This window comes from Vibrio sp. Isolate23 (assembly GCF_022398095.1).
Taxonomy (GTDB): Bacteria; Pseudomonadota; Gammaproteobacteria; order Enterobacterales; family Vibrionaceae; genus Vibrio; species Vibrio coralliilyticus_A.
The window spans coordinates 288,357-338,472 of the sequence record NZ_JAKEUV010000004.1 but is presented as its reverse complement, the minus strand read 5'-3'; the positions used below and the strand labels follow the sequence as shown (position 1 = coordinate 338,472).

Annotated in this window: 43 protein-coding genes (1 of these 43 running past the window's edge); 8 read left to right on the top strand and 35 right to left on the bottom strand. The window is 46.3% G+C overall.

Annotation, left to right across the window (positions count from 1 at the left end):
- Window positions 1-1,585: 1,585 nt before the first annotated feature.
- From L1D31_RS13645 to fabB, 4 genes are all read right to left on the bottom strand, one after another.
- On the bottom strand, window positions 1,586-4,069 hold the full coding sequence (locus tag L1D31_RS13645) for a FimV/HubP family polar landmark protein (protein ID WP_239837641.1): 2,484 nt from the start codon (window positions 4,067-4,069) through the stop codon (window positions 1,586-1,588).
- Between the two features lie 201 nt (window positions 4,070-4,270).
- The gene (locus L1D31_RS13640) at window positions 4,271-5,284 is read right to left on the bottom strand and encodes an aspartate-semialdehyde dehydrogenase (protein WP_239837640.1); all 1,014 of its coding nucleotides are present in this window, start codon (window positions 5,282-5,284) and stop codon (window positions 4,271-4,273) included.
- A complete protein-coding gene (locus L1D31_RS13635) occupies window positions 5,281-6,414 on the bottom strand; it encodes a 4-phosphoerythronate dehydrogenase (protein ID WP_239837639.1) in 1,134 nt (377 codons plus the stop codon). The genes L1D31_RS13640 and L1D31_RS13635 overlap by 4 nt, the downstream gene beginning before the upstream one ends.
- A 231-nt stretch (window positions 6,415-6,645) precedes the next feature.
- Complete coding sequence (gene fabB / locus L1D31_RS13630; protein WP_239837638.1) at window positions 6,646-7,857, bottom strand: beta-ketoacyl-ACP synthase I; 1,212 nt, start codon at window positions 7,855-7,857, stop codon at window positions 6,646-6,648.
- Between the two features lie 128 nt (window positions 7,858-7,985).
- Between fabB and mnmC the strand changes: the two genes are divergently transcribed.
- Window positions 7,986-10,004, top strand: a complete 2,019-nt coding sequence (mnmC, locus tag L1D31_RS13625) for a bifunctional tRNA (5-methylaminomethyl-2-thiouridine)(34)-methyltransferase MnmD/FAD-dependent 5-carboxymethylaminomethyl-2-thiouridine(34) oxidoreductase MnmC (protein WP_239837651.1) — start codon at window positions 7,986-7,988, stop codon at window positions 10,002-10,004.
- A 62-nt stretch (window positions 10,005-10,066) separates the two neighbouring features.
- On the opposite strand, the gene L1D31_RS13620 is transcribed toward mnmC, so the two are convergent.
- Window positions 10,067-10,330, bottom strand: a complete 264-nt coding sequence (locus tag L1D31_RS13620) for a YfcL family protein (protein ID WP_239837637.1) — start codon at window positions 10,328-10,330, stop codon at window positions 10,067-10,069.
- Window positions 10,331-10,487: 157 nt separating this feature from the next.
- On the opposite strand from L1D31_RS13620, the gene L1D31_RS13615 reads away from it, so the two are divergent.
- Together L1D31_RS13615 and L1D31_RS13610 are read left to right on the top strand one after the other, a co-directional pair.
- Complete coding sequence (locus L1D31_RS13615) at window positions 10,488-12,626, top strand: LruC domain-containing protein (protein ID WP_239837636.1); 2,139 nt, start codon at window positions 10,488-10,490, stop codon at window positions 12,624-12,626.
- Window positions 12,627-12,639: 13 nt separating this feature from the next.
- Window positions 12,640-13,116, top strand: coding sequence for a hypothetical protein (locus tag L1D31_RS13610; RefSeq protein ID WP_239837635.1), 477 nt, complete (start codon window positions 12,640-12,642; stop codon window positions 13,114-13,116).
- Window positions 13,117-13,147: 31 nt separating this feature from the next.
- Here L1D31_RS13610 and L1D31_RS13605 read toward each other — a convergent pair whose 3' ends face one another.
- Window positions 13,148-13,678 carry an elongation factor P hydroxylase gene (locus tag L1D31_RS13605; RefSeq protein ID WP_239837634.1) on the bottom strand — a complete coding sequence of 177 codons (531 nt, stop codon included), beginning with the start codon at window positions 13,676-13,678 and terminating at the stop codon, window positions 13,148-13,150.
- 220 nt (window positions 13,679-13,898) lie between these two features.
- Here L1D31_RS13605 and L1D31_RS13600 point away from each other — a divergent pair, with 220 nt between their 5' ends.
- Both L1D31_RS13600 and L1D31_RS13595 read left to right on the top strand, forming a co-directional pair.
- On the top strand, window positions 13,899-14,522 hold the full coding sequence (locus L1D31_RS13600) for a trimeric intracellular cation channel family protein (protein ID WP_239837633.1): 624 nt from the start codon (window positions 13,899-13,901) through the stop codon (window positions 14,520-14,522).
- Window positions 14,523-14,952: 430 nt separating this feature from the next.
- Window positions 14,953-16,968, top strand: a complete 2,016-nt coding sequence (locus L1D31_RS13595) for a DUF885 domain-containing protein (protein ID WP_239837632.1) — start codon at window positions 14,953-14,955, stop codon at window positions 16,966-16,968.
- A 37-nt stretch (window positions 16,969-17,005) separates the two neighbouring features.
- On the opposite strand, the gene aroC is transcribed toward L1D31_RS13595, so the two are convergent.
- Together aroC and prmB are read right to left on the bottom strand one after the other, a co-directional pair.
- Entirely contained in the window at window positions 17,006-18,091 is a 1,086-nt protein-coding gene (gene aroC, locus L1D31_RS13590) for a chorismate synthase (protein WP_019274563.1), read from the bottom strand.
- Window positions 18,092-18,276: 185 nt separating this feature from the next.
- Window positions 18,277-19,209: a 50S ribosomal protein L3 N(5)-glutamine methyltransferase gene (gene prmB, locus L1D31_RS13585; protein ID WP_239837631.1), complete on the bottom strand. Its 933-nt coding sequence runs from the start codon at window positions 19,207-19,209 to the stop codon at window positions 18,277-18,279.
- A gap of 62 nt (window positions 19,210-19,271) precedes the next feature.
- Here prmB and smrB point away from each other — a divergent pair, with 62 nt between their 5' ends.
- Window positions 19,272-19,802 carry an endonuclease SmrB gene (smrB, locus tag L1D31_RS13580; protein ID WP_239837630.1) on the top strand — a complete coding sequence of 177 codons (531 nt, stop codon included), beginning with the start codon at window positions 19,272-19,274 and terminating at the stop codon, window positions 19,800-19,802.
- Window positions 19,803-19,814: 12 nt separating this feature from the next.
- On the opposite strand, the gene flhB is transcribed toward smrB, so the two are convergent.
- From flhB to L1D31_RS13450, 26 genes are all read right to left on the bottom strand, one after another.
- Window positions 19,815-20,945: a flagellar biosynthesis protein FlhB gene (gene flhB, locus L1D31_RS13575; protein ID WP_239837629.1), complete on the bottom strand. Its 1,131-nt coding sequence runs from the start codon at window positions 20,943-20,945 to the stop codon at window positions 19,815-19,817.
- A 9-nt stretch (window positions 20,946-20,954) separates the two neighbouring features.
- Window positions 20,955-21,737, bottom strand: a complete 783-nt coding sequence (fliR, locus tag L1D31_RS13570; protein WP_239837628.1) for a flagellar biosynthetic protein FliR — start codon at window positions 21,735-21,737, stop codon at window positions 20,955-20,957.
- 9 nt (window positions 21,738-21,746) lie between these two features.
- Entirely contained in the window at window positions 21,747-22,016 is a 270-nt protein-coding gene (fliQ, locus tag L1D31_RS13565; RefSeq protein WP_019274559.1) for a flagellar biosynthesis protein FliQ, read from the bottom strand.
- Between the two features lie 12 nt (window positions 22,017-22,028).
- Window positions 22,029-22,904 (bottom strand): flagellar type III secretion system pore protein FliP, encoded by an 876-nt coding sequence (fliP, locus tag L1D31_RS13560; protein WP_239837627.1) that lies wholly within the window; start codon window positions 22,902-22,904, stop codon window positions 22,029-22,031.
- Entirely contained in the window at window positions 22,891-23,310 is a 420-nt protein-coding gene (gene fliO / locus L1D31_RS13555; RefSeq protein WP_239837626.1) for a flagellar biosynthetic protein FliO, read from the bottom strand. The genes fliP and fliO overlap by 14 nt, the downstream gene beginning before the upstream one ends.
- 3 nt (window positions 23,311-23,313) lie before the next feature.
- Entirely contained in the window at window positions 23,314-23,724 is a 411-nt protein-coding gene (fliN, locus tag L1D31_RS13550) for a flagellar motor switch protein FliN (RefSeq protein ID WP_006959499.1), read from the bottom strand.
- 21 nt (window positions 23,725-23,745) lie between these two features.
- On the bottom strand, window positions 23,746-24,801 hold the full coding sequence (fliM, locus tag L1D31_RS13545; protein WP_239837625.1) for a flagellar motor switch protein FliM: 1,056 nt from the start codon (window positions 24,799-24,801) through the stop codon (window positions 23,746-23,748).
- Window positions 24,802-24,808: 7 nt separating this feature from the next.
- On the bottom strand, window positions 24,809-25,306 hold the full coding sequence (gene fliL, locus L1D31_RS13540) for a flagellar basal body-associated protein FliL (protein WP_239837624.1): 498 nt from the start codon (window positions 25,304-25,306) through the stop codon (window positions 24,809-24,811).
- A 37-nt stretch (window positions 25,307-25,343) separates the two neighbouring features.
- A complete protein-coding gene (locus tag L1D31_RS13535) occupies window positions 25,344-27,410 on the bottom strand; it encodes a flagellar hook-length control protein FliK (protein ID WP_239837623.1) in 2,067 nt (688 codons plus the stop codon).
- Window positions 27,411-27,549: 139 nt separating this feature from the next.
- Window positions 27,550-27,990 (bottom strand): flagellar export protein FliJ, encoded by a 441-nt coding sequence (gene fliJ, locus L1D31_RS13530; protein ID WP_239837622.1) that lies wholly within the window; start codon window positions 27,988-27,990, stop codon window positions 27,550-27,552.
- Window positions 27,991-27,993: 3 nt separating this feature from the next.
- Complete coding sequence (fliI, locus tag L1D31_RS13525) at window positions 27,994-29,319, bottom strand: flagellar protein export ATPase FliI (RefSeq protein WP_239837621.1); 1,326 nt, start codon at window positions 29,317-29,319, stop codon at window positions 27,994-27,996.
- Window positions 29,319-30,119: a flagellar assembly protein FliH gene (fliH, locus tag L1D31_RS13520; protein WP_239837620.1), complete on the bottom strand. Its 801-nt coding sequence runs from the start codon at window positions 30,117-30,119 to the stop codon at window positions 29,319-29,321. The genes fliI and fliH overlap by 1 nt, the downstream gene beginning before the upstream one ends.
- A 21-nt stretch (window positions 30,120-30,140) precedes the next feature.
- Window positions 30,141-31,199 carry a flagellar motor switch protein FliG gene (gene fliG / locus L1D31_RS13515; protein WP_239837619.1) on the bottom strand — a complete coding sequence of 353 codons (1,059 nt, stop codon included), beginning with the start codon at window positions 31,197-31,199 and terminating at the stop codon, window positions 30,141-30,143.
- Window positions 31,192-32,940: a flagellar basal-body MS-ring/collar protein FliF gene (gene fliF / locus L1D31_RS13510; protein ID WP_239837618.1), complete on the bottom strand. Its 1,749-nt coding sequence runs from the start codon at window positions 32,938-32,940 to the stop codon at window positions 31,192-31,194. The genes fliG and fliF overlap by 8 nt, the downstream gene beginning before the upstream one ends.
- Before the next feature lie 16 nt (window positions 32,941-32,956).
- Window positions 32,957-33,268 carry a flagellar hook-basal body complex protein FliE gene (gene fliE / locus L1D31_RS13505; protein WP_239837617.1) on the bottom strand — a complete coding sequence of 104 codons (312 nt, stop codon included), beginning with the start codon at window positions 33,266-33,268 and terminating at the stop codon, window positions 32,957-32,959.
- 98 nt (window positions 33,269-33,366) lie between these two features.
- Window positions 33,367-34,767, bottom strand: a complete 1,401-nt coding sequence (locus L1D31_RS13500; protein WP_239837616.1) for a sigma-54 dependent transcriptional regulator — start codon at window positions 34,765-34,767, stop codon at window positions 33,367-33,369.
- Complete coding sequence (locus L1D31_RS13495) at window positions 34,767-35,828, bottom strand: ATP-binding protein (RefSeq protein WP_239837615.1); 1,062 nt, start codon at window positions 35,826-35,828, stop codon at window positions 34,767-34,769. The genes L1D31_RS13500 and L1D31_RS13495 overlap by 1 nt, the downstream gene beginning before the upstream one ends.
- Window positions 35,829-35,950: 122 nt before the next feature.
- On the bottom strand, window positions 35,951-37,414 hold the full coding sequence (locus L1D31_RS13490; protein ID WP_239837614.1) for a sigma-54 dependent transcriptional regulator: 1,464 nt from the start codon (window positions 37,412-37,414) through the stop codon (window positions 35,951-35,953).
- Between the two features lie 256 nt (window positions 37,415-37,670).
- Window positions 37,671-38,081 carry a flagellar export chaperone FliS gene (fliS, locus tag L1D31_RS13485; RefSeq protein ID WP_239837613.1) on the bottom strand — a complete coding sequence of 137 codons (411 nt, stop codon included), beginning with the start codon at window positions 38,079-38,081 and terminating at the stop codon, window positions 37,671-37,673.
- A 12-nt stretch (window positions 38,082-38,093) separates the two neighbouring features.
- On the bottom strand, window positions 38,094-38,417 hold the full coding sequence (locus L1D31_RS13480) for a flagellar protein FliT (protein WP_239837612.1): 324 nt from the start codon (window positions 38,415-38,417) through the stop codon (window positions 38,094-38,096).
- On the bottom strand, window positions 38,401-40,425 hold the full coding sequence (gene fliD, locus L1D31_RS13475; protein ID WP_239837611.1) for a flagellar filament capping protein FliD: 2,025 nt from the start codon (window positions 40,423-40,425) through the stop codon (window positions 38,401-38,403). Before fliD ends, L1D31_RS13480 begins: the two co-directional genes overlap by 17 nt.
- A 20-nt stretch (window positions 40,426-40,445) precedes the next feature.
- Window positions 40,446-40,874 (bottom strand): flagellar protein FlaG, encoded by a 429-nt coding sequence (gene flaG, locus L1D31_RS13470; protein WP_239837610.1) that lies wholly within the window; start codon window positions 40,872-40,874, stop codon window positions 40,446-40,448.
- A 70-nt stretch (window positions 40,875-40,944) separates the two neighbouring features.
- Window positions 40,945-42,078 carry a flagellin gene (locus L1D31_RS13465; protein ID WP_239837609.1) on the bottom strand — a complete coding sequence of 378 codons (1,134 nt, stop codon included), beginning with the start codon at window positions 42,076-42,078 and terminating at the stop codon, window positions 40,945-40,947.
- Between the two features lie 229 nt (window positions 42,079-42,307).
- Window positions 42,308-43,441 carry a flagellin gene (locus tag L1D31_RS13460; protein WP_239837608.1) on the bottom strand — a complete coding sequence of 378 codons (1,134 nt, stop codon included), beginning with the start codon at window positions 43,439-43,441 and terminating at the stop codon, window positions 42,308-42,310.
- A 246-nt stretch (window positions 43,442-43,687) separates the two neighbouring features.
- Window positions 43,688-44,821, bottom strand: a complete 1,134-nt coding sequence (locus L1D31_RS13455) for a flagellin (RefSeq protein WP_239837607.1) — start codon at window positions 44,819-44,821, stop codon at window positions 43,688-43,690.
- 157 nt (window positions 44,822-44,978) lie between these two features.
- The gene (locus tag L1D31_RS13450) at window positions 44,979-46,265 is read right to left on the bottom strand and encodes a peptidoglycan DD-metalloendopeptidase family protein (protein WP_239837606.1); all 1,287 of its coding nucleotides are present in this window, start codon (window positions 46,263-46,265) and stop codon (window positions 44,979-44,981) included.
- Window positions 46,266-46,393: 128 nt separating this feature from the next.
- Between L1D31_RS13450 and tyrS the strand changes: the two genes are divergently transcribed.
- Both tyrS and L1D31_RS13440 read left to right on the top strand, forming a co-directional pair.
- On the top strand, window positions 46,394-47,581 hold the full coding sequence (tyrS, locus tag L1D31_RS13445) for a tyrosine--tRNA ligase (protein WP_239837605.1): 1,188 nt from the start codon (window positions 46,394-46,396) through the stop codon (window positions 47,579-47,581).
- Window positions 47,582-47,970: 389 nt separating this feature from the next.
- Window positions 47,971-48,816: a magnesium transporter gene (locus L1D31_RS13440; RefSeq protein WP_239837604.1), complete on the top strand. Its 846-nt coding sequence runs from the start codon at window positions 47,971-47,973 to the stop codon at window positions 48,814-48,816.
- Here the strand turns inward: L1D31_RS13440 and dacB are convergent.
- Window positions 48,795-50,116: the 3' portion of a serine-type D-Ala-D-Ala carboxypeptidase gene (dacB, locus tag L1D31_RS13435; RefSeq protein WP_239837603.1), read on the bottom strand. The gene runs 109 nt beyond the window's last position; the window shows 1,322 of its 1,431 coding nt (coding positions 110-1,431); its start codon lies beyond the right edge, outside the window; it ends in the stop codon at window positions 48,795-48,797. The genes L1D31_RS13440 and dacB overlap by 22 nt on opposite strands.

The following is a 50,116-nucleotide window of genomic DNA, read 5'->3' as shown; positions in this document are numbered from 1 at the left end:
CGCTTCAGGTTCGGGCTCTTCCGCTACATCCGCCAGTGCGTCCTCTTCGCTGTACTCAGGAAGGTCTAAGTCATCCAGCTCTAGCGACGCTTCGGCTTCCACTGGCACTTCAGGATCAGGCTCTTCCGCCACATCCGCCAGTGCGTCCTCTTCGCTGTACTCAGGAAGGTCTAAATCATCCAGCTCTAGCGACGCTTCGGCTTCSACTGGCGCTTCAGGCTCGGACTCTTCCGCCACATCCGCCAGTGCATCTTCTTCACTGTACTCAGGAAGGTCTAAATCATCCAGCTCTAGCGACGCTTCAGCTTCCACTGGCGCTTCAGGTTCGGGCTCTTCCGCTACATCCGCCAGTGCGTCCTCTTCGCTGTACTCAGGAAGGTCTAAGTCATCCAGCTCTAGCGACGCTTCGGCTTCCACTGGCACTTCAGGCTCAGGCTCTTCCGCCACATCCGCCAGTGCATCTTCTTCACTGTACTCAGGAAGGTCTAAATCATCCAGCTCTAGCGACGCTTCGGCTTCCACTGGCACTTCAGGCTCAGGCTCTTCCGCCACATCCGCCAGTGCGTCCTCTTCACTGTACTCAGGTAAGTCTAAGTCACCCAGCTCTAACGACGCTTCGGCTTCCACTGGCGCTTCAGGTTCGGGCTCTTCCGCCACATCCACCAGTGCATCTTCTTCACTGTACTCAGGAAGGTCTAAATCATCCAGCTCTAGCGGCGCTTCGGCTTCCACTGGCGCTTCAGGCTCGGGCTCTTCCGCTACATCCGCCAGTGCATCTTCTTCGCTGTACTCAGGAAGGTCTAAATCATCCAGCTCTAGCGACGCTTCGGATTCCACTGGCGCTTCAGGCTCAGGCTCTTCCGCCACATCCGCCAGTGCGTCCTCTTCACTGTACTCAGGTAGGTCTAAATCATCCAGCTCTAGTGACGCTTCGGCTTCCACTGGCGCTTCAGGTTCGGGCTCTTCCGCCACATCCGCCAGTGCGTCCTCTTCACTGTACTCAGGAAGGTCTAAATCATCCAGCTCTAGCGACGCTTCGGCTTCCACTGGCGCTTCAGGCTCGGATTCTTCCGCCACATCCGCCAGTGCGTCCTCTTCGCTGTACTCAGGAAGATCTGCATCATCACCGACTAACCAATCATCATCTTCCGGGATACCAAACTCATTTGGAATCGCTTCTGGCATTGAAGAGATAGGTTCAGATTCTGACTGTTCAGAGATCTCTGGAGTCTCTGGAGTCTCTGGAGTCTCTGGAGTCTCTGGAGTCTCTGGAGTCTTTTCAGATGGTGTATTTACTTGCTCCTGCTGAGCAAGCAAATCTTCTTCTACAATTTCATTCTCTTCAGTCGTCGTGTTTGCGTTTTCTGTCAAGTCTGAGGAAGAAGTGACTGGAACATCGTCCTGATCACTCGGTACAATATTTGGGTTTTCTACCTCATCAATTGCAGACGTTAACCAGTCATCTTCTTCATCTTGATTACCTGCAAGATCTGCTTCCTCTCGATGAGGCGGCTGCTCCTGCTTCTCTTCAACATCAGATTCTGGAGCAACATCCAACGACTCTCCGGACTGAAGATTTTCAACTTCATCGATCGCTGAGGTTAGCCAATCGTCTTCTTCTGGCTCTGGCTCTGGCTCTGGCTCTGGCTCTGGCTCTGGCTCTGGCTCTGGCTCTGGCTCTGGCTCTGGCTCTGGCTCTGGCTCTGGCTCTGGCTCCTGGCTCTGGCTCTGGCTCTGGCTCTGGCTCTGGCTCTGCAAGAGTTTTGTCGGTTTCTGGGGTTTGTTCAACACTCTCTAGTTTATTTTCTTCTGTTACTGGTTCATCAAGATCAAACTCATCCAGCAATGGGTCTCCTTCGGGAGCAACACTCAACATGTCGTCAATAAATTCTTCACTAGAAAATTTACTGTCACTTGCTAGCGCTTCTGGTTCTATCTCTTCCTCAGTAATAAGATCTTGGTTCGCCTCTACTGTTGAAGCTTCTTCAAGTGCTTCACTTTGCTTTTCAATTTCCAGCAACTCTTCGAATAAGTCAGTACCTTCATCTCCAAGCTCTTCGGAGGCCTGCTCCTCTATATCAGATTGAGGCTCAACCAACTCGTCAAGCAGATCTGTACTCTCTTCCAACGAGGGAGCATCGTCAATGTGATCATCTGACAGGAACTCATCCAGAGTTTCTGTAGAGTCATCATCCAAGTCACTGTTATCTTCAGTAATGAGCTCATCAAAAGCATTTTCATTGTCAGCACTTAAGTCGAGATCATCACTTAAAAAGTCATCTAGCGTTTCATCTGTGCCAAGTTCATCAGCCTCGTCCATCAATTCATCGAGTAGCTCTGTGCTATCTTCGCTGACCGCTGTTGTAGGCTCTTCCACCATTTCATCCAACAACGCAGTTTCATCAAGCGCTTCTGCTTCTAGCTTTTCAAGATCTGCCTGCGCTTCAACTTGGGCAAACAGATCATCAATTTCACTGTCTGAGGCAAGATTAGGCTCATTTGACTCAGCTGTATTTGCACCGCTATCGTCATCACTAAGATCGAAGCCATCACCGGCTTCATCCAATAGCGAATCGAAGTCCAATTCATCACCAGCCTCGTCAGAATCAGTCTCATTAAACAAATCATCTAACAAAGATTGATCCAACTCGTCCATTTCTAAGTCTTCAGATTCACCATCTGAGGCCAGAAGCGAGTCCAAATCCCCTTGAGAAATATCCTCATCATCGTCTGATAGATCAAACTCTCCTTCAGGTGAATCATCCTCCTCAATAACGACTTCATCTAGAGCGCGCTCCATCTCTTCTAGACCGAGTGCTTTATCTTCACTGTTAGCACTGATGCCGTTAGCACTCATATCCATATCGGCAAGTGCTTCATCTAACTCACCATCGTCACCGATACCTGCGAATGGGTCTTCTCCATCTTCTCCCTCAAGATTGAAATCGAGGTCGTTGTCTTCCAAGTCAGCAAAGATATCGTCTTCGTCTTTGCCTTCCTCAGCTAAGCTCTCATCGGAGAATAACTCTTCTTCGTCAGTAGAGTCGCCAAACAAATCATCATCAAGCAGAAGATCATCATCCACTTCTTCATTGAGAGAGTCTGGGGCAATAGGGGCAACGGGCGCGACTTGCTGTTCATTCACTTCTTGAGTGGGGGTTTCTTCTCTCTTACGGCGCCCCAGAAGCATCATGATCAGTAGACCTATGAATAGACCTGGAATAATCGCGGCGGCAGCAACTAACCACGTGTTGGACAGCAGTTCATCCAAGGGTGACGGTTTCATCTTTTGCTCTTCAGCTAAACGTAAACGCTCAGCTTCTAGGAGCTTTTCGACCTCGTTACGAATTCGAGATTCATCACCCAATTCATCTTTAAGTACATCGACTTCAGACTGAACATCAGCCAGCATCAAGCGCAATTTATGGTTCTTTTCTTCAAGAGCCATTAGCTCGCTTTCTGAGCTTTCGAGTTGACGTTCAAGTGTCGATACCTGAGCTTTTTGTTCTTGCTTAGCAATTTTCGCGAGATCAGAAGTGGCCTCAACTGCTGGCTTAGTATCATCCGCTACCGGCTTCTCCGTATCAGTCGTCGCGGGCGTTTCATTAACAGGCGGCTTAGGTTGTGGCGTGGCAGGGATATTTGTTAACCGAGCCTGATGCGCGGCCATTACATTAACCGCTTCTTGGGTTGATACACTTTGTACTTGAGCTAGTGATGGAATACGCAACGTACTCCCAGGAATGAGCTCATGGATATTTTGATTGTCAAATGCTTGAGGGTTGAGCTGGTATACAGCAAGTAATGTTTGCTGAACACTCACATTGGTTGACGGGCGTAAACGGCTTGCAATAGCCCAAAGTGTTTCCTGAGAAGTGGTTGGCCCATAAAAGCGAGAGGGTTCGTTATTGTTACGCAGATCTTGGGGAACAAAATCAGAATACCGCGGCGATGATTGAATTTCGCCATCGGGTCCCTTAAGGCGAATACTTTCTGCACTAACAATCGATGTTTGAGTCACGGCTACTAATGCAACTGGCAGCAGCAGACGCTTAAAAATTCGAAGCATAGAAGGCTCAGCTATGTACTCAATAAGTTTTAATGTAATGATCTGTTAAATATATCGGATAAACACGCTAAAACTATAGGCGTATAGCTAAAAAATGTGTGGCTGCCGCCATATTCGCACTAATCTCACACTAAATTTCGCAATCTGATTAAAAAAGCCTCACACGATGGTGAGGCTTTGCTATAGGTGATAATAATACACTCAGTAGTAGTCGCGAATCAGAACTTCTGCAATCTGAACCGCATTGGTTGCTGCGCCTTTGCGAACGTTATCTGCTACAACCCACAAGTTGATACCACTATGGTGGCTGATATCGTTGCGAATACGACCAACCATCACATGGTCTTTACCACCTGCATCACGAACCTGCGTCGGGAAATCTTCACCATGGAACACTTCAACACCTTCGGTCTGTTCTAACAAATTAGCCACTTCCTGAGCATCAATGGGTGCACGAGTTTCGATATGAAGTGCTTCCGCATGACCATAGAATACAGGCACTCTCACACAAGTCGGGTTGACCATGATTGACGAGTCATTAAAGATTTTTTGTGTTTCCCACACCATTTTCATCTCTTCTTTGGTGTAGCCATTCTCCATAAACTGGTCAATTTGCGGCAGACAGTTAAATGCAATCTGCTGTGAGAACTGCTCATTTTCAGCTGGCATACCATTAAGCAGCTTTGCAGTTTGACCCGCCAACTCATCGATACCAGATTTACCAGCACCAGAAACGGATTGGTAAGTCGAAACATTAATACGATCGATGCCCACGGCATCATGAATCGGCTTAAGTGCTACCAACATTTGAATCGTCGAGCAGTTCGGGTTAGCGATGATATTGCGGTTACGAAACTCGGCAATCGCTTCAGGGTTAACCTCAGGCACAACCAAAGGAATGTCATACTCATAACGGAAGTTAGAGGTATTATCGATGACAATCACCCCTTCATCGGCGGCGATTGGTGCCCACTTAGCCGATAGTTCTCCCCCAGCGGAAAACAGGCCAATGTGTACCTGAGACCAATCAAAGTTCTCTACGTTTTCGACTTTGATGCTTTTGCCGTTAAAACGGTAAGTCTTGCCTTCACTGCGTTCACTCGCTAGTAGAAAAAGGTCACCAACAGGAAACTTACGCTCCTGAAGTACTTCGAGAATTGTTTCACCGACTGCGCCGGTCGCACCTAAAATGGCAATGTTATATTGCTGGCTCATTGACTTACCTCAATTTGAAAACCTAATTTCGCTAGTGGTTGCAGGTTAGCCTCTGCACTTCCTCTCAGCGTGACTGCACTGTATTCACGGCGATCCCAGTAGTGTTTACGCATCAAATCAAACGCACCAGGTTGACTGATTTCACGACGGAACAATGCATCGTCTTTACGCACATCATAGACAAGTTGCGTCAAGTTGTGCAACGTAGCTTCATCCCAAGCTCTGTCCAACACTAACTCCGGCACTGGTGCTGTAGGCAGAAGTTCACTGGCATGTGCACGTAAATCGTTATTCAGAAACTCGCAGAAACTATTAAAAATCATCGTGGTTCCACGAGCTTTCCCCTCTAAACCATAACCGGCGACATGAGGGGTTGCGAATGCTAGCAGAGGCAGAAGCTCCATATCAACCTCTGGCTCGAATTCGAACACATCCAATGCAGCAATAAAGCCATCTTGTTTTCTCAGGCGAGCTTTCAACGCAGTATTATCAACAACTGGGCCGCGTGCGGCATTAATCAAAATTTGGTCGCCACGTAACCTATTCAACACAGTTTCATTGATTAGATGATGAGTCGGAAAATCACCGTCACGGGTGATTGGAGTATGAATCGTAATGATATCCGCTTGCTCAAGCAATGCATCTAACGGGGTGAAATTACGCTCATCTCCCGCCGCTTGCTTAGGTGGATCATTGATGAGCACCTTAATACCAATGCCTTCCAAGCACTGCTGAAGGTAGCTCCCCACCTGACCTGCGCCAATGATTCCAACGGTTTTATCAAATACTGAAAAACCTTGTTGCTGCGCAAGTACCATCATGACGCTAAACGCGTACTCTGCTACACCGACTTTGTTGCATCCGGGTGCCGCAGTGAAAAAGATGCCTTTCTCTTTGAGTAACGCTTGATCAACATGATCCATACCTGCCGTGGCCGTTCCAACAAACTTAAGCTTGTTCGCTTTGGCGATAAGATCAGTATTCACTTTTGTCACTGAACGAATCATCAGCGCATCTACATCAATTAAGTCTTCGGCGGTCAACGTGCGCCCAGATTTTAAAACAACCTCGCCCAGCTGGCTAAAAAGCTGCTCAGCATAAGGCATATTTTCATCAAGTAGGATTTTCATGGCTTAAGAGATCTGATTTGGGAATAGCAGAGATTGTGCAGAAAAGCGCAGTCGCTGTCGAGCACTAGCGATAGAAAGAAAAATGCCCGGCATTAGCCGGGCAAAGTTCCAGAACAAAAGGATCCCGACCCGCTCTCCATGGGTCAGAGTCTGCGTCTGTTCGACTACCCTTTTTTCAAAAGGTAGCCAAGCTCTGGAAATTGGTATGCTGGGGAAACCCCAGCGCTTTCGTTAGCCTTGGTATTTCTTGATAACCAATGTTGCGTTTGTACCACCAAAACCAAAGCTGTTTGACATGACTGTCGTCAGTTTCGCATCGCGCGTTTCTGTTACGATATCTAAACCCTGAGCCGCTTCGTCAAGGTTTTCAACATTCACACTCGGCGCGATAAAGTCGTTGTTTAGCATCAGTGTTGAGTAAATCGCTTCATGTACGCCAGCCGCACCAAGAGCATGACCTGTCATCGCTTTTGTCGCAGAAATTGCTGGACTGTTGTCACCAAACAATTCTTGAATAGCACCTAACTCTTTTACGTCACCCACTGGTGTTGATGTTCCGTGTGTGTTCACGTAGTCGATTGTATCTACGTCTTGCATCGCCATCTTCATACAGCGCACCGCGCCTTCACCTGATGGCGCAACCATGTCGTAGCCATCAGACGTCGCGCCATAGCCAACGATCTCGCCGTAGATTTTCGCGCCACGAGCCAGAGCGTGTTCAAGCTCTTCGATAACCAGCATGCCGCCACCACCAGAAATAACAAAACCATCACGATCAGCATCGTAAGTACGAGAAGCTTTATCTGGCGTTTCGTTGTACTTAGTAGAGAGTGCACCCATAGCGTCAAACATCATAGTTTGAGACCAATCCAGCTCTTCACCACCACCAGCGAACACGATGTCTTGCTTGCCAAGCTGGATAAGCTCCATTGCGTGGCCAACACAATGTGCAGAAGTTGCACATGCTGAACTCATTGAGTAGTTAACGCCACGAATTTTAAATGGCGTCGCAAGACATGCAGAAACCGTAGAAGACATTGTACGAGGAACCATATAAGGGCCTACACGTTTCACGCCTTTCGCACGCATAGTATCTACCGCTAATGCTTGGTTCAGTGCAGAAGCACCACCAGAACCCGCTACGATACCTGTTCGGTCATTAGAAACCTGTTCTTCAGTCAGGCCAGCATCTTCGATTGCCTGCTGCATTGATAGGTATGCATACGCAGCCGCATCACCCATAAAGCGCATCTGTTTACGGTCAATATGCTCTGATGGATTGATTTTAAGATCACCCCAAACCTGTGAACGTAGACCTTGTTCTTTAAACTGCTCAGAGGCAGTAATGCCAGATTTACCTGCTTTAAGAGACACTAAAACTTCTTCGACGTTGTTACCGATACTTGAAACAATACCCATACCGGTGATTACGACTCGTTTCATTATGACATTCCTATAATTCAAAAATCTGCTAGATGATAACTAAGTTACCCGTGAAAAGTGGTCAGCTTTCCCAGAAAACCGTACAATCGCCACAACTTTATCGTCTTCATCACAATAATTCAGACATTATGACCTCAATTACCAATGCTCAGCTGGGCTGGAACGATGTTGGAACACCTGTATCAGACCAGTTCGACGATGTTTACTTTTCTAACGTAAACGGACTTGAAGAAACCCGCTACGTCTTCCTCCATCAAAATCATCTGCCACAAAGATGGCAGGATTATGACCAGCGTCGCTTCGTCATTGGAGAAACCGGCTTTGGCACAGGTCTGAACTTCCTTGCTGTTTGGCAATGGTTTGAAGAATTTAGGCGTCAAAACCCAGATGCGCCACTCAAAGAACTGCATTTTGTGAGTTTTGAAAAGTATCCACTAAGTAAAGATGACCTGATTAAAGCGCACCAAGCATGGCCAGAACTTGCTGAATACGCAAGCAAATTACAACAACACTATCCAATAGCCGTTCCTGAATGTCATAGAATTATTCTGGAAAATGGGGCTATTACTCTCGATTTGTGGTTTGGCGACATTAAAGACTGCATGCCAAAGGTTCCCGTTGATGAGCTAGGCCTTATCGATGCTTGGTTTTTGGATGGCTTCGCTCCTAACAAAAATCCCGAGATGTGGAACCAAGAGCTGTTCAATGGCATGGCGAGACTTGCCAAACAGGACTGTACCTGTGCGACGTTTACGGCAGCCGGTTTCGTTCGCCGCGGCCTAATTGAAGCCGGTTTCGATATGAAGAAAGTCAAAGGCTTCGGCACCAAACGGGACATGATCGCAGGTCATATGGCCAATCGCCAAACACACACAAACCATAAACCTTGGTTTGCCCGTAAAAATGCAGAACAAGCTCAGTCCATCGCGATTATTGGCGGTGGCATTGCCAGTGCAACATTAGCAAAAACACTCATTCGCCGTGGGAAACAGGTCACACTATACTGTCAAGACTCAGAAGCCGCACAAGGTGCATCTGGTAATCGTCAAGGTGCTGTTTACCCTCTACTTAATGGCTCCCATACAGGCGTGTCTCGCGTATTTGCTCCAGCTTTCCTTTTTGCCAGACAATTTGTCGAGCAAGCAGCAGAGCAGATCAAATTCGACCATGACTGGTGCGGCGTGACTCAACTCATGTGGGATAAGAAATCACAAGCCAAACTTAAGCGTATGTTGGGCGGCCACTTTGATAAAGCATTGATCCACCACCTTGATGCTGAGCAAACAAGCCAAACCATAGGTCTCCCTATCGATATGGAGAGCGTCCATTATCCACTTGGTGGATGGTTATGCCCCGCTCAGCTGACCCAAGGACTCATCGACCACTTATCAGAAAGCCCGCTTTTCAGAGTATGTTTCGATACTAAGATTGATGATATGCGCTGGAATGAAGAGCAGAAAAGCTGGACGTTAAATAGTGGCCAAGCTCAATTCAGCCATGACACCGTTGTGGTCGCGAATGGTCATCAGTTTGCCGATTTGCCACCGACCCAAGACATCCCTTTGGGACAGGTTAAAGGTCAAGTCAGCCACATTCCAACCACGAGTAAACTGAGCCAGCTTAAAACCGTCCTTTGTTACGATGGCTATATGACCCCCGTAAACCCTAACAATAGGCATCACTGTATCGGAGCCAGTTACGATAGAGATAATTTGGACCAAGAGTTTGATCCGCACGCACAACAGAGCAATGGTGACAAACTGCGTCAGTGCGTGCCAAATCAAAATTGGCCTCTTGAAGTCGACACCTCGGGTAATCAATCGCGTCAGGGGATTCGCTGTGTGAGTCGCGATCATCTGCCATTTGTTGGCAACGTGGGCGATCTCGAAACAACGAAACGGGTTTACCGTAACCTGCAAACCACCCAATTAGAAGACGCAGAAAAAGCACCGCACTTCCCTAACCTATTTTGTATGCTTGGGTTAGGCTCTCGTGGTTTAAGTTCAGCACCACTCTTGGCTGAGATTTTAGCGTCACAAATATGTGGTGACCCTTTACCGCTACCAGTGGATGTGCTGGAGGAACTCCATCCAAGCCGCATGTGGGTGAGAAAATTGAGAAAAGGCAAAGCCATCACGGTATTATAAAATGCATAAGGGCTTGCTCGAAAAACTCGATCAAGCCCTTAAGTAGTATGCTATCTGTGAGGTTAAGCTTGGTTGACTAACTCTAACCATAGATCGTTAACAATAGTGCGATCGGCAGGACTCAGCTCTGCACGTGCCTCATCCAAACTACTCTGAATACGTACTTTCAGCTCTTCTATATCATTGACGCCTTCTTCTTCACACGAAGCAGCAGATAGAGAAATATGTCCACGTAAGTAACCACCAGCAAATAACTCATCATCAGATGCGGTTTCAATACGCGCATCAATCATTTCTAGCAGCTTCTCTTCAAATTCAATAATCATAATGCTCTATTGCCTGGGTCAGTTTGATTCTCAAAAAGAGTGCAGAGCTTCTCACATTGAGAAAATTAACGCAAACCCTAGTTATATCAAGGCCTGACAGCATGGCACGCGCTGTGCACTTCCTCAACTATTCACAACGTTCAGCGAGGAAGAACCCATGAAAACACAACACAAGGCTTTGAAAAAGTCAGTCGTGGCGGGTGTTTTATTTCAAGCATCACTCGCCTTTGCCGAGACACCATTCACTTCGTGTCCAACTCAAGCATTTTTAATTCAGAATCCCTCAGGTACGCCCGTCGTCTATGGCGTCAGCATCGACGTAGGTAGCTATGTCACACTGGATTCCAATTTAGATACCGCGAAGCTAAATGGTGTCGGCTACAGCAAGCATGATGACTTCATCTACGGTTGGGATTACGGCACCGCATCGCTCTCCCGTATTGATTCCACCTTTACAAAAACCTTGCTTAATATCAGCAAACCATCTGGCGCACCCGCGTCTATCTACGTTGGTGATGTCTCTCTTGATGAAAATGCCTGGTATGGCTACAGACCCAACTACGGACTCTACCGCATTGACCTTGATACACTGGTGATGGAACTTTCATCTCCTCCTAGCCAATTCGGCAATCCTGCAATATACGATTTGGCTTTTCACCCTGATAACAGCCTGGCTTATTCCATCGACTCCAACGGTTACCTGTGGGAGATAGATGTCTACGCGGGCACAGCGAACCGACTAAACCAACTGCTAGATAAAAATGCTCTCGGGTATCGCTTGACCTTTGGTGCAGTCTACTTTGATGTCGATGGCAACTTTTACACCAGCAACAACAGTAATGGGTATGTCTTCAAAGTAACCATTAACGGAACCAGCTCGAGCGCAGAATTTTTTGCTTATGGCCCTTCAAGCAACTCCAATGATGGTGCTCGCTGTGCTCTGGCACCTGTCGAACCCAGTGAATACACCGATTTCGGAGACGCCCCAGATAGTTATAAAACCACATTTGCATCCTCTGGTGCCCGTCATGGCTTATCGGAACTCAAGCTAGGTTCTGTCATTGATGGAGAGACCGACGGTAGCCCGTATCCGCTCAGTGATGATACTTCAGATGGTTCGGACGATGATGACGGTATCCAGTTCCCCGTTCCAATTCAGGTGGGACAAACCAGCAAAATCATCGCAACGGCTGCAGGCACATCTGACAGTTCAGTGCTCAATGCTTGGATTGATTTCGACCGAGATGGTGAGTTTGAGTCTAACGAAATCATCATCAGCGACCAATCGATGAACGATAGCAATGGCGACATCTTCTTCACTGTTCCAACTTGGGCAGTGACCGGGGAGACTTGGGCTCGATTCAGAATTTCCAACACACCAGGCATAGGTCCAAGCGGCGGCGTTCCTGCTGGTGAAGTAGAAGACTATTTGGTCGACATTACAGAAAGCGGTGTCGTGACCGAACTATACCCCAGCGGCGGTGGCTACACATCTTTCGCCTATGAAGATCAGTATCCGAAAAGCGGCGACTATGACATGAACGATGTATTGATGAACGTTAAATACACTGAGTATCAGCTCAACGACCAAGTCATTCGTATGAAGATCGAGGGTAAAGTTGCCGCACTTGGCGGTGACTACCATTCAGGCTTTGCTATTCGATTACCAGGTGTGGTGAAAGAGGACATCAAATCTGACTCTGTTCAACTTTACGTGAATAACGAGCTGCAAACCGCAACTGTACTTGAAACCGACACCATTGACGCAGTCTTCATTATCCACGAAGACTTGTGGGAAATGACAGAACCGGGTGAAGCCGAAGCGTGCACTCTATTTCGCACTCAAGAAAATTGCGGTACCGCTTATCGCCCTAGCTGGAGGCTGACCTTTTCGTTAGAAAATGCAGTCGATACCTCAACCATGCCACCATTCCCGTACGACCCCTTTATCTTTGCAGCTCCCGGCCACTATTACGGGGATATTGGTTATCAGCTAACAGGTGGATTCCCAGGAAGAGGCTTAGAGATTCATCTTAAAAACCAGTCCCCTACCAGTAAGTTTGACTTACGTTACAAGTCTTATGGTGTCGATGCGTCAAGTGGTAATACTCACTATCACGATGACAAAGGTCTACCTTGGGGTATAGAGATCCCTACTACTTGGCAACATCCCTATGAACAAGTCAATATTTTAGAGGCCTACACCAAATTTGATGATTATGCCCAAGACGCCACTGGCCAGACTGAACCTAACTGGTACGAGACTTCTGTAGACGGCAAAATTTATATCGACTAAAGGAGAAACAATTATGTGGAATATCAAACTGACGCACTTATTTGCAATGGTAATACTTGTTTCTCTCTCCGGCTGTGGTGGCGGCGGAGGTGGTGAAGGAGGCTCTTCAGGTTCATCTACGAGCTCTTCAGCCGCTGCAGCATCAACCGATGAAGATTCCAACACTTTGGCCGATGTGCGTATCGATTATGACAATAATCTTGCTTCGGTGTATCAGGTCGACATAGATGTCAGCCTACCTCACCTTTCAGCCTCTCAGGTTTACATCTCTGTCTGCGATAACACTGGGGGGAGTATCGACGTGGTTGACTACGACAAATGCCTCTTAAAAGCTGCATTACAAGCCGGAACAGGCAGTTACCAGCTACGGGTACCGAATCATTGCGAATCGCTAATCGCGATAGTTTCTGTCATGGAACCCGACACTGCGCCATTGGTGTATACACTCAATCACAACAATCAAGCCGAAACGACTTGGCTGATTCAGTGAATATAAAGCCAGCCGCATATTGCGGCTGGCTTTATTCTACTTTAAACATAGAATAATCAAGCTCAGGTTGCTGGTAAAAAGACCGCAATGCCTCTGACAACATGCAAACGCGCAGTGGCAAACCTTGCTCAAATATCCTACCAACTTCCTTATGGACCTTATGCATAAAGGCTAATCGATCGGGTTCAAACTCACCATTTAAATTGTCACAACTCACCGTAAACGGGAAGCCTGCGCTAAGAGAGAGAATCCATTCATACGCTTGAGGTCGAATTTCTACTTTCTCAAACTCAGCCTGAACCGCTTCCGTTCGACCGTCTGGTTCGTACCAATAACCAAAGTCTTCTAATAGACGGCGCTTTGGCCCTGCGACACACCAATGCGCAACCTCATGCAGCGCCGACGCGTAAAAACCACGAGCAAAAATAATCCGGTGGTTAGGCTGATTATCGCCTGCTGGAAGGTAAATAGGCTCATCCCCTCCTAGCTCCAAACGTGTATTGTACTCGTCAAGAAAAGTGGCGTTAAAAATGTCGATCAAGTCCTGATAGTGGTGGCTCATGAGATAAAGTCGTGGTTTAAATAACAGCGCTCGGCATTCTCGCATTTTTGATCCCAATTGCAAATCCCTACACCAACTACTGACATTAGAAATAATTATGCGAAAGCCCCCTTCACATTCATAAAATCTCATTCGTCACAGATCACATTTCCCACTAAACTGCCTTTTATTGGTTACAGAATGGCAAATTTCCAATCCGCTAGTCACGTAGGGCAAAACAATGTTATTGAGCATTTTATATATCATTGGCATCACGGCTGAAGCCATGACCGGCGCACTCAGTGCAGGTCGAAGAAAAATGGATTGGTTTGGGGTTATGCTCGTTGCGAGTGCAACAGCGATTGGCGGTGGAACAGTGCGCGATATCCTACTCGGACACTACCCGCTCGGCTGGGTAGAGAATCCACAATTTCTCGCGATCACCTGTATTGCGGGCGTGCTAACCACGGGATTAGCCAAATGGATCATCAAGTTTAAAGGGTTGTTCATTCGCCTCGATGCGCTGGGTCTGATTGTGTTTAGCATAATCGGTACTAAAGTGGCGTTAGCAATGGGCCATCATGCAATGATCTGTATGGTAGCGGCACTGGTAACAGGCGTTTTTGGTGGGCTATTACGTGACTTAATCTGTCGTCAAACACCGCTTGTATTGCACGAAGAGTTATACGCGTCTGTCGCCCTGATTGCTTCAGGCCTTTACCTAGCGTTACTGGAGTTTGGTATTAATGATGTCACCGCGACCATCTTAACTCTAGTCGTTGGCTACATACTGCGCATGGCTGCGGTTCGCTTTAAATGGCGTCTGCCTTCTTTCCACCTTGAGACTGAAGGTTCTCTGCACTAATTCACAACGCCCCGTTCTCGGGGCGTTTTATTCTCTAGCTTGTCGCCTAGCTATGAATAATATTCGTTCGAATATTTACCGCTAAGAATCATTTGTGAGCCAGCATGGATTTACCACCAAAACCTGCCGTCGAAGCGCGATTGTGTGATGAAAGTACATTCAAGTAATCTGCAAATCTCTTCATTGGTTTAATAACGCCTCTTCAGGACGACGCACTTGCTCACCAATCGCTAACATATTGATGCAACTTTCAATTATGAGTGCGTAACGGGTTAATTATCCGTTAATTTGTCCTGTGACCTTTTGCACAAACACAGCAGACGACTTATTTTACTCTGGTCGCCCGCAAGGAAGAGTCCGACTTCACTATCGTTAAACTCTCTCCATTCTTTTCCTTGCCGTCACTTAAAATAAGCTGAAAGGTCTGAAGATGAGAAACAAACAACGTATTACCCTATCGGCAATAACGCTAGCCGTCATCTTGGCTGGCTGTAGTTCCACGCCAAAAACAAATGATGCTTCCACCCAGCTGACGGCACTACTCGACAGCTACCAACATGAATCACAATCTCTGGATAGCACTCACTTTGGTATCGTCAATGATCAGATGGCTGCCGCACGTCAGTCTTTGGATCGTATCTATCTCGACAAGCTTCTTGAAATAGAAAGAAGCGCTTTAACCGATGAAGAAAAGGTCTATTACGACACGTTCCGCTTTGACCGCACCATTGCGATTCGCGGCGCAAGCTTCGCTAACGCTCGTTTTGGCAACTTCGATGTCCCAGTCACGCATTTTTACAACTACATCCAGTGGAATGCCGAAGAAGCGGGTGCTGCTATTGATATCGATTCCGACAGTGAACAAACGTACCAAGATCAACTAACCATACTCAAAGAGTACACTTCTTGGGTCAAGGGCTTACACAGCCAATATCTGCTAGCTACACAGCAAGGTATTCAACTACCCGCCATTCTTGCTGAGCGCCTATATCAAAACAGCGTGGACACGATTAGCTACAATAATTTTGCCATGCTCAAAGTAGGATTGAACGACTTAAAAACTCAGTCAGAGTATACGCCAACTTTTATCAATCAATACACGCAGGAAGTAGAGAAAGCACAGCGGGCAACCCAAGAGCTGTTAGCGTATCTGCACAATCAGTACGTTAAGAGCGCTCGCGGTGAAGGACAGCTCACTGACAAGAATATTGGCTGGGGTGATTTACCCAATGGGCAGAGCTGGTATCAGTGGCACCTAGACCGAAACAGTACTACCGGAAAGTCAGCCGCCGAGTTACATAATATGGGTGAACAACTGGTCGCAGAAGCTAAAGCGGAGATGATTCGCGTGGCAAAAGTAGTGGTTGCCAAGCGCGGTTCCATCGTGGAAGCTGCATATCGTGATCCAGCAACAGGGGACGTTTCAACTCGGACGTTTGAACTCGCGACGGACTCAGGTCAGATCAATCTCGGAGAGTTTTTTAAATACCTCAACAGCGAGCAGTTCTTTTATGGTCGAGATGGTCAGCAAACAACAACCAAGCAATATGCAGCGGTCTGCAGCAGCGCGTCCTCTCCTTCTGCCTGCGAAAACGCGCTGACGGACTACTATGTGTTTAAAAACAATGCCAACGATGTCGTTGCCAGCTATTTTAAACCTATCAAAACCGACTACACCATAGAGCCAACCCCTGCTGAAAGCGAGATGTATGATGGTGTGGCCTCCTACGATGACAATGTGTTTACTCTCAACACCAACCCAGATTACAGCCTGCAAAAATGGAATGTCTCAACCTTGTTACTGCACGAAGCCGCACCGGGTCATCATTTCCAAAACGCGTACGCGCAGGAATACCCACCTGCAAATCTGCCCGATTATATGCAGGATATCTGGTACACCGCTTATGGCGAAGGTTGGGCGCTCTATACCGAGTGGCTTGGTATCGAAATGGGCATTTATGGCGAGCTAAATGCGCAAAACCAACCGACCTTTGTTAACGGCAAAGGCATGTGTACTCCCAACACTGACTATAGCCAGTTCCAAGGCGGTATCTATACGGATGAGCAGGAATGTAATGCCCTGCAGTACTTTGGCAGTCTAAACGAAGCACAGCTGAGGAATATGCGATTGGCAGTCGATACCGGCATTCACGCTAACGGCTGGAGTATTCAGCAAGCACGCGATTATATACACGCCAATTCCGCGCTCGGCGAAGGTGACATAGAGTCAGAAAGCTTCCGCTACGCCGCCTATGTCGGTCAGGCGGTTTCTTATAAGTCCGGTTATCTGGTTATCCGAGAATTGCTTGAAAAGGCTCAACAAGAGCTAGGAGCACAGTTTGAATACGCTGAATTCCACGACCAACTGCTACGCTACGGGCAGCAACCGATGGAAGTGATGAAAAGCAACATCAACAACTGGATTTCAACGAAACAACAAGCCTAAATAAAAACGGCTTCCTAGTGGAAGCCGTTTCTATTCACTAAATCTTCGGCGTTTCTGTCGTCACACCTTGATTCTGACCTCGGTGGCGAAGTAAGTGATCCATCACGACAATTGCCAGCATGGCTTCTGCAATAGGCACTGCGCGAATACCAACACATGGGTCATGACGACCTTTGGTGATCAGCTGAGTAGGTTCGCCTTCTCTGGTGATGGTTTCACCCGGAACGGTGATACTAGACGTCGGCTTCAGTGCAATGTTCGCAACAATATCCTGCCCCGTCGAGATACCACCTAAAATGCCACCAGCATGGTTACTACCGAAACCGTCTGGAGACAAAGTATCACGGTGCTCGCTGCCCTTTTGGCTAACCACATCAAATCCATCGCCAATTTCAACACCTTTCACCGCGTTGATGCTCATCAGCGCGTGGGCAATATCAGCATCCAAGCGGTCAAATACAGGTTCACCTAAACCAACTGGAACATTGGTTGCGACAACCTGTAGCTTGGCACCAATCGAGTCGCCTTGCTTTTTAAGATCGCGAATCAGCTGATCTAAGGCATCGACTTTGTCGACATCTGGGCAGAAAAACGCGTTATTTTCAATCTCATCCCAATCCACTTTCTCAATCGATACATCACCCATTTGAGACAGGTAGGCACGGATTTCGATACCAAACTCTTGCTTCAGGTATTTCTTAGCGATAGCACCCGCAGCCACACGCATAGCGGTTTCACGTGCTGAGGAACGACCTCCGCCTCGGTAATCACGTACACCGTATTTCTGGTGGTAGGTATAGTCAGCGTGACCTGGACGGAACTTATCTTTGATTTCCGAATAATCTTTTGAGCGTTGGTCCGTGTTTTCAATCAACAAACCAATCGAAGTACCCGTGGTTTTACCTTCGAATACGCCAGACAGAATCTTCACTTCATCTGGTTCGCGACGTTGAGTGGTATAACGAGAAGTCCCCGGACGGCGACGATCGAGATCCGTCTGAATATCCGCTTCAGTTACTTCTAGCCCTGGAGGGCACCCGTCGACGATACATCCTAGTGCGATACCGTGACTTTCTCCGAATGTCGTCACTCGGAAATGCTGTCCGATACTGTTTCCTGCCATTACTTCCTCAAATTTCTTCAGCTCTGTAAACAAAGCTGTACATTACAATTATTGGTAAATTCATAGTGGCGTTATTGCGATTTGATGTAAAGCCCTAAAGCCGAACTATTTTGCTTTCTTTGCCAATAAAAAACGCCGGACATGACTGTCCGGCGTTTTATCACATCAAGCGAACTGAATAATACTCAGTCTTTATAGATTGAGAACTCTTCTGCATGTTGTAGCATCTGTTCACGCGTTAACATGAAGACACCATGGCCGCCATTTTCGAACTCAAGCCAAGTGAACGGGATATGCGGATATTGCTCCATCATATGAACCATAGAGTTACCCACCTCACAGATAAGAATACCGTTATCCGTTAGATAATCAGGAGCATTAGCCAGAATACGACGCACCAGTTTTAGACCATCCGTACCCGCAGCGAGGCCAAGTTCAGGTTCATGGGTAAACTCGTCAGGCAGACTGTTCATGTCTTCTTGATCCACATACGGTGGGTTAGACACAATCAGGTTGTACTTCTCTTTTGGCAGATCACGGAACAGATCCGAGCGAATCGGGAATACCTGCTGTTCCATACCATGGTCTTGAATATTCTGCTCTGCCACTTGAAGTGCATCGGTAGAAATATCAATTGCATCAACTTCTGCATCTGGGAAAGCATGTGCACAGGCGATCGCGATACAGCCACTCCCGGTACACAAGTCCATGATGCGTGTTGGCTCTTCGACTAACCAAGGTTGGAACTCAGCCTGAATCAGCTCACCAATTGGAGAACGAGGCACCAGAACACGTTCATCGACAAAAAACTCTAAGCCACAGAACCAAGCACGGTTGGTCAGGTATGCGGTTGGAGTACGCTCATTGATTCGTTTCACAACACGTTCGACAATGCGCAGACGCTCACTGCTAGTCAAACGAGAATTTAATACATGTGGAGGCACATCAATGGGTAAGTACAATGTTGGCAGGATAAGCTGAACAGCTTCATCCCATGCGTTATCCGTACCGTGGCCATAGAACAGGTTTGCGGCATTGAAACGGCTCACAGTCCAACGAATCATATCCTGAAGCGTGTGTAACTCTGACACGGCTTCTTCTACAAAAATCTTATCCAAAATTGCCTCCGAAAAGCGCTACAATACTGCCAATAGCATTTTATTTATGTATCTATGACCCAATGAGCAAAAAAGACACCGAAATTGATGATGATTTCGCCCTTTTTAGGGATGCAGTACAAGGCGTAAAAAAGTTGCGACAGGATACCATAGTCCAGCAACCAAAAAAAAACACTAAGCAAAAAGAAATCAAGCGTAGCGCGCGTGAAGCCAGCGATACAGAGTTCTATTTTTCTGACGAGTTTGTTCCTCTTCTCAATGAGGATGGTCCTACTCGTTACGCGCGTGATGACGTCTCTCACTACGAGGTGAAACGCCTTCGCCGTGGGGTATACGTCCCAGATGTGTTTTTAGATATGCACGGCATGACACAAAATGAAGCCAAGCGCGAACTCGGCTCGATGATCGCATACTGCATCAAAAATGAGATTTCATGTGCGTGTGTCCAACACGGCATTGGTAAGCATATCCTCAAGCAAAAAACACCGCTTTGGTTGGCGCAACATCCTGATGTGATGGCATTTCATCAAGCGCCATTAGAATTTGGTGGTGACGGCGCTTTGCTGGTTCTGTTATCGATACCAGAGAAATAGAAAATCGGTGCTTTACTGCCTCAAGTCAGGGGGAATGGGAAGATCTGAGGCTTTAAAATTTGGCCTCTGCCCTCCACGCTTGCGGAACTGCTTTAACTGGAAAACATATGCCAGAACCTGGGCTACTGCGGTAAACAGACCATCTGGGATTTCTTGTTCAAGCTCGGTGGAGTGATACAATGCACGTGCAAGCGGCGGCGCTGGAATAACATAAATGTCGTGCTCACGCGCGATTTCTCGTATTTTGAGCGCCATATGGTCAATCCCTTTGGCAACCACAATCGGCGCTTTATCGGTATCTTGTTTATAGCGCAGAGCCACAGAGAAATGCTCCGGGTTGGTGACAATTACATCAGCCTGTGGCACTTCTGACATCATACGGCGCTGAGCGGCCTCCCGCTGCAACATACGGATCCGCCCTTTAACTTCCGGCTTACCTTCTGTCTCTTTGTACTCATCCTTCACTTCCTGCTTAGTCATCTTTAATTGATCAGCGTGCTGCCAGATCTGGAAAGGAATATCAATAGCAACAACTATCAGCAGTGAACAACTGATCAACAACACGAAGTTCAGTAAGATATCTAACGCGTGGAAAATATTCTGCGGATAAACATCCATACTCAGTTGAAACAGATCTTCCTGAGCCGCATCGATCAGATAAAAAGCGACTCCAGAGACAAGTGCAACTTTCAGAATCGACTTGATCAACTCAACCCAACTTTGCAAGCCAAGCATTCGCTTCAAGCCACTGAGTGGGTTCATCTTCGACCATTTCGGCATAGCGGCTTCCACTGAGAAACTGACCCCACCAATACCTGCAGCCCCTGCAAACGCAGCAATAAACAGCACCACAAGAATAAGCAATAGCGGTCCAAGCAAATTCCCCATCGACCCCAGCGCAATATCAAACAGCTTAGGGAGATCAAAAATTTCATCACGAGAGAGGTCAAATAGACGCCCCATGAGAGTGTATAAGGCGCGCGCAAGCGATTCGCCAAACCACATCAGGGCAATGGCTCCGATTATAAGAACAGAAACTGACGCTAATTCTTTTGACCTTGCAACCTGCCCCTTCTCTCGAGCCTGCTGCAAGCGCCTGGGCGTGGCGTCTTCGGTGCGTTCTTGACCATCTGATTCTGCCAATTCAGCCCCCTAACAATTCAAACGAATAAAGCTGCAAATTTGTTGCTCCCCTTGCAACCAGAATAGTTCATAGTGGCTAAACAGGCCGGCAATGATATACCAACAAATAAGCAAACCAACAATCAGAGCAAAGGCAAAACCCAACGAGAAGATGTTCAGCTGAGGGGCGGCACGAGTCATCACACCAAACGACAAGTTAATCGTTAACAACGCAATGATGCCAGATAAAGACATACTCAACGCGACTTTAAACATGATCCCTAACCAAAGTGCGAGTTCCCTAAAATCAACGGTATTCAGCGAGCCACTACCAATCGGCAATGACTTAAAACTCATCACAACCAGCATGATCATTTTCAAGTGACCATCGGTCGCGAGAAAAAACATCGTTGCGAGAAACATAAACAGCTGACCAAGTAGTGGCGTATTCTGACCATTGGCAGGGTCGACCATAGAAGCAAAACCCAAACTCGCTTGCATACCCAGAATCTGACCAAGAATAACGAAGGTCTGGATCATGAACTGAGTGATGGTTCCCATCGCAACACCTATGATGATCTGCTCTAAGAGGGTCATGAAGCCTTGGAAAGAGAGCAATTCTATGGTGTCAGGAACAGCAGGAATAACTGGCATTACAGCAAACGTAATTGCCAAGCCAAGGTAGAGCCTTACACGGGTAGAAACAAAGCGAGCCCCCGTCACCGACATCACCATCAGCATCGCAGCAATACGGGTGTAAGGCCAGAAGTAGTTGGCTATCCAGTCGAGTATAACGCTCGTTGGGAACTCCACATCCCCCCCTTAATAGAGAACCTGAGGCAGACGTTCAACGATCGAGAAGAAGTATTCCATCATCATTTGCGTCATCCAGTGAGCAAACAACATCAACGCCAGTAAAGTCACCACCAGACGAGGTAAGAAACTTAACGTCTGTTCGTTAATCGACGTGGCGGCCTGAAAAATCGCGACAATCAAACCAATAAGTAGGCTGGGAATGATAATGGCACATACCATCAGCAATACCATCCACAATGCGCCTCTAAATAGCTCGACAAAGACTTCAGGCGTCATGCTTTCCTCCCGCTATAAAGCAAAGCTGCCAGCCAGGGTTGACAGGATTAAGTTCCAACCATCGACTAGAACAAAGAGCATCAGTTTAAAAGGCAAGGATACAATCATCGGCGATAGCATCATCATACCCATTGCCATCAGAACAGAAGCAACCACTAAGTCAATAATTAGGAATGGTAAGAAGAGCATAAAGCCTATCTGGAAGGCCGTCTTGAGTTCGGATGTAATGAATGCAGGGATCAACACAGCCATAGAGACATCTTCAGGCGCCGTGGCACTCGAACCAGAAATATTGACGAAGGTTTCAAGATCCTTTACTCGTGTTTGCTTGAGCATGAAGTCCTTCATAGGGACTTGTGCTAAATCAAAGGCTTCGCGTGCCGTTATCTGCTCATTGATGTATGGCTGAATTGCTTCGTCATTAATTTTACTCAGTACCGGAGACATAATAAAAAATGTCAAGAAAATCGCGATACCTATGATGACTTGATTCGATGGTGTCTGTTGCAGTCCCATCGCCTGACGGAGGATCGACATCACCACAACAATACGCGTGAATGACGTCATCAAAATGACCATGGCAGGAAGGAAGCCCAACATCGTCATCAGAGCAAGGATTTGCAGATTTATTGAGTAATCTTCACTGCCATCTGAGTTGGTCGTCATAGTAAAAGCGGGGATACCTCCACCGCCGCCAGTAAAACTACCCGTTGAAATTGTCCTCGCCGCACCCTGCTCTTTTTCCATTGCAGATACAGTGACTGATTCTGAGGGAGCAACATTGGCAGGCACTGACGTGGCGAGCTGCTCTTCAGCAGAAGAAAACGCCGAGAAGAGAGTTAAGCATAGTGTCAGTATCAGCGGGGCAATTCGGCTAGTATTTATCATTCTTTTTCAACAGCTGAGTCAGTTGAGTGGCAAAAGGGCTTGCCGCTAAAGCAGACTTATTCAGCTCCTCCTGGGTCAAGGGGGTATCCAGTTTTGAAATCAGTTGTATTGACTGGGTGGTCACTCCAACCAGAAACTGTTCTTCGCCAGCCTGCACAATCATGATTCGCTCACGAGTACCGACTGGGATTTGACGAACAACACTCAAGCCACTTTGGTTAATCATTGCAGGTACACGCATGCGTTTCAGCAACCAAGCCAGAAACAGAATAAACGCAACAACGAACAAGAGCGACCCAAACGTGGTCGCCCAATCTAACTGATTACTGGTTACGGTTTCAGCCCAAGCAGAAGGAGAGAGTAGAGTAAGGATACACAGAAAAACGCCTTTTAACTGTTCTCTCATAACCTACCTTAGCTTCTTAATTCGCTCAGTTTGGCTAATAACGTCGGTCAGACGAATACCAAACTTATCGTTGACCACCACCACCTCACCATGAGCAATCAAGGTGCCATTAACCAAGACATCCAATGATTCACCAGCAAGGCGTTCCAGTTCAACTACCGAGCCTTGGTTAAGCTGGAGTAAGTTACGAATGCTGATTTGTGAACGTCCCACCTCCATGGAAATGGTCACCGGAATATCGAGAATAGTATCGAGTTTACGGCGTTCATCTTCAGAAATAGGCGAGCCAGTGTCTTGCAACTCGTCGAGTTGAGCGGCCATAACCTCATCTACATCTACCTCTGGCGCATCAGGGTCTTCACCTAATGCCGCAGCCCATTCGTCCGCCAGTTTTTGATCGTCGCTCGGTTCCATACCTGTTACCTATTTACTCTATTAATCTTCAATTTCACCGTCATCTTCTTCTAATTCAGAAATGACGTCTTTGCCTAGAAATGCAATATCGGTTTTCACTACATCTGGGCGTTTAATTTTCTCTGATACCTGAACTGCAAGTTGTTCACCCGAACGGCCCATCTTCACTCGGAACGTAGGCAGCTCTTCAACAAACATTGTGGCATGCTCGGGCATAGAAATAGGGATGATGTCTCCGGGTTGAAGCTCCATCAAATCTCTTAGTGAAATATCTTGTTCTAGTAAATTCACGCGAAAGTTGACTGGAACATCCATAATTTCTTCACGAAGTGCGGTACTCCAACGAACGTCCGTTTCCATTTTATCGGACTGAACACCAGCATCGAGAAGTTCGCGAATCGGTTCCACCATTGAGTATGGCATGACCACATGGAAATCACCGCCACCGCCGTCAACTTCAATATGGAAAGAGCTGACAACAATCACTTCCGTTGGGCTAACAATGTTCGCCATACTTGGGTTTACTTCAGAATCGAGATATTCAAACTCGACCCCCATCACCGGAGACCAAGCTTCCTTGTAGTCTTCGAAGACAATTTTAAGTAGCAACTGAACGATGCGACGTTCCGTTGGCGTAAATTCACGACCTTCGATACGCGCATGGAAGCGCCCATCCCCACCAAAGAAGTTCTCAACCAAAATGAAAACTAAGCGCGCTTCCATAGTGATCAGTGCGGTCCCTTTTAACGGTCTGAAACGCACCATATTCAAACTGGTCGGGACGTACAAGGTATTTTGGTATTCACCAAACTTCATCATTTGTACGCCATTTATCGACACTTCGGCGGTTTTTCGCAGCATGTTAAATAAGCTGATCCGCAAATGACGCGCAAAACGCTCATTGATCAACTCCAGCGTTGGCATTCGACCACGGACGATGCGGTCTTGAGAGGAGAAGTCGAATTCTACAGCACTAGCATCGCTCTCGGTGCCACCGCCTTCATCTTCTGCCTCATCAACATCGTCAACACCATGGAGTAGCGCATCAATCTCGTCTTGGCTTAATAGATCGGTCACTCTTCACCTACTGTATTACAAAGTCAGTAAATAACACACGTTCAATCACAGGTTGCCCTACTGCACGATTTAAACTCGCTTTGATGTCTTCTGTAGCTCTGTCTCGCAGCTCCACACGTCCGTTAGCGCTGCGAAGTTGATCGACGGTCGCTGAGGCAAAAGTTCCGAGTAACGAACTTTCAATCAGAGGTGAGTGGTAACGTGCCAAGTTCTCATTATCAATACCGCGAACCATTAACTGTACTTTGATTTGCACAAGACGATCCTTTTTATCGCCAGTGACATTAAACAGGAATGGTTGCGCAATATTAACGTAAGAGACAGGTTCAGCAGCGACCGCTACGGCTTGCTGGGTCGTTTGTTCTACTTCTTCAGGTTCACTCGAGCCCATGAGAAAGAAAGCCGCACCTCCGCCACCAACCAGTAAAACAACAACAGCGATGATGATAATTAACAGCTTGCTTTTTCCCTTAGGTGCTTCTGCTTCTATTCCTTCGTCTGCCATATCCGATGTTTCTCTATTTTTCTTACTTTTCTACAGTTTAAGCGTAATAACTAATTCCATCACGCTTTGTTGCGACATTCAAATCAAGATTGACGTCTGGTTCAAGGTTTTCTTCACCGATAAAGGCTTGATTGCTGCTACCTTGACCATTTCCAGCTCCACTTCCAGCCGCATAACGATTTTGTTGTTGACCAGCGGATTGCTGCTGAACTGACGAGTCACCCAATTGAACGCCTTGTTGAGCTAACATTTCACGTAAACGGGGCATAGATTGTTCAATGACATCCCGAGCCTGCTGATTCGCCACCGTAAAGTGAACTGTCGCTCCCTCTCCTGTCATATTCATGCGGATCTGTAATCGACCTAACTCCGGCGGATCCAAGCGAATATCGATGTTTTTTAGATTCTTCGACATCATCATTTGGACTCTTTCCGCTACCTGATCACCGGCCATTTCTCGATTAAGCTGCAATGGAGCTTGAGCAGCAGCTTGCTCAGTACGAATTGGGTTCTGTGCCGTCAAACCTTGTTGACTTGCGGCCTGTGATAGTTGCTGAGCAAACCCTGTATCACTGCTTTGACTCGCCCCCTGCTTCCCGTCTGTTGCGGCTAATTTGCCTACAGCACCCGCCGCTTTCGCTCCCATTACCGCTTTTAGCATAGCTTGTTCACTGACTATTGGTGTAGAAGCGACTTGCTGAAGTTGACTCGCAGCCAGCTCATTGGGCAAAGGCGCTACGGCAGCCTGTTGCGTAGCTTGAAGATGGTGCTGAGCCGCCATGACTTGAGCACTTGATGTATGTAATGCTTGCTGAACCGATTGTGCCACTGCAGCTTGCTGTGCTTTAGGTTTTGCATCCGGTTGAATCTGTAACTCATCAACACCCACATCCGCCGCTGAGACCGCCCATGGGATTGCCGAAGAACCAGCAACGGCAGTGGCTGCAACCGTTGGTTCAATAGCACTTTCTGTTACAACTTCACTGCCAGCCAATTGTGATGGCGAAGCATCCGACTGTAGTGTTTTTTCAGCATTAGGCTTTACTGGCTCTGTCTGATTGGTTTCATTACCTTGAACCACGGTAATTTGTGCCTGTGCTTCGGCTCTTGCCGCTTCAACAATCTGCTCGATCTCTTTATCAGACAAGCCTTGGGTTTTCAGTTCATGTTTTAGCTGTTCAATTTCAGGACTGGTTAACTGAGCTTTATCTCTATTCCTCTCAGTCACTCCAGCCATAAGAGCCACCGCGCCTGCTGCAGCCACGGCCAGCTCATCATCACCTGGATTATCGGAAGCTGTCACAGCTTCCTGACCATCTTCAGATTCAATAAAGCGCTTCGCACTTTCAGGAACCATCACTTGCTGCTCCACAGGTTGCTCAGCCATCAAGTGTTCTTGTGCTTTGATGCTTTTCTTATTCTCAGTGTCAGTAACATCCACATCCGTCTGTGTTTCACCTTGAGTCTGCCTTTGCACAGCAGAAGCGGCTGTGTTTAACGTTTCCACCTGCTCTTCTTCGCTAATGTTGTGAGCCTTCTGTTGCTGTGAAGAGCTTACTTCTTGTGTCGCCAACTCAGGTTGTTGTGGCAACTCATTGCCGTCCTTAGGTTGAAGGGCCTTACTGGCTTTATTTAAACGACCAAGCAATTCCCCATTTTCAGACACAATCTTCTCAGCATCACCTTCTGTTGAGTCATTAGACTGGCTTTTCGTTGATGCCTCAGTTTCTACTTTAACTTTAGAGGCTGGTTTATTCTGCTCTTGATCTATCGCTAACAATTCATCAGTTGAAGAGCCCTTGGTCCCCTTAGTGATCACTTCCCCAGACTCTAACACCTCGTTTTCATCGGCACTGACGCTCTTACCATCACCCGCCTCTTGTTCAGGCTCAATTGAAGCCGCCTCTTCCTCTCCGACTGCAGACTCAACTGTCATTGATTCTGCGTCTGAAACCTTTTCTCCACTGGATTCACCTTTAATAAAAGCGGCCAACTTAGAAAAAAAACCTTCAGACGGTTTCGCCTCTTCACCCGAACCAACGGACTGAGAGGATGCGGTCGACGTTTTCGGGGTGTCAGAAGCCGGAGTTAGGTTTATATTCATAAATAGATACTCGCGCGTAATTGAGGGAGCAGTCGCGGCCTGTTACTTAGAATGGTTTGAAGCGGCAACTCATCATTTAACGAAACAGAACTGCAAGAAGTGCGCCAATCAAATAGATAATAAGAATAATTATGTGAAGTTAGTTCGAAGTCCGGCGGGAGTATTGCAGAGTAGAAAACTCGTCCATTTGTTTTTGCTCACGAACATTTTGTAAACGCTCTTTTTCTGCCTGTTTTTTATCTATCAGCCACTCATAAGAACGCCTTTGTTTACGACATTCCAACCAGTTTTGCTCACAACTTCCCACTTGTGACTTAAAGTGCTCTTCTGCTTGTTTCTGCTTGGCCAGAGTTTCATCTAAGGTAGTCAAAAAACGATTAAGATGAGAGTATTGACTAGCCGTTAACCCTTGTTTGCCTCGTTCTACCAATTGATTGCAGTAGTCCAATCGGTATTTTTCTATCTGCTCTAACTGCTGATAATAGCCATCCAGTTCAACCCGCGCCTGACCAAGCGCGAGTACCGCTTGGTTTTCTCGTTCCTGAGCCTGACTCAATAAAAAATCCAGCGCATTGTCCATGGATTACGAGTCTCCTTGTAGCAGGTTACGCAGCATGTTGACACACATATCGTACGGTACCGTCTCTTTCATCGCTTGCTGTAAGTAACCATCCAGTCGAGGTTTTAATGTGAATGCACTATCAATGGCAGGGTCAGATCCCGGCTTATAAGCACCAATCGATACCAAATCTTGATTTTTTCGACAAACTGACAGAACTTGACGCACCGCTTTGGACATCAGTATCTGCTCTTCTGAGGTAATTTGTGGCATGACACGACTGACTGACTTCTCAACATCAATAGCAGGATAATGACCGGCATCAGCCATTTCACGCGATAGCACGATATGACCATCTAGAATGGCTCGTGATGCATCGGCGATTGGGTCTTGAAGATCATCACCCTCCGTCAGAACGGTAAAGAATGCCGTGATGGAACCTTGCTCTTGACCACCATTACCCGCACGCTCAACCAAAGCAGGCAATTTTGCAAACACAGACGGTGGATAACCTTTAGTCGCAGGCGGCTCACCTACAGAGAGAGCAATTTCACGCTGAGCTTGAGCAAATCGAGTCAATGAGTCCATGAGGAGAAGCACATCTAAGCCTTGATCGCGAAAATACTCTGCAATCGTCAGGGCTGTCTGACAGCCTTTTAATCGCATAAGTGGCGACGAATCCGCTGGTGCCGCCACGACGACCGAACGCTGACGACCATCTACTCCAAGGATTTCTTCGATAAACTCTTTTACCTCACGACCACGCTCACCAATTAAGCCTACCACGACCACTTGAGCGGTGGTGCCTCGAGTCATCATCCCCAAAGTAACCGACTTACCCACACCTGAGCCGGCAAATAAACCGATACGCTGACCTTTACCAACCGTCAGCAAACCATTAATTGCCTTGATACCCACATCAAGTGGTTCTGAAATCGGCTTTCTCGCTAGAGGGTTAATGGGCTCCGCGTTAAATGCCGCCCGTTTCTCCGTATAAATAGGCCCGAGACCATCAAGTGGATTCCCCACCCCGTCAATCACACGACCAAGCAGTTCCATCCCCACAGGTAATCCCACTTCGCTAGTTAAAGGGGTGACTTTCGCGCCTGGTAGGACACCTGTGATCTGTTCACTGGGCATTAGGTAGAGGTTATCTCCCGAAAAACCCACCACCTCAGCCTCCATCTCACCATGCATCGTTTCCACTTTGCACAGGCTACCGATAGGCGCTCGGCATCCAGTAGCTTCCAATGTTAGCCCAACGACTCGAACCAGTTTTCCAGAGGCAACAGGCCGACAAGTTAGCCCTTGAGTTTGATATTGAGAAAGGCGTTCTGCCAGCACCAACATTACTCACCACCTTGATGACGATTCACGCCACAAAAGCTCTGTAGCACACTGCGAATTCTGTCTTCAAGTCGATAATTGACGCTCGACTCACCTGCTTCAATCTGCACATCACCCCGATTGAGCGCAGGTTCAGCCATGAGTGTCCAATTACGAAATTCCAGCTCAGCTTCACCATATGAAGAGCGAATAATCTCTACATCTTCAGGATGAAGCTTCAAAGTGATCGAATGCCCTGAGATGGGTAGGGATTCAACCGACTGCTTGATGGTATCCAATACGACTTGAGGATTGGTCTGTACTTCAACATGTACAACTTCTTTAACCAGAGTCAGTACCATGTCGACCAGCTGTTTCTCAACCTGCGCATTCATCAGTTCCAAAGGCTGAGCAAACTGATTAGCTAGGTCAACGAAAGTTTGTACCTGTTGCTGAATCAGCTCCTGACCCGCTTCAATGCCTTCCGCTTTTCCTGCTTCCAAGCCTTGCTGATGACCTTCTTCGTGACCTTGCTCTTTTCCTTTGTCATAACCTTGTTTGAAGCCGGCTTCTTGACCTTGATGTAAACCGTCCTGATAAGCCTGCTGTTTGATCTGTTCAATATCTTCTTCGGTCAGCTCTTTAGGGGCTTCATCCTCAGGTTCAGAAAAGGTAGGCATCCAGCTAGGGTCATAGTTCATTGCCGTTTCTTTCGCCTGTTTATGAGTTTCCGGCGTATAATCCGGCATTCCCCATTTCTCAGGCTTTTGGACTTGATCGTCATTATCTAAGCGCAAAAAGCCGCGCTTTCTTTCCCCAGACATAGACCTATTACCTACTTTAAATTACAAGAATTCGTCTGCGCCGCCGCCCAACATAATCTCACCAGAGTCTGCCATACGACGGGCCACAGCCAACACTTCTTTCTGTGCCGCTTCCACATCAGAGACTTTAATTGGTGGCATCGCTTCAAGATCATCACGCATCATCTCAGCGGCACGTTTAGACATGTTCTTAAAGATCTTCTCACGCAGAGCATCATCGGCACCTTTGAGTGCGCGCTGCAACGCATCTTGTGGAACATCACGCAGTAGTTTCTGAATACCTTGATCGTCGACTTCGATGAGGTTCTCGAATACGAACATAAGGTCTTGGATCTGCGTGGCCATGTCTTCATCTTGATCGCGAATTTGCTCCATCAGGATGCCTTCTACATTATTGTCCATGTAGTTCATGATTTCCGCAGCAGCCTTCAGTCCACCAATCTTGGCAGCTTGAGCACCTGCTTGACCCGCAAACTGTTTCTCCATGATTTCATTCAATTCCGCCAAAGCCGATGGTTGAACTTCTTCTAGATTGGCAATTCTCATCATCAGATCAAGACGGTCACGCTCAGCAAACTGAGACAAAATTTCCGCAGACTGATCCGGTTCTAGATAAGACAGTACGATAGTTTGAATCTGAGGGTGTTCGTTGATAATGATGCTGGCAACCTGACGCGGGTCCATCCACTTAAGTGAATCCAAGCCCTTCGAGCCTGTTCCAAGCAGTATTTGGTCAACAAGATTATTGGCTTTATCTTCACCAAGGGCAGCAACCAAGGCATTACGCATAAAGTCTTCACTGCCCATACCAATATTGGTGTATTTTTGAATGTCTTCCAAGAAAGCACGGTGTACCGCACCGACCTTGTCTTGGCTTAGGTCAGCAGCGCGAGCCATGGCACTACCAACGCGTTGTACTTGTTTCGGTTCCAAGTGACGAATGATACCGGCAGCGTCTTCCTCATTTAAACTCAATAAGAGGATCGCCGCGCGCTCTTCGCCCGGTATACTTTCTATATCCACGGTGTTGTCTACAACTTCGCCACCGCCTTCTCCCTGTGGTACGACTTCGTTAGGCATCTTCCATCCAGTTCTTCACTACTTGTGCCGCCAGTTCTGGCTCGTTAGCAACCAGCGCACGAACTGCTTTCAACACATCTTCATCTTTATGGAGGTTAGGCAAGTCAATGCTAGAGCCGAACTCAAACAGCTCGCCACCATCCATATCTCCACCAATCAGGCTGGTTTCTCCATCAGCACCAATTGGCAACCCATCTGGTCCGTATAGTTGGTCATCATCGTCATCCGAAGCAGGGTTGAGCAATTTCTTCATGGCTGGGCGAACTAGAACCAACACAACGACTATGATAACCAACGCACTTGCAAACCAACGCACCCAATCGTTGAAGTTAGGGTGCTCCCAGAGAGGGACATCCGTTAGCACTTCAATTTCAGGCTCAGCAAACTGCATACTCAACACATTAAGTAAATCACCACGACTTTCATCAAAACCAACCGCACCAATCAGCACTTGGCGAATTGACTGTAACTCAGCATCCGACAGAGGTTGATAAGTCGTCTCACCACTATCTGGATTAACAGATGCACGGTTTTTTATCGCGACAGCGACCGTTTGGCGATTAACAATCCCCGACTGACGACGTTCGTGACTGATTGTTGTATCCAGTTCAAAGTTACGTGTGGCTTCTTTATGCACAGAACCTTGGCCCATTAAAGAGCCATCTTTCATTTGAGCTACGTCTTGCGGAATGGACGCATCCGCTGGAGGTTGGTTACTCAGCGCACCCGGCACACCCGCCACCACGTTACCATTATTATAGTCTTCCAGTGTGTATTCACTTCGAGTCGAAGGGGTGTTCGGGTCGAAGCTCTTACGCGTTTGCTCTATCGCACTGAAATCCAGCTGAATATCTACTTGTGCGGTGTAGTTTCCAAACCCAAGAATCGGGATAAGGACAGAATCAATTTTATCGCGCAGTGCTTGTTCTTGCTTACGCTCGAGCTCATGCTCTTTACGGCGTGCAGCCGAAGCTGGGTCTTGCGAACCAGAGCTGAGCAATCGACCATGTTGGTCAGTGACGGTAATTCGAGTGGGTTTCATCCCAGGAACAGCACTAGCCACCATATCAACCACAGAGTCGACCTCTTCCTGTTTAAGCGAGGTTCCAGTACGCAAGGTTAAAAATACCGACGCTGAAGCTTCTTGGTTGTGACGAACAAAGACACTTTGTTTTGGTAATGCCAGTAACACTCGTGCTTTGCGTACTTGTGTCATCTCTTCAATGGCTTTGGCTAACTGGCGCTCACGGCTTAACTTGAGCCGTTCTTGCTCTAGACGTTGGGAAACACCAAATCCCATATCTTGCATCAGTATTTCGTCGCCAGCTTGCTTTTCATTGTTTAAGCCGGCACGAACCATATTTAACTTGAGGGAATTGTATTCACTGGATGGAACAGAGATGGTATTACCGTCCAGTTTATAGTTGACCTTCTGCTGGTCCAGATAATCGAGAACGGGAATCAGCTCTTCCGTCTCATAAGCACCAAGCGGACGCATTTCCGGCTCTCTTACCCAGAAAAACAACATCACAATCAAGGCAACACAGATTGAAATAGAAAGAACTAGGACAACCTGTCGAAGGAGATCGAGATCCCCAACTGCCATATCAAATTTGGATGTACTTTGCTCGTCCAAATCTGGGTTCTGAACATCAGTATCCATCTCTGATGTTGCAACCATCGCGGTATCAGGACCACCATCCGATACTGCAAGATCCGTTGATTGATTTTGCTCTGCCACAGACTATACCTATCACTTAAACTGGCATGTTCATCAATTCTTTGTACGCTTCAACAAGCTTGTTACGTACCTGAATCGTTGCCTCAAAGGCCACACTGGATTTATTGCGGGCAATCATCACATCAGAAAGAGACACATCCTGATCACCACGATCAAATCGCATTTGTAAATTGCCTGACGTTTTTGACAATCCATTCACGTTATTGATGGCATTGTTGAGCAAGTCACCAAAATCCGCTCCCACTGTATGACCAGTTGCGGCAGGTTTAGTGTTCGCTGCTTCGAACATCATTGCTTGCATTTCGCCTTGAAAACCATCAACTCTCATTGAACACCTCGGACGTCAACTCTTTGACTACAATTATTGCTATAACTATGACGCTGCAATCTACATGCCATATCAATGTGAGCGCCGAAAATAACACGTTAATTTGGAATATCAATCCCCGCATCACGCATTTTGGCTAACTTGTAGCGCAATGTACGTGGGCTAATACCTAGCTTTTCAGCCATTTCTTTTCGACGACCGTTACACTCAGCCAAAGTCTCGAGAATAATGGCATATTCTTGTTCTCGCAGTTCACCACCAAGGCCTGCACTAGAGGCAAACGCATTGTCAGGCTCAGCGATTGGCTTAATATTGGGCGCTGTGATTTCACCTGTTTCAACAACATGCTGTAAGCTACCCGCATCTTGCCAATCTAAGCCTTCAAGTAAAATATGGTCACTCCCTACGTTACCATTTTCACTAAGAATCAATGCACGCTGAACGACATTATCAAGCTCACGGACATTTCCTGGCCAAGAGTAAGCCAGTAACTTATTCATTGCACTCGCTGAAAGGGTTGGGACAGGTAGACCAAGCTTCTTGCAATGACGCTCTATAAGGTGATTAGCTAGAGGCTCGATATCACCTTTGCGTTCACAAAGCGCTGGCCACGCTAACGGGAATACATTCAGGCGATAGTATAAATCTTCTCGGAAGTTCCCTTCCTGAACATACAACTTTAGGTCTCGGTTACTGGTGGCCAAAACTCGAACATCAAGCTTGATACTCTTTCGGCTTCCTAAACGCTCAACTTCACGTTCTTGCAAAACACGCAATAACTTAGCTTGAAGGTTTAAATCCATCTCGCTGATTTCATCCAGCAAAATAGTGCCCCCCTGTGCTTGTTCAAACTTACCTGGGCACGCCTGAACAGCGCCTGTAAAAGCGCCTTTTTCATAACCGAAAAGAGTCGCTTCCAGCATATTGTCTGGAATGGCAGCGCAGTTAATCGCCACAAATGGGCCATCTTTACGGTTTGATGCGTTATGAATGTAGCGCGACATCACTTCTTTACCAGAGCCACTCGGCCCCAAGACCATTACACTAGCGTCTGTTTTCGCCACTTTGTCTGCCATTGCTAACAGCTTTAAACTTTTTTCATCGGCAACAACGGCATCGCCATTATCATCAGATTTGATCGGCGCATAACGACTTACCATGTTCAGTAACACTTCCGGCGCAAATGGCTTAGCCATATAGTCTATCGCGCCATCTTTCATAGCTGAGACCGCATCTTCAATGTTGGCGTACGCCGTCATCAGTAATACAGGTAAGTTTGGCCAATGCTGCTTGATGTTGCGCAGCAGTGCCAGACCACCCATGCCCGCCATTTGCACATCAGAGACGACAATATCTACCTCATGCGCCTTAAGCTTGACTAAGGCATCTTCAGCGCTATCCGCTTCCAACCACTCATATCCAGCCAGTGCTAGGGTATCGACCAAGGCTTCGCGTAGACCTTCATCATCTTCTACGATTAGTACTTTGCTTTGTGCCATTATCCTTCTCCTGTCATTATATCGTGATCAGCTTGCGGAGTACGCTCTAAAGGAATACAGATGGTAAAACATGCACCATCACCTTCCTCAGAAATCAGTTCTAACCTTCCATCGTGAGCACGACATACCATTTGCACAACTGCCAAACCCAATCCTGTGCCTTGGGATCGTGTGGTAAAGAAAGGCTCCATTATTTGATTATGTAGTTCCTTCGGTACACCTGGGCCACTGTCCTGTACCGAGATCTTCAATTCGTTGTTTACCGGACGGAAAAAGACATCGACTTGTGATTGTTTACCCGCAATTTGAATTGCGTTCATCACCAAGTTACTCAGTGCCGATGCCACCGCATTCGCATTGCCAAACAATTGTGTCTCTTCTTTTTCCACTTCAAGATGATAATCAATCTGGCTATTTTTCAGTGCCGTTTCCACCATAGGAGAGAACTCTGAAACCAACTCTGAAATGGTAAAAGGCTTGACCACTTTGTTGTCGCCTCCTTTAGCAAACAACAACATATCGTTGACCTGTTTTTCAAGATCATGCAGACGATCCATCAGCTTACTTTGAAAACGATCTTTGGTTGCGAGAGGTAGATTTGGCGCCCCCAAATTTGAGGCGTACAACATCGCACTGGAAAGAGGTGTTCTGACCTGGTGCGCTAATGAAGCCACCATACGACCTAAGGAAGACAAACGCTGCAAATCACTGATTCGAGATTGTAATAGGCGAGTTTCCGTCAAATCTGTAATCAGGATCAATTGCCCGGTCGTGGAAGCTGAGATCGCCAGCCTCACTTTACGACCGTTGCGAAGCGAGATCTCATGGCCATCATCTTCACGTGGTGCAAAAGCTTGTTGGATAACTTCAAACCATTTCTGTCCAATTAGCGGCATTTCCAATAAACGCTGCGCTTCTGGGTTTGCCTCGTGAACAACACCTTGAGTATCAAGCAAAATCACACCAGCCGGCATCACATCTAATACCTGCTTATAACGTTCAACTTGTTCTTCAAGAGTTCCGAGCGGTTGCTGATTCATGATCGCTTGGGCTGAGTCCATGTCGTATTTCTGCCTTAAAAACTACAATAGCCTGAAATGCAAGAAGCACGCCAGGCTATTTTATATAATTTTCAGACACTTAATGTACAGTCGATATTTTGACAGCGCCGATATTATGCAACTTACCGCTGCACATTATACTTTCTCATCTTCTCCACTAGCGTGGTTCGACGCATACCAAGCATGTCAGCAGCACGAGCAACAACACCACCTTGAGCTTCCAAAGCTTGGTTGATCATATTGATCTCTAACTCTGCCAACATCTCTTTAAGGTTGACCCCTTCAGGAGGCAATTCCTGCGGAGTATTGGAGTTTTCGTGTAAACCATCAGCTTCATCAAGGCTGAAATCTTCAGAGAAAATGTCCTGCAATACATCACGTTCTTGCTCCTCAACTGAAGCAAACACGTTATATTCAGGCTGAAACTCAGGAATATCACTATAGCGATACTTGGTTGGCAAATGGTTAACATCAACCAAGCTATTTGGATAGAGAATAATCATTCTCTCAACAAGGTTGGCTAACTCTCGTACATTTCCCGGCCAGTCATGTTCCATTAATGAATTGATCGCTCGCGGTGTAAAGCAAATTGGCTGAGCGCCCTCGGCTTCCATACGCGTCATCAGCTCTTGCAACAACAATGGAGTATCTTCAATACGATCGCGTAGCGCAGGCATCTCGATTGGGAACACATTTAAGCGATAATAGAGATCCTCACGGAACGACTCATCATCAATCATGGTTTCTAAGTTGCGATGAGTGGCCGCGATGACACGCACATTGACTTTAATCGTAGTATTACCACCAACTCGCTCAAAACACCTTTCTTGAAGCACACGGAGCAACTTAACCTGCATCGGCATTGGCATGTCGCCGATTTCATCAAGAAATAGTGTCCCACCTTCCGCAAGTTCGAAGCGCCCTTTACGAGACGTTATCGCCCCAGTAAAAGCACCTTTCTCATGGCCAAACAACTCACTTTCAAGAAGATCCGGTGGGATAGCTCCACAGTTAATTGGTACAAATGGCCCATTGCGACGAGCAGAGTGATAATGAATATTACGAGCAACGACTTCTTTGCCGGTACCGGAATCGCCTAAAATGAGCACATTTGCTTCAGTGGCGGAGACCTGTTCAATCAGGTGACGAACTTCTTTAATGCCAATACTTTGTCCCACTAGACTGCGAAACAGAGTGTTCTTGCGCGAAGAAGATACATTGACGCCTTTACGGCCTAGAAAGTCCTTGCAATGACGCAGCGCTTCACTTAGCTGGGGATAATTAAGAGGATATTCCAGTTCGCCAACATAATTCGTCATTTCTTCAACTGGATAAGAATGCGTTCCCGCGATAAGTAAAGGAATATGATTTGCCTGAGAGAGCTGAGAACTCAATTGAGTTGAAAAGTGATTATTTTGCAGCGAACCGACAATACATCCTGCCCACACATCTGACCAGTTAACGTCGTTCAGCTGCGCGGAACTTATCGCCTCACATTGCTCTCCGACAAATTCTAATATATTACTCAGATTGATGCGCGCTTGAGCATCATCTTCAATTACGAGCAGCTTTGCTAAACCTTGCATAGGTGAGAATTATTGCCTTTATCTTGAAACGTTGTGGCTGTTATTTCTGTCTCTAACACTAATTTAACTATAGAACAGGATTAGTGATAAACAATTCATAAAATTCAGCAACAAAATAAGCCACTAGGCTACTAAGTGGCTTCTATTCTATTTGATAAAAAAATAAAGGCAACCAAGCAATTAGGTGATGTGACGTTTGCCCAAAAGCTTTTTATGCAAGATATTTCAATACAACCTTATAAGTTTAACTTATCGCTTAAATTCCAACATCGGTTGCGGTCAGGTTATGGTATTCAGGCGGAATCTGTTCCCAAGCTGATTTAATCTCGCGAATGATCTCAATCACATCATCTAGAGGTTGAGGGTCGTTCTTGTGATTCGCCTCAGTTATTTGGGTGATCATGAACTCGTATAACTGATCAAGGTTCTGAGCAATATCACCTCCATCATCCATAGATAGGCAGCTACGTAGACTAATGATGATGTCTAGGGCTTTACCCAGCCTCTCACCTTTGACAGGTATATTACCCTGCTCCATTGCCGCTTTGCCCTGAATTAATCGCTCGATAGCCCCTGCCATCAGCATCTGAACAATTTTATGCGGGGAGGCAGCACTGAGCTGGCTATCTACCGATACCTTCTTGTAAGCCTGTAATGAACCACGCATAACAATCCTCTTTTATATAAATTTCTTGTACTGCTGCACCGATTTATTGCCGTAGCGGTACTTCTTCAAATTACTGCCAAGTTGAGTCGTTTTCTTTTGCATCATCTCGACAGTCAACTGAGTGCGCTTAATAGCACTCTGCCATTCTGGCAACTGAGCTAACTCTTGGTGCTCACTAATAGTACTGATCAAGGTTAGCAATATCTGTTCCCTTTTATCGACCAGTTCAACGATTTCTTCAGTATTAATGTCTGTTGATGAAAGACCACTTACAATATCGTGATCAATATCACCTAAGAATGCGACTTGTGCCAAAAAATCATCCACCCAGTGCATTCATCATACCTGCTAATTGGGACTGCATTTTACTCGTTGCATCCTGCATCGCCGTAAATTTGGCGTGTGTACGTTTCTCTAGACTTTCCATACGGCGATCCAAAGACGCCTGATCATCTTCAAGGCGGTAATTTTGTTCCACCATACTACGCTCACGAGTGCGAATTGAGCCAGTCACCCCCGTTATCCCTTGAATCGCATCTTCGACTTTTTTCGCAAAACCTTGGTTCCCACCAAAAAAGTCTTCCAACTTATTAAAGTTATTATTTAACTGACGATCCAACATCTCATAGTTAATCTCCAGCGTTCCCTGACGCGTCGTGGTAATACCGAACTCAGTCAAGGTTTTTAAATCATCAGGAGCTGGCTCCACATCGGATGAAAAAACAGATTTTAAGCGAGAATCCGCACTGCGCACGACGCTGTCACCCGCTAATGGACCAGCAGCTCCAGTTCTAGGGTCGACTCCAGATAACTCTTGGGAGACCTGATAAAATTGGTTATACGCGGCAACGAATTGCTCAATATCATCACGAACGCCTTGACGATCATATTCAATATCAATTTCCGAAGGTGTTTTTCCTCGCTCTGAGCGGCCTTTAAGGGTCAGATCAACGCCTTCAATCGCATCTTCTATGATGTTGTTATCACTCGATAATTGTGCCACACCATCCAACAACACCTTAGAATCCTGCGCTGCTTGAACTTGAGTCATACCACGGTAAGCATCAAAAGACTCTTGAGCAGATTTAAGATCCGCTTGTGCTTGATCAATACGCTCTAAATACTCCCTTTCTTCTTTAGGCAGTTTGGCACGTTCAAGCTCTTTCGCTTGTTCTGGAGTCAGTTCGCCCGCTAGTACTTTCGCTTCGAGGGCTGCTTTTTCTTGGGCCAGCTTATTTTCAATCTCTGCTTGTCGAGCATCCAATGCCGCCTGCGCTTCTTTTGGCGTGACATAAGAGTCAGTCAATGTACCTGAAGCCGTGATACTCCAACCAGGGATATCTGGTGCTTTTTCCAGTGCTTTGGCATCAAGTTGAGGTTCTGGCTCCCAGTAAGAATCGAGCAGAGTACCTGAAGCAGTTGCAGTCCACCCAGGAATGCGTTCTTCGGGTTTGAGGTATTTATTGGCTTCAGCACCAGCGGCAGCCGCCGCTGCAGCTGCTGCATCTGAAAGTTCGTTACCAGCACTGGCATCTTTAGCCGCATTCGGATCGGCGGCAATTGCCGCTTGTTTAGAGCTGTCGGCAATCTCTTGATCGACAACCTTTGCCGCTTTGACATTGTTCTCAGCAATACGGTCGGCAATCTCTTGCTCTTCTGGTGTAAGAGGTTTGAGCAAATCCTGCGCAGCAGCACGGGCTTGCTCAAGATCTTTAACTCGTTGCTCTAGAGTTTTGTATTCAAGCCTTTTCAGAAGGTTGTCTGGCGCTGATTCAACACTCAGTTTGAGAGCGTTTTGCTCACCAGAATTGCTTGACGCAACGATAAGTCGAGGGCCTTCGACATCGTTGATAACAGATGCCCGAACGCCGGGATTGGTTTTGCTACCATTGATACCGCGAACAATATCAATCAGTTTTGAGTTTTCCTGCACCTCTATAGTGAATTTTTTATCACCAAGAGAAATCTGCAGCTTACCCGGGCCAAACTTTGCATCTTCCGGTAATACATCAGACGCAATCTTATGGCTTTGGGCAAGCTGCAACACATCGATAGCATATCTACCAGCGATAGCTTCAGTGGTTGCCGTCGCAGAAACAACGGTATCATCCGTAGACTCTACCTTTCTTGCGGCGAAAGCTTTCTCCTGACGAAAGCTCGCCATCAAGTTTTTCATCGTATCCAACGACTCTCTGAGCCGCCCGTAGGCACTGATACTGGAATCAATTTTGTCACGCTCATTGTCGATACGTTGCTGCTTAGGCACACGCTCCGAATCGACAATTTTGCTGACCATGGCATTGATATCCATGCCAGAATTCATCCCTACTGGGCCAAAGCTCATTCAATCACCTCAAAATACGATCAAACCGTCTGGTTCAAAAGCCCCGATGAATAACGGGCTGTCTGATCCCTCAGGCGTCGCAGTATTTCTAACATTTCCTCATCGGGTATCTGACGAATGATATCGCCAGTATCCGCTTCATAAATAGTCACTACATCCCTTCCCGACTCTTCATCGACTCGAAAAGATAGGCCAGTATTAATGGATGAAATGAACTCATTCATTTGCTGAACCATCCGCTGCCGCTCTTCCCTATTAAGCTTTTCACGTTGTTGAGACGCTTCTATCGCTTGATTAACAGCTTCTGCGGCTTGCTCCCTGACTTCGGACGTAGATACCTGTTCTTTTCGTGAGGAAACTTGCTGTGCACCATCATATTTTGAAGCAAATTTAGTGCCACTTTCTGAGCCGTAAGGCTGGACGTTCGATGTGTAGGATGGTATTTCCATAACAATCTCCCTTCCACCTTATAGGTTGGTAATCCTGTTACCGACCAATAAGCTCGCTCGAACCTATCGATTAACCTAACAAGCTAAGAGCTGCTGATGGTGATTGTTTTGCCTGCGCCAGTACCGAGGTACTTGCTTGTTGCAAAATCTGCGACTTAGTCATCTGAGTCGTTTCTTTTGCATAGTCGGTATCCCGGATACGGCTACGAGACGCATTAACGTTCTCGTTGATGTTATCCAAGTTGCTGATCGCATGGCTAAAACGGTTCTGGAACGCACCCAATTCCGCACGCTGACTGTCTACTGTTTTCAAAGCACCATCGATAACGGAAACCGCCATCTGTGAGCCCGCCACCGTAGATACATCAACATCGGCTACCGTTTTATTCTCAGCGGCACCAAACCCAATGTCACCGCCTAATGCACCACCAATGGTAACGTCAGTTGCTACTTTGTTATTCGCTGCGAACAACTGTAGCTTACCTTCTTCACCGACTGACGCTTTCACATCTTCACTCTGACCATTAATATAAGTCGCAAGCTGCTCGATGTCGTCACCAACCTTAGCATTTATGGTTAACTGTTTCGCTTCCCCATGTACATCAGTATAGTCCAGAGTCAGATCGGTTGAACCCTGAGAGACGGTCCAGTCATTATCTTTACCCTGTTGCGCAATATAAGCTTTACCACCCATTCCTGAAGTATCTGAACGCATATTGCCCATAGTGAGCATCACTGCTTCACCTGAACTCGCACCGATCTGGAATGACTGACTACCAAATGTACCATTAAGCAATTTGTTACCACCAAACGAGGTAGTTTCTGCGATACGGTTTAATTCGTCGTTAAGCGCTGTCACCTCTTCCTGAATCGCAATTCGTTCCGAACGTGAGTTCGAACCATTTGACGATTGCAGCGACAGGTCACGCATACGTTGAAGGATGTTGGTTGTCTCATTCATTGCACCTTCAGCAGTTTGTGCAATGGAGATACCGTCGTTTGCGTTTTTCACCGCCATGTCTAGACCACGACTTTGCGATGTTAAACGGTTGGAAATTTGCAGGCCTGCAGCGTCATCACGAGCACTGTTTATTTTGTAACCCGATGATAGACGCTCCATCGATCTCTGCATGCCGTCAGCAGCACCATTAAGGTATCGCTGAGCAGTCATCGCAGACACATTGGTGTTTACGTTAATTGCCATATTGATCTCCTTAGGCATTAAGGGTGATGCACTTCAGCGACTCTCACCTCACTTTGGTGCATCTCATTTCTCTCAGTCTTTTAACGGCGGAGAAAATATATCCTTTAGAGATATTTTTAAAAAAATGTCTGTGACAGGCATATTAAAACAACAAAAATGTTTAAAATCAATGGATTATACACACAAAAAAATCCAGCCGAAGCTGGATTTTTTTTCAAGGTTTTCAGACTTAGCCAAGAAGGTTTAAGGCTGCATTTGGCGTTTGTTTCGCCTGAGCAAGAATCGAACTTGATGCCTGAGAAAGAATTTGAGACTTAGTCAATGCTGTTGTTTCTTTCGCAAAGTCTGTGTCTTTGATTCGACTCTTAGATGCATTCACATTCTCGTTAATGTTATCTAAGTTGCTGATTGCATGGCTAAATCGGTTTTGGAATGCACCCAGTTGAGCACGGTGACTATCTACATATTTCAGTGCAGAATCAATAATTGCCACAGACTCTTGAGCGCCACCCACTGATGTTACGTCAATGCTATCCACAGTCACTGCTTGACCTTGGCCCATGCTTAGCTCACCAGCCAGACCGCCTCCAAAACTAACTTCACCTTCGACTTTGTCTGTGCCAGCGAAGACTTGCAATTGCCCTTCTTCGTCCACTGATGCTTTAACCATATCAGTTTGACCATTGATGTATGTCGCTAGCTCCTCAATATCATCACCTTCTTTCGCATTGATATTAATAGTTTGCTGTTGACCATCTATATCCGTCAATGTGATAGCGAGGTCGTTTGCACCAGCCTGTACGGTCCAATCTTTATCTTTACCATTTGCAGCTTGGTAGCTTGTACCACCCATGCCAACGTTGTCTGAACGCATGTTGTTCAACGTCAACATAACCGCTTCACCGTTATCGGCACCAATTTGGAAAGATCTCGTCGCATAAGTACCGTTTAGTAGTTTATTACCACCAAAAGAGGTTGTCTCTGCGATACGATTAAGTTCGTCATTTAATGCTGTCACTTCTTCCTGAATCGCAACACGCTCTGATTTAGAGTTAGATCCGTTCGCAGATTGTAGCGAAAGATCACGCATACGTTGCAGGATGTTTGTGGTTTCATTCATCGCACCTTCAGCAGTTTGCGCGATAGAAATACCGTCATTCGCGTTACGTACTGCAACATCTAGACCGCGGCTTTGCGCATTCAAACGATTAGAGATCTGTAGACCTGCGGCGTCATCTTTAGCGCTATTAATTTTAAAGCCAGAAGATAGACGTTCCATTGACGTTTGTTGTGCATTGTTCGCGCTATTTAGGTAACGCTGTGCTGTCATTGCTGCGACGTTAGTGTTTACATTCACTGCCATGGTGATTTCTCCGTTTGATTTTCCGATGTAACCGGTTTCCGACGTCTCGGAAAACCAAAGTAGTTCTCTCAAAGTTACTTTTATTAACGGCTCAATCTCGAAAACCTTGAGCTCTTTCTTTCATTTTTTTTGAAAAAAGTGTGTTAAGAGAGGAAAAATTGACCAAATCAAAGAAACACAAAGAAAACCGTTTATTTTTGCTAAAGCTTTATCTGACTCAGTCGATAGTATTTTCTTTTTTGATAATTAACCCAATAAGGTAAGGGCAAGGTTGGGCTGCTGTTTAGCCTGTGCCAAAATTGATGTGCTAACTTGCTGTAAAATCTGTTGCTTAATCATTTGGGTGGTTTCCTTGGCATAATCGGTGTCCTTTATACGGCTATTCGATGCAGCCAAGTTTTCATTGATATTCCCAAGGTTATTAATTGCATGATTAAAGCGATTTTGTATTGCTCCCAATTCAGCGCGGTGACCATCGACATACTTAAGTGCAGTATCTATCACAGAGACAGCCCGCTGGGCACCACCCACTTTGGAAATATCTAAGTTATCAACCGCTTCATACCCAACGAGACCAATTTGAAGCTCAGTAGCAAGGCTGCCAGAGAAAGAAAGAGTGCCTGAAGTTTCTTTGCCTGCCATAAAGAGCTGCAACTGCCCCTCTTCATTTACTGACGCCGAGACTTTATCGGTTTGGCCGTTGATATAGGTAGCCAGTTCTTCAATGTCATCGCCCACTTTGGCTTCAACTTGAATTAAATCCTGCTGACCTTGGGCGTTAGTGTACTCCATTACCAACGTCTGACTGCCTTGAGAAACCTGCCAATTACTGCCTGCTTTTTCCGCGGCTATATAACTAAAACCTCCCATATCCAAGCTATCCGACCGCATGTTTTTCAGTGAGACTTGAACCGCTTCACCGGAGCTAGCACCAATCTGGAAAGATGAACTAGTAAATGAGCCATTGAGCAACTTTCGGCCACCAAAAGAGGTCGTTTCGGCAATTCTATTCAATTCATCATTCAAAGCGGCCATTTCTTCCTGTAATGCGTCTCTTTCTGCTCGGCTATTTGAACCATTCGCTGATTGTAGTGAAAGATCACGCATACGTTGAAGAAGGTTGGTCGTCTCATTCATGGCGCCTTCAGCGGTCTGCATAATCGAGATGCCGTCGTTGGCATTACGCATCGCCACATCCAAACCACGCATCTGAGACTCAAGTCGATTGGAGATCTGCAACCCTGCTGCATCGTCTTTAGCACTATTAATTCGATTCCCTGAAGATAGCCTCTCCAGAGATTGATTCAACATGTCCGTCGCATTGGTTAAATAACGCTGAGCGGTCATTGCTGATACGTTGGTATTAACAGTGATGGCCATAACAGTAGATAGTCACTCTTTAATAGGATTACTTGTTATATCGGCCTAAGCCCATTTTCTTTAGCCTTTCACAGCCAAAAAAAACGAGCATTTTCTCTTAATTAAACGGATGCTGTTGCTGTCACAGCATTCAAATAAGGTTCATTTAGTGAGTAAATTATCGGGTCGCTAGTAGATCGCCATAACGCTCAAGTTTACTCAGCCTCAAATTAGCATTGGCGATAAAGGTCGTTTTATCCTTTCCAGTCAGAGACTTAGATTGCGGTAATTTAACGGTTCTTGGATTTTTGTGCACGCCGTTGACCAAAAACTCGTAATGCAGGTGTGGGCCTGTCACTCGCCCTGTACCACCTAAAGTACCAATTGTTTGACCTTGTTTCACTCTTTGGCCTGTTTTCACCTTACGCTTAGTTAAGTGCAAATACTTGGTGATATAGGTATTGCTGTGTTTGATAAACACATAGTTACCGTTGAATTGGTTGTAACTGGATTTTTGTACGATACCATCGCCTGCCGCCCAAATAGGGGTTCCAACTGGAGCTGCGTAGTCCGTGCCTCTATGCGCGCGCACCTTACCAGTGACAGGATGACGACGACGCGGATTAAAGTTTGACGACACACGGCGGAAATCGAGAGGCGAGCGCAAAAATGCTTTCTTCATTGCACGGCCATTCTCGTCGTAGTAATTGCCATTTTTATCGTTGAGAATTGCTTTGAAAGTATCACCTTGGTTAGTAAAAATCGCCGCAATAATCTTGCCACGTCCAACAACTTCCCCTTCGACCACACGCTCTTGATAAAGAATTTCAAAATGATCTCCTTTGCGGATATCAAGAGCGAAATCAATGTCCCAACCAAAAATACCTGCCAGTTCCATGATCTGGTTGGCCGTCAAACCAGCACCCACACCTGCATTCCAGAAGTTAGACGTAATGTCGGCCTCTGCATAGTTGTATTGATAATGCACTTCCTTCTTGTCTAGCGATGAAGTAAAGCCTTTATCTGAACGGGTAATCAAAAAGGTTTCGTAGGCACTGAGCTGACGTTGAATCTGAACCAACTGATTATTGGTATCAAAGCCAAATTGAAATGAATCACCAGGCCGGACACGAGTCAGCTGTCGTTTAATTTCATCACTGGTAGTCGTGAGATCATAGAGAAGCCGAGATGACAAACCCGCACGTTGGAAGAGCAATGCCATACTGTCACCAGAACCTATGGTATGTTTCTCCCAGCGTAACGCTGCTGTCGTATTTTCAGAACGCGAAGAAACCAATGTATCCGCATTGATAGAAATAGGATAGTGCTCTCCGACCTTATATCGTTTTTCGTCCGGTCTGAGATCTTGAGGTGATGGTAGAAACAGCGCGATGACAATCAATGCACTAAATAAGGCGATACAGGCTCGGTGCATCCATGGAAGTCGAGCGAAAATAGACAACATTTATGTTCGTTCTACAAAATTCAGTAAAAATAGTCAGCTGTTTAGTCTAACTGGTTTCAAAAAGCATCGCTATTCAAGTAAGATGGGAAATTACCAAATTTTTGCCAAATCTGTGGGAGTGAACAAGAATGGCGAGCATTGAAGCTGCACTGGCCGAGATTAAACGCGGCGTTGAAGAGCTAATTCCAGAAGAAGAGCTGATTGAAAAGCTAAAAGAAAATCGTCCTCTACGTATCAAATTGGGTGCCGATCCAACTGCTCCGGACATTCACCTAGGCCACACGGTTATTTTCAATAAGCTACGCTTGTTCCAAGAGCTAGGTCATGAAGTTACCTTCCTTATTGGTGACTTTACAGCAATGGTTGGTGATCCAACGGGTAAGAACACCACTCGCCCACCACTAAGCCGTGAAGATGTACTGCGTAATGCTGAAACATACAAAGAGCAGGTATTTAAAATTCTAGACCCTGCGAAAACCAAAATTCAATTTAACTCTGAATGGTTGTCTGAATTAGGTGCCGAAGGCATGATTCGCCTTGCTGCTAACCAGACCGTTGCACGTATGCTGGAACGTGATGATTTCAAAAAGCGTTACGCAGGTGGTCAGCCGATTGCTATTCATGAGTTTATGTACCCATTACTCCAAGGCTGGGACTCCGTAGCAATGGAAACCGACGTTGAACTAGGCGGTACCGACCAGAAATTTAACCTGTTAATGGGTCGCGAACTGCAAAAAGCTAATGGGCAGAAACCGCAAACAGTTCTTATGATGCCATTACTTGTTGGCCTAGACGGTGAAAAGAAAATGTCTAAGTCTGCCAACAACTACATTGGTATCAGCGAAGCGCCAAGTGAAATGTTCGGTAAGATCATGTCAATCTCCGATGATTTGATGTGGAGTTACTACGAGCTTCTATCTTTCCGTCCTCTTGAAGAGATTCAAGCGCTCAAGGCGGGGGTAGAATCAGGTAAGAATCCACGTGATGTTAAAGTTGCTCTAGCGAAAGAGATTATTGCTCGCTTCCACAGCGAAGCTGATGCAGATGCGGCAGAACAAGAGTTCGTCAATCGTTTTGCTAAGAACCAAATTCCTGATGAAATGCCAGAATTTGCTTTTGATGCCGGTCTTCCTGTGAGTAATATTCTAAAAGAAGCAGGACTGTGCGCTTCCACTTCAGAGGCGATGCGCATGGTTAAACAAGGGGCTGCAAAGATTGACGGTGAGAAAGTTGCCGATTCTAAGTTTTCCCCAGAAGCCGGGACTTATGTATTCCAAGTTGGTAAGCGTAAATTTGCTCGTATTACCGTGCAATAAGCTCTGATTAAAACGATAAAAAGCGCCACATTGGCGCTTTTTTTATACGATAAGTTTGACTGAACACCCGTGTTTTTTTCATTAAATTGACTGTAAAAAACTTTGGGGTTTGTTATCATGCCCGCGCTGCCAAACTGGCAGTTTATTCGGAGATTTTTATGAACAATACCGACCATCCTCCTAGTATGAAGGGAGAAAAATAACCCCACTTCGGTATTGGCGTTCTTCGTCTCTGCCTAAGTGGCAGAGTGACTCTTTTCTAAAGCAATCTCTAATTTTTCTCCTTCCTTTCTAGAGCTCAGTTACAGGCTCATACTCAGTATGCGTTTGGCGTGTTGTACGTTCTGTAACTTGATGGTCGTTACCTACTGCCAATCGGGAGATTCGCCATGACGGTAATGAGCAATACATACATTGAAAACACCCCGCACTTTTCATCAGAAGAAATCGGGGCAGCTCGTAATGCATTTCTGCAATACGAACAAAGCCAGCAAGTTCACTTGTTGACGGTAATGTCGATTGAAGAGGCGGTGGCTATCTTGCACCACTGTTCAATTGGTTATGTCCAACAATTAATGTCAGTGCTGGAAAACGAGGGCCATGACAAGCTGGCACGGCATTATGCGCATCGGTTAGGCTTAATTCACTCTGAAGTGGAAACATCCAACAGCTATTTACGGACTTCTGTTTTGGGGCACGTAAAACAGCGTATCGGCTGGATTATTGCTTTAGCGCTACTGGGCATAGTTTCTGGGCTAATCATTGCTCAATATGAAGATACATTAAGTCAACTGGTACTATTAGCAGTTTACATGCCTGTTATTGCAGCGGCAGGAGGCAATACTGGGACTCAAGCAGCGACTTTGGTGATACGGGCTTTAGCAACAGGAGAGTTGAAAAAGCGCCAATGGTTAGCAGTATTCTGGAAAGAAAGCCGCGTGGCGCTCTGTTTGGCTTTAGCAATCGCTTTGGTCATTGTCGGCAGAGTGATGCTCTTTAGTGATGGGGCATCAACGGGAGGTTTTGCACTTACGAGTATCGCATTAGCGATTGCTATCGCGCTGTTTATTCAGGTCACAATGTCGACAACTTTAGGCGGCTTGTTACCCATCCTAGCGAGGGCATTTAAGCTGGACCCTGCTGTGTTGGTGAGCCCAGTGTTAGCATCGATTGTCGATATATCAGGAATGTGGGTTTACTTTACGGTTGTGAATCACTTCTTAGGTATTGCCTGACTGAACTTAACGATGTCTTTATAAAACAGAGTTTCAAATTGAGTGATAGCAGCGATGGTAGGTTTGCTATCGCTCTTTTTCTTTGGTGGCAGGTAGTCTGCTACATATTGTACAAATAACGTCGATGGTTTTCCTGAATGGTCTAAACCGAATCCCGCCATGTTATAACTTCCGTAAAGTGAGCCACTTTTTGCAATAAACGCCCCTTTCACTGGAGCTTTGCGCATACTTCGACGATATTTGAGCGTGCCAGATTCACCAGATTTTGGCATTAATTCGATCAGCTTTAGCTTATCGTTGTTGAGCCAGATATAGCGCAAAATTTTCGCCATGGCATGACTGGTGAAGCGATTGTTGCGTGACAAGCCAGACCCATCAGCCAAAGGAGTAGACTCAAGATCTACCCCTGTATTGGAGAAGATAATTTGCTTAATGGCTTGAGTCCCATTACTGAAGCTGCCCGGCTGAATATAAAATCTCGCCCCGAGTGTTTTTGTCAGATTATCAGCAATCAAGTTGTCTGATTTTTTCAGCATTGTTTCAAGTAGCTTGGAGAGCGGTAACGAACTGTGGGTAGCAAGTAGAACATCACTTTCAGTATGTTTTGGCATGCCAACACGAACGGAGCCATTAAAAGAGAGATCGAGCTGGTTTAACACATTATTTAACATGCGTTGAGTGTAAAGCTCTGGGTTTTGTACTGCGAATTTTAACGGTAGAGGTTTGCTCCGTTTAGTTAAACAACCTTGTAACTGATAGTGGTTATCAGGGGAGGAAATAAGTTCTAGGTCACACTGAGTACTTTCTTGTTGGTCTTTACTCACACTCAACGCCTGAGTGGTTACGTAGATGGGGAAATGTTCAGGCACATAAACGCGAGTATCGCCATCATCTTGAGTATATATGGAGGCTTGAACACAGTTACCATCAAGAGAAATTGCAGTTGCAGGTGCACTGTAGCAAACACCTAAAATATCCCATGGCCAGCCTACAGCGCGATCGTATCCGGTAAAGGCACTGTTATCCAACCATATATCACCTTCAATATGGCGAAGCCCATTTCTTTTCGCGACGACAAACAATTGCTTTAAATCCTCAGTCGTCAGAGTGGGGTCTCCTGAAAAGTGGATGACGATGTCTTTACCCACCCGCTTGAGCTGTGTTTCAAAGCGAAATTGATCCCCTAACTCCAACTTTGCCGCTAAGGCAGTAACAAGCTTCAATGTACTCGCAGGGGGGAAAAAAAGCTCGCGATTATGCGTATCAATTAACGTGTTTTGTTCAACAAGTGATTCGACAA

Excerpts from the sequence above, each read along its gene's own strand:
- L1D31_RS13645 (WP_239837641.1), bottom strand. The coding sequence starts at position 4,069 with ATGCTTCGAATTTTTAAGCGTCTGCTGCTGCCAGTTGCATTAGTAGCC.
- L1D31_RS13640 (WP_239837640.1), bottom strand. The coding sequence starts at position 5,284 with ATGAGCCAGCAATATAACATTGCCATTTTAGGTGCGACCGGCGCAGTC.
- L1D31_RS13635 (WP_239837639.1), bottom strand. The coding sequence starts at position 6,414 with ATGAAAATCCTACTTGATGAAAATATGCCTTATGCTGAGCAGCTTTTT.
- fabB (WP_239837638.1), bottom strand. The coding sequence starts at position 7,857 with ATGAAACGAGTCGTAATCACCGGTATGGGTATTGTTTCAAGTATCGGT.
- mnmC (WP_239837651.1), top strand. The coding sequence starts at position 7,986 with ATGACCTCAATTACCAATGCTCAGCTGGGCTGGAACGATGTTGGAACA.
- L1D31_RS13620 (WP_239837637.1), bottom strand. The coding sequence starts at position 10,330 with ATGATTATTGAATTTGAAGAGAAGCTGCTAGAAATGATTGATGCGCGT.
- L1D31_RS13615 (WP_239837636.1), top strand. The coding sequence starts at position 10,488 with ATGAAAACACAACACAAGGCTTTGAAAAAGTCAGTCGTGGCGGGTGTT.
- L1D31_RS13610 (WP_239837635.1), top strand. The coding sequence starts at position 12,640 with ATGTGGAATATCAAACTGACGCACTTATTTGCAATGGTAATACTTGTT.
- L1D31_RS13605 (WP_239837634.1), bottom strand. The coding sequence starts at position 13,678 with ATGAGCCACCACTATCAGGACTTGATCGACATTTTTAACGCCACTTTT.
- L1D31_RS13600 (WP_239837633.1), top strand. The coding sequence starts at position 13,899 with ATGTTATTGAGCATTTTATATATCATTGGCATCACGGCTGAAGCCATG.
- L1D31_RS13595 (WP_239837632.1), top strand. The coding sequence starts at position 14,953 with ATGAGAAACAAACAACGTATTACCCTATCGGCAATAACGCTAGCCGTC.
- aroC (WP_019274563.1), bottom strand. The coding sequence starts at position 18,091 with ATGGCAGGAAACAGTATCGGACAGCATTTCCGAGTGACGACATTCGGA.
- smrB (WP_239837630.1), top strand. The coding sequence starts at position 19,272 with ATGAGCAAAAAAGACACCGAAATTGATGATGATTTCGCCCTTTTTAGG.
- fliQ (WP_019274559.1), bottom strand. The coding sequence starts at position 22,016 with ATGACGCCTGAAGTCTTTGTCGAGCTATTTAGAGGCGCATTGTGGATG.
- fliP (WP_239837627.1), bottom strand. The coding sequence starts at position 22,904 with ATGATAAATACTAGCCGAATTGCCCCGCTGATACTGACACTATGCTTA.
- fliO (WP_239837626.1), bottom strand. The coding sequence starts at position 23,310 with ATGAGAGAACAGTTAAAAGGCGTTTTTCTGTGTATCCTTACTCTACTC.
- fliN (WP_006959499.1), bottom strand. The coding sequence starts at position 23,724 with ATGGAACCGAGCGACGATCAAAAACTGGCGGACGAATGGGCTGCGGCA.
- fliL (WP_239837624.1), bottom strand. The coding sequence starts at position 25,306 with ATGGCAGACGAAGGAATAGAAGCAGAAGCACCTAAGGGAAAAAGCAAG.
- L1D31_RS13535 (WP_239837623.1), bottom strand. The coding sequence starts at position 27,410 with ATGAATATAAACCTAACTCCGGCTTCTGACACCCCGAAAACGTCGACC.
- fliJ (WP_239837622.1), bottom strand. The coding sequence starts at position 27,990 with ATGGACAATGCGCTGGATTTTTTATTGAGTCAGGCTCAGGAACGAGAA.
- fliI (WP_239837621.1), bottom strand. The coding sequence starts at position 29,319 with ATGTTGGTGCTGGCAGAACGCCTTTCTCAATATCAAACTCAAGGGCTA.
- fliH (WP_239837620.1), bottom strand. The coding sequence starts at position 30,119 with ATGTCTGGGGAAAGAAAGCGCGGCTTTTTGCGCTTAGATAATGACGAT.
- fliG (WP_239837619.1), bottom strand. The coding sequence starts at position 31,199 with ATGCCTAACGAAGTCGTACCACAGGGAGAAGGCGGTGGCGAAGTTGTA.
- fliE (WP_239837617.1), bottom strand. The coding sequence starts at position 33,268 with ATGAGAGTTGATGGTTTTCAAGGCGAAATGCAAGCAATGATGTTCGAA.
- L1D31_RS13500 (WP_239837616.1), bottom strand. The coding sequence starts at position 34,767 with ATGGCACAAAGCAAAGTACTAATCGTAGAAGATGATGAAGGTCTACGC.
- L1D31_RS13495 (WP_239837615.1), bottom strand. The coding sequence starts at position 35,828 with ATGGACTCAGCCCAAGCGATCATGAATCAGCAACCGCTCGGAACTCTT.
- L1D31_RS13490 (WP_239837614.1), bottom strand. The coding sequence starts at position 37,414 with ATGCAAGGTTTAGCAAAGCTGCTCGTAATTGAAGATGATGCTCAAGCG.
- fliS (WP_239837613.1), bottom strand. The coding sequence starts at position 38,081 with ATGCGTGGTTCATTACAGGCTTACAAGAAGGTATCGGTAGATAGCCAG.
- L1D31_RS13480 (WP_239837612.1), bottom strand. The coding sequence starts at position 38,417 with ATGCACTGGGTGGATGATTTTTTGGCACAAGTCGCATTCTTAGGTGAT.
- fliD (WP_239837611.1), bottom strand. The coding sequence starts at position 40,425 with ATGAGCTTTGGCCCAGTAGGGATGAATTCTGGCATGGATATCAATGCC.
- flaG (WP_239837610.1), bottom strand. The coding sequence starts at position 40,874 with ATGGAAATACCATCCTACACATCGAACGTCCAGCCTTACGGCTCAGAA.
- L1D31_RS13465 (WP_239837609.1), bottom strand. The coding sequence starts at position 42,078 with ATGGCAATTAACGTAAACACCAATGTGTCTGCGATGACTGCTCAGCGA.
- L1D31_RS13460 (WP_239837608.1), bottom strand. The coding sequence starts at position 43,441 with ATGGCAGTGAATGTAAACACTAACGTCGCAGCAATGACAGCACAGCGT.
- L1D31_RS13455 (WP_239837607.1), bottom strand. The coding sequence starts at position 44,821 with ATGGCCATCACTGTTAATACCAACGTATCAGCAATGACCGCTCAGCGT.
- L1D31_RS13450 (WP_239837606.1), bottom strand. The coding sequence starts at position 46,265 with ATGTTGTCTATTTTCGCTCGACTTCCATGGATGCACCGAGCCTGTATC.
- tyrS (WP_239837605.1), top strand. The coding sequence starts at position 46,394 with ATGGCGAGCATTGAAGCTGCACTGGCCGAGATTAAACGCGGCGTTGAA.
- L1D31_RS13440 (WP_239837604.1), top strand. The coding sequence starts at position 47,971 with ATGACGGTAATGAGCAATACATACATTGAAAACACCCCGCACTTTTCA.